This is a genomic window from Collinsella sp. LCP21S3_A3, assembly GCF_052118905.1.
Lineage (GTDB): Bacteria > Actinomycetota > Coriobacteriia > Coriobacteriales > Coriobacteriaceae > Collinsella.
The window spans coordinates 55,996-112,926 of sequence record NZ_JBQKGH010000006.1 but is presented as its reverse complement, the minus strand read 5'-3'; the positions used below and the strand labels follow the sequence as shown (position 1 = coordinate 112,926).

The following is a 56,931-nucleotide window of genomic DNA, read 5'->3' as shown; positions in this document are numbered from 1 at the left end:
TGATTTCGCTCGGCACGACGCTTGGCGTTTTTGTCCAGATGGCGTGCCAGATTCCCGCACTCGGTAAGCATGGTGTCCGGCCTCATATTCATATCGACTTTAAGGATCCTGCACTGCGACAGACGCTCGCGCTCGGCGTCCCGACGTTGCTCGCTACGGTATGCATGTTCGTGTCGACTTCCATTACCAACGCAGCCGCGCTGGTGGTGCAGCCCGAGACCGGTCCTTCTGTAATTGCCTATGCGCGCCTTTGGTACACACTGCCTTATGCCTTGATAGCCGCCTCGCTCTCGACGGCGCTTTATACCGAGCTTTCGCACGATGCCCAGGAAAAGGATTATGACAGCGTGCGCGTTGGTATCTCGCGCGGCGTGGCCCAGATGCTCTTCTTCCTGATTCCTTTCGCGCTATATCTCATTGTGTTTGCCCGTCCGCTCAACATGATTTATTGCGCCGGCAAGTTCGACGAGTCGGGTGTGGCGCTTGTGTCCGAGTTTCTGGTTTATCTGGCGCTCTCCCTGCCGCTCTACGGCGTGGTCGTGTTGATGCAGAAGAGCTTCTCGGCGTTGCTCGACATGAAGCCCTATAGCCGCTATTGCCTATACTCTGCTATCGGTCAGGCTGGTTCGGTTCTGCTGTTTGGTGTGGTGCTGGGCTATGGCATGCCTGCGATTGCGATGTCGTATGTTGTCGACTATGTGATTCTGGTCGGCTGTTCGCTGTGGTGGCTGCGTCGTCGTCTGCAGGGTCTTCAGGTTAAATCTATTCTGCACGGCTGCTTCTATGGCCTTTTGCTCGGCGGCCTGGGTGCCGCAGCGGGTGCCGGCGTTTTGTGGGCGCTCGAGAGTTTTGTCGGAGCGCTTGGCGGATCGATTCTTATTACCTTGGGCTATGTTTGCATCGCGGGCATGGTTTCACTTGCCGTGACTTTTGGCCTTGCCGTCCTTCTAAAGATGCCTGAGGTCTCCGCGCTTCTTCGCCGCAGGTAGGCAGTCGTGGCAGGTCATGACAACATTCCAACGCTTGCCGAACAGGTTTCGCGTGTGCCCATGCAGCCTGGCTGCTACCTTTGGAAAGATGCCAAGGGCGATGTCATTTACGTTGGCAAGGCTAAAAATCTGCGCTCGCGCATGCGTCAATATGTGACGTTGCAGGACGAGCGCCAAAAGATTCCACTGATGATGCAGCTGGTTGCGAGCTTTGACTATATCGTTGTCGAGAACGAGCACGAGGCGCTGGTGCTCGAGCGCAACCTGATCGGTCAATACCATCCGTACTTTAATGTCGACCTTAAGGACGATAAGAGCTATCCCTTTATCGCTATCACCAAGAGCGATCTGTTCCCAGCTATTAAATATACTCGTGAGCGTCATAAGCCGGGAACGCGTTATTTTGGTCCCTATACCGACAGCCGCGCGGCGCGCGAGACCATTGATACGCTGCGCAAGGTAATCCCGATCTGCTCGGCTTCTTGTGCGGAATGGCGTCGATGCCGCCGTATCGTCGAGTCCCACAAGGGCGAAGAAGATATCGTCAATATGATTTGCGCTCAAAACGGGCGTCCCTGCTTTGACTTCCATGTTGGCCGCGGTCCGGGGGCATGCGTCGGTGCGATCTCTCCAGCCGACTATGCTAAAAACGTTAAACGCGTCGAGCGATTTTTGTCGGGCCATCGTAAAGATGTCGTTGATGAGCTTACATCCGAGATGACGGACGCCGCCGAAGCGCTCGATTTTGAGCGGGCGGCGCGCGTCAAGCGTCGCTTGGAAGTTATTAGGGGCCTGGACGACCGACAGCAGGTCGTTTTTCCGTCGAGTGTCGATCTCGATGTGATTGGTTTCTATCGAGAAGAGACCATTTCGGCCGCCTGCGTGTTTGTTGTGCGCGAGGGGCGAACGGTTCGAACCTGTGAGTTCATTCTCGATAAGGGCCTGGATGTCGATGAAGAGGAGCTTCAGTCGGGCTTTCTCAAGCGCTATTACGACGAGACGGCTGATATTCCAGCCGAGGTGAACCTTTCCGTCGAGCTTGAGGATGCGGAGGCGCTAGGGGAGTGGCTTTCGGACAAGCGCGAGCGTTCCTGTCATCTCCATAGGCCTCAGCGCGGCGAAAAACACCGGTTGCTCGATATGGCATCTAAAAATGCGCGTCATGCCCTCATGCGTTATATGATGCGCACGGGATACGCCGACGATCGCACCAATCGAGCGCTCCTGGAGCTTGAGAGCGCCTTGGCGCTACCTGCGCCGCCAATGCGAATCGAGTGCTTCGATATCTCTACGCTTCATGGCACCTTTACGGTTGCCTCGATGGTGGTGTTTACCAACGGCCACGCCGACAAGAGCCAATACCGCCGCTTTAAAATCCAGGCCGAATTGGACGAGGCGAACGACTTCGTTTCGATGTCCGAGGTTTTGGGGCGTCGCTATGCTCCCGAGCGGATGGGCGACGAACGTTTTGGCTCGCGCCCCGATTTGCTCGTTGTCGACGGCGGCAAGCCGCAATTGACGGCTGCAATTAAGCAACTTGAGGCCCTTGGGCTCGATATACCAGTTTGTGGTTTGGCAAAGGCCGATGAGGAGGTTTTCGTGCCTTGGGACGAGACTCCTGTCGTACTTCCAACCGGGTCTGCGTCGCTCTATCTCATCAAGCAGGTGCGCGACGAATCGCACCGTTTTGCCATCACGTTCCATCGCGAATTGCGCGATAAAGCCATGACGGTCTCGGTACTCGATGACGTTCCAGGCGTGGGACCCACTAGAAAACGTGCAATTATGCGCCATTTTGGCTCGATGAAGCGGTTGCGCGCGGCGAGTGAGCAAGAGATCGCGGAAGTTCGCGGCATACCTGCCGATGTTGCCAAGGCGGTCCACGAGGCGCTCGTTGCATGGAATGCCGAGCGCGCCGAGGCCGCGGCTGGCCATTCCGATAGCTAAACACGAGCATAAACAACTGATATACATGATTGCGCGATTTTCAACCATTTATTTCGCCATGATTGCCTGCTGGTTTCGGGTTTTATTAACGCTAAAACGTTTGACTAACCCAAGCGAAAACCCTGCTATCCTGCGGGTTGACGAAGACTGATATCTCACCTCGCCGATACATACTGTCTGCTGTATCGTTTGTCAACGAATTCGGTGAACGGTAGTAAATACCGTTCAAGCGTATGTATGTATCGGTCGCCGAGCGCGGCACCTCAGTTGGGTTTGTCGGTAGGTAAGGTATATATCGTCCGCAAGTTGCGCGGGGGCAAGTTTAGGTGCCCCCGGGTAAGATTCTCTATTGATAGGAGAAGACATGGCCATCATCAATAAGGGTATGTCCAGGCGTTCGTTCCTTGGCCTCACCGGCAGCGTCGCTGCTGTCGCCGGCTTTGGTCTCACTGGCTGCGGTGGCAGCTCTAGCGACGAGGGTTCCGCTCCCGCCGATTCCGCCAACCGTGGCGGCGGCGTGATCACCGCCGGTTCCGCTTACGCTCCGTCCAGCTTCGACCCCGCCAGCACCGGCTCCGCCGTGGGCCTGGGCGCTAACTGGCACGTCGTCGAGGGCCTCTACGGCATCGATTACCACGACTACAGCACTTTCAACGAGCTCGCCACCGATGATCCCAAGTCCGTGGACGACACCACCTTCGAGGTCACCATCCGCAAGGGCGCCAAATTCTCCGATGGCACCGAGGTTACCGCTGACGACGTCGTCGCCTCCTACACCGCTTGCGCCGCTTCTGCCACCTACGCTCCGTTCTTCCAGCCTTTCGAGTCCATCGAGGCCAAGGATGCCAGCACCGTGACGGTCAAGACCAAGGTCCCCAACTTCTCCCTGCTCAAGGATCGTCTGGCCATCATTCGCGTTACTCCTGCCGCTCAGAGCGAGGAGGATCGCGCCAAGCAGCCGATCGGCTCCGGCCCCTGGATGTACGATTCTATCTCCGATACCGAGATCACCCTGGTTCCCAACCCCGAGTACAACGGTGAGTATGCTGCCGAGGATAAGAAGATCCAGTACAGCATCCTGACCGACCCCACCGCTCGCGTCACCGCTCAGCAGGAAGGCTCCACGCTCGTCATGGAGCTCGTTACCGCTGACGCCGTCGACCAGCTCGAGGGCGCTGGCTGCAAGATCGACAACGTCCAGGGCTTCGGCACCCGCTTCATCATGTTCAACGTCGCCAAGGAGCCTTGGAACGACGTCAAGGTCCGTCAGGCTGTCATGTATGCGCTCGACACCGAGAAGATGATCAGCAACACCTTCGCCGGCCTTGCTACCGCTGCCAGCTGCTACCTGCCCAAGAGCTTCACCAACTATCATGAGGCCTCCACGGTGTACAAGACCGACGCCAAGAAGGCCAAGAAGCTTATCGAGGAGTCCGGTATCACCCCGGGCGCCATTACCCTGCGCACCACCGATAACGAGCAGATCAAGGGTATGGCTGCCCAGGTCAAGAACGACCTCGACGCTCTCGGCTTCGATGTGACCATCCAGACCGATACCTCGCCGGCCACCTATGCTGCCATCGACGGCGGCGAGGCCTACGATATCCTCCTTGCCCCTGGCGATCCTTCCTGCTTCGGCGCAGACCCCGACCTGCTGCTCAACTGGTGGTACGGCGACAACGTCTGGATGCAGACCCGTTGCCCGTGGAAGGAGTCCGCTGAGTGGCAGAAGCTCCACGGCCTTATGGACGAGGCTCTTGCCGCCGAGGGCGACGAGCAGCAGAAGAAGTGGAACGAGTGCTTCGACATCATCGCCGACAACGCCGTTCTGTACCCCGTTGTCCACGTTAAGACCGTCTCCGCTTCCTGGAACGATCCGTCCACTGCGCCCAACGGCGAGGCCCTCGATGGCTTCAAGGGCATCGGCACGACGAGCATGTCCTTTAAGGGTGTCGCGACCGTCAAGGCGTAAGACTCGCTTGAGTCTATATGCAGGATGTCGGCCGTTGGGACCGTATCCTCATAGTTGAAACAAAGACCCGGGCGGCAACGATGTCGCTCGGGTCTTGTAATGAGTATCCGTACTCATATACCAGTTGGTCCTACCGACAAAAGAAAGGGGAGAGAACGTGAACAACTTTCTACGTTTGATTGGAAGGCGTCTCGTGGCGCTGCCGATCATGGCATTGGGCGTCACCGTCCTGGTGTTCTTCCTTATGTCGTTCTCCAAGACCGACCCCGCCTACACGGCGTTGGGTGACGGTGCCTCGCCCGAGGCGGTTGCCGAGTACCATGAGAAGTATGGTCTGGACGACCCCTGGCCCGTGCGCTACGTGCGCTATATGGGCAATTTGATCCATGGCGACATGGGCACCTATGGTGCTGCTCGCAACTCCGTTGCCAAGCGCATCTCCACGGCCCTACCCGTCACGATGCAGCTGACCTTCATCGGTCTTGCCATCGGTGCGGTCGTATCGTTTTTGCTCGGCGTCATCGCGGCACTGTATCGCGATAAATGGCCGGACCAAGTAATCCGCGTCTTTTCCATCGCCGGCTTGGCAACCCCGTCGTTCTGGCTTGCCGTTCTGTTGATCCTGCTGTTCTCCTCCTACCTTAAGGTACTCCCGGCATCGGGCGCCCTGCCGCACTTCACCACGAATCCGGCTGGCTATCTGGGACGCATGATCATGCCCGCCATCGCCTTGGCATTTCCGCTGACGGGTCAGATGACTCGTATCGTGCGTACCGCCATGGTCGAGGAGCTCGACAAGGACTATGTCCGTATGGCTCGCGGCGCCGGCGTTCCCGAGAAGGTCGTCGTCGGCATCAACGTTCTTCGCAACGCGCTGATCACCCCGGTCACCACCCTCGGTCTTAAGATTGGCTATCTCATGGGCGGCGCCGTCGTCATCGAGGTCATCTTCAACCTCCCCGGCATGGGTACTGCGATCCTGCAGGGCGTTCAGGGCAACGAGGCGAACCTGGTTCAGGGCGTCGTCATCGTCGTTGCTCTTGCCTTCATCATCATCAACATCGTGGTTGACATGCTCTACCTGCTCATCAACCCGCGCATCAGGACGGTGTAGATTATGGTAAAGATTCGAGAGAAGCAAACCGAGCAGCTCGAGAAGGCTGCCTCCAAGGGGCTCAAGCTCGGTGGCTGGAAGAAGATGACGCTGTCTTCTAAGATTGCCGCCATCGTGCTGGTGCTGGTCGCCCTGACTGCGATTCTTGCCCCCCTGCTTGCCCCCTATAGCCCGGTCGAGATCTTTACGGCTCGCCAGGCTCCCGGCAACGGGTTTATCTTCGGAACCGACGACAAGGGCCGTGACATCCTTTCGCGTATGCTCTACGGTGGCCGTTACTCGCTGATCATCGGCTTTGGTGCTACCGCTATGGCTCTGGTCTGTGGCTCCGTTGTCGGTGCTCTTGCTGCGGTTTCGCGCAAGGCCGTCTCCGAGACGATTATGCGCATCCTGGACATCATCATGTCTGTCCCGGGTATCGCCCTCGCAGCCGTCTTCGTTTCCATCCTGGGCAACTCCGTGCCGTCGATTATCTTTGCGATCGGCTTTATGTACACCCCGCAGATCGCCCGTATCGTGCGTGCCAACATCGTATCCGAGTACGGTGAGGACTATGTCCGCGCGGTCATCGTCTCCGGAGCCAAGGCTCCGTGGATTCTGATCAAGCACGTTCTTCGTAACTGCATTGCCCCGATCATGGTCTTCACCGTCACCCTGGTCGCCGATGCCATCATCTTCGAGGCTTCGCTGACCTTTATCGGCGCTGGCATCCAGGAGCCCACTGCTACGTGGGGCAACATCCTCGCCGACGCCCGCGGTGGCGTGCTCGCCGGTCGTTGGTGGCAGGCGCTGTTCCCGGGTCTGGCCATCATGATCACCTGCCTGGCGCTCAACATCCTCTCCGAGGGCATTACCGACGCTATGGCCGCTGCTCCTTCCGCCGCCCTGGATCCGACCGATTCCTCCAAGCGCCGCGAGGCCGACCTGCTGGTCTCCGACCCCGTTCGCGCCTACAAGGAGCAGGCCCAGTCCCTGTCCGCCCGTCTTGGCGCCCTGCGCGATGTCGAGCTCAAGCGTAACGACCGCCATGTGCCCGATGAGTCCGTTGAGCCGATTCTTTCGGTCCGCGATTTCTGCATCCAGTTTGAGCACCACGGCGATATCAACGTGGTCGACCATGTCAACTTTGACGTCCGTCCCGGCCAGACCATGGGCCTGGTAGGCGAGTCCGGCTGCGGTAAGTCCATCACCACGCTGGCCATCATGGGCCTGACCGATGAGGACGAGCATCTTTCCGGCGAGGTCCTCTGGGAGGGTCGTGACCTGCTCAAGATGAGCAAGAAGGAGTGGTTCGGCCTGCGCGGTACCGATATCGCCATGGTCTATCAGGACGCCCTGTCCTCGCTCAACCCTTCTATGCTCATCTCCGCCCAGATGAAGCAGCTCACCAAGCGCGGCGGCACCCGCAGCGCCGAGGAGCTCCTGGAGCTCGTCGGCCTCGATCCCAAGCGCACGCTCGAGAGCTATCCGCACGAGCTTTCCGGCGGACAGCGTCAGCGCGTTCTGATCGCTATGGCCCTTACCCGCGACCCCAAGCTGGTCATCTGCGACGAGCCCACGACCGCTCTGGACGTTACCGTCCAAAAGCAGGTCATTAAGCTGCTCAACGATCTTCAGGCCAAGCTCGGCTTTGCCATGATCTTCGTTTCGCATGACCTGGCGTTGGTCGCCGAGGTCGCCCATAACATCACGGTTATGTACGCCGGTCAGGTTATCGAGCAGGCGCCCACCAAGGAGCTGCTCACCAACCCGATTCACGAGTACACCCGCGGTCTTCTGGGCTCCGTTCTGTCCATCGAGAGCGGTTCGGGCCGCCTGCACCAGGTGCCCGGCGCCGTCCCCAGCCCGCGCGATTTCCCCAAGGGCGATCGCTTCGCGCCCCGCTCAAGCCATCCGCACATCGGCCTGGACACCCGTCCGGTCTTCAAGCGCGTGCCCGGCACCGAGCACTTCTATTCCGAGCTCCCCGATGAGGTGCTCAAGGCAAATGGTTTGACCCCTCATGCGGAGGTGATGTAGATGAGCGAGACTGCGGTCAACGGCGTCGAGCCGATTATCTTCCTTGACGATGTCCACGTCACCTTTAGGACCCGTACCGGTTCGATCCTGCACCCCAATCTGGTTCATGCCGTCCAAGGCGTGACCATTAAGCTCATGCCCGGTCAGACGATCGGCATCGTCGGCGAGTCCGGTTGCGGCAAGTCCACCACTGCTAATGTCATGTGCGGCCTGCAGGCCCCCACGAGTGGCAAGGTCTACTTTAAGGGCAAGGACGTCACCAAGCGTACTGCCGAGGATCGTCGTCACATGGGCCGCGTCATCTCGGTCGTGTTCCAGAATCCCGCGACGGCACTCAACCCTCGCATGGTCGTTCGTGAGCAGCTGCTCGATCCCATGCGCGTCCACAACCTGGGTACCGAGGCCGAGCAGGAGAAGCGCGTTAAGGAACTCCTGGAACTCACCGGTCTGCCCAGCTCTGCCGCCGAGGTTCTTCCCGGCCAGCTTTCGGGCGGTCAGCGCCAGCGCGTGGCAATTGCCCGTGCCCTGTCGTTGAACCCTGACGCCATCATCGCCGACGAGCCCACCTCGGCTCTGGACGTTTCGGTCCGCGCACAGATCCTCAACCTGTTGACCGATCTTAAGAAGGAGCTCGGCCTGGCTATGGTGTTCATTAGCCATGACATCCAGACGGTCCGCTACATCTCTGACGACATCATCGTCATGAACGGCGGCAAGATCGTCGAGCAGGGCGAGGCCAAGCAGGTCTTCCAGAACCCGCAGGACCCCTACACCAAGATGCTGCTCGGTGCTGCGCCGTCGCTGCTGCATCCCAAGCTTGGCGAGTAGGTTCGCTTTCCCTCCTGTGCGCCCGGCTCCCTTGCCGGGCGCACCCTCGTTGCGATTTCGAAAGGTTGGGTTCACGAGCCATGCCAAGCGCTCAGGAGCTACAACAGCAATTTGGTGGTTATCGGGGCGCCATGCCTCGTCCATCAGATTTCGATCTCTTTTGGAACGACCGCATGGCCGAGGCTGACGCCGTCGAGATCGACTATTCGGTCGAGGCGGCATCGATTGCCGATGCTGCGACCTGCCAGTTTTTTGACCTCTGGTATACCGGCATGTGTGGCGCCCGCCTGCATGCCAAGTATCTCAAGCCGGTTTCGGACGAGTCCGTGCCGCTGGTGCTACAGTTCCACGGCTATCCGGGCGCAAGCCGCAGTTGGTTCGAGCAGGCATCGTTTGCGGGTATGGGCATGGCACTTGTCGCCCTCGACTGCCCCGGTCAGGGTGGCCCCTCCGAGGATATTGGTGGATTTGAAGGCACAACGGTTGCCGGGCATATCGTTGCCGGTATCGACGGCGACCCGGCCAATCTCTACTACGTACGCTTGCATCAGGATATCCGCATTCTGTGCCGCATTGTTCGCGAGCTCGAGGGCATCGATCTTGCCCGTGTTTTTGTGAACGGTGCGTCGCAGGGCGGTGGCTTGGGCATTGCGACCTGCGCGCTTAACAGCGAGCTTATCAATCGTGCCGCCATCCTCTATCCTTTCCTGTCGGATTTCCGCCTGGTCTGGGATTTGGATGCCGACGACATTGCCTACGAGGGCCTGCGCTATTGGTCTCGCTGGTTTGACGAGGACTCGACTCGTATTGACGAGGCCTATGCCAAGCTGGCGTATTTCGATTCCAAGAACTTTGCCCCCATGGTCAAATGCCCCGTGCTGTTTGGCACGGGAACGGCTGATATCGTCTGTCCACCGGCGACGCAGTTTGCGGTCTACAATAACCTGACCTGTGAGAAGCGCCATGAGTTCTTTGAGGGTTTTGGCCACGAGGAGATTCAGGATTTTGACGATCTGATCATTCCGTTTTTCTGCAAGGAAGGGGAGGCTCATGTCTAAGTGCGAGAGCAATGTCAATGAGCTGATTGACCCCGAGCTTGCGGGGATCTCTGGGACGGTTTCGTCAAGGCTCTCCGATTTCCGTGATTGGCGCGGCGATGCCTTGGCGGATGTTTCCGAGTTGGAGGCAGCCGCTTCGGACCTTGAGGTTTGCGGACTGACTGTCACGGCGATCGATTTCGCCAATCCGTGCGCGCGCTACTCCGAGGTTTCCTTTGAACTTGCCGGGGAAGTCGTACACGGCCGTTTGATTGAGCCCTCAGGTTGCGCCCGGGCATCCGAGCTTGTGCCGCTATGCCTGATGTTTCACGACATCGACCGACCCGTACGTGGATGGCATCACATGACGAGGTTTGCCGCCATGGGATATGCCGTGCTTGCGCTGGACGACGATGTGATTGGGCTCAGCGAGCTGAGGCAGGGGGTTACCTCGCCCGTTTTTGTTGAACGCGTCCGCTGGGGCTGTGCAATGGCAAAGGTCGCGCGCAATCTTGACGGCATGGACCCCGACCGCATCTTTGCATGGGGCGAGGGCCTTGGCGGTGGAGTCGCGCTGGCGGTTTCTGCTCTGGACGAGCGGGGCCTTGCCTGCACGGCGGTTGCCAATCCGCTTCCCGGCGGCCTCGAAGCGCTGTCGTCTCGGGTGCGCGGATCGGTACTCATGGGTACATCGCTCATGGATGCCGTGAGCGATCCCAAGGGCCAGTTTGCCGTATTCAACGGTCTTGAGTGTGACCGGAGGCATATTATCTATGCCAAATATGCTCACGAACGCATCAATGCGTTCGAAAACGAAGTCGTCGACTTCTTTAACCAAGCGTTCTACCTGTGTTCTTTGGCCTAGACGGCCTGGACACTGCCAACAAGAGTGGGCGGCATAGGGCCACCCGCCAGACAACTAAGGAGATTCTTGTGGCAACTCAGAAATTCACCGGCGTAATTCCTCCCGTCGTTGTTCCCGATACCGAAGATCACCAGCTCGACGTTGCCTCCTTTGAGCGCAGCATCAACCGCATGATCGACGCCGGCGTCGATGGCCTGTTCTTCCTGGGCTCTTCGGGTGAGGTCGTTTTCTCCACCGACGAGCGTCGTCGACAGATCATCGCCGAGGCCGTTCGAATCGTCGACCACCGCGTTCCTGTTCTGGTCGGCATCATCGATACCGAGACCGAGCGCATGATTGAGCACGGTAAGGTTGCTCAGGAGCTGGGCGCCGATGCGCTCGTCGCCACCTGCCCGTTCTATGCCCTGCAGGGCATGACCGAGGTCGAGGAGCATTTCCGCATCCTGCACGAGGAGCTCGACCTGCCCATCTTTGCCTATGACATTCCCGTGTGCGTTCACACCAAGCTCCCCTGGAAGCTCCTTGCAAAGCTCGGCGCCGAGGGCGTCCTTGCTGGCGTCAAGGATTCCTCGGGTGACGACGTCTCGTTCCGCTACCTCGTTCAGGAGAACGAGAAGAACGGCCATCCGATGAGCATCCTCACCGGCCATGAAGTCGTCGTCGACGGTGCCTACCTTGGTGGCGCCGACGGCTCTGTCCCGGGGCTCGCCAACGTTGAGCCCGAGGGCTACGTGCGTCAGTGGAAGGCCGCTCAGGCTGGTGACTGGGCTACCGTCAAAGCCGAGCAGGATCGCCTCAATGAGATTTCGCACATCTGGGACGTCACCTCGGGCGTCCAGGGCTATGCCGGTGGCGTTGGCGCCTTCAAGACCGCTATGAACCTCATGGGCATTTTCGACAGCCCGACCATGCCGCGCCCGGTGAAGGCCATGACCGGCGAGAACGTCGAGGCGATTAGGAAGGTCCTCCAGGACAACGGTCTCCTGTAAAGCTTTCCCGGGCACCCGATCTTGGGGCTCAAGCGATCGAGCGTGACCCATTAGGTCAATGCCCGACCGCTTTCACCCCAACCCCGGGCACTCGGGAAGCCTTTAGCAAGCTGCGGCGATAACACCGCCTTTATTTCCTGTAGTTGTTTTTATCTCCTAAGGAGAGCGACATGGAGAACAAGTACATCTGCTCCGTTGATATCGGTGGCACCAAGATTGCGACCGCCATTATGGAATATCCGGCTGATGGCGGCGTGCCCCATCCCGTATTTGAGGCTGAGGTTCCCACCGAGGCCCAAGAGGGCGGTGAGGCCGTCTTCCAGCGTATCGAGGCGTCCATCAAGGCCGCTCTCGAGGCGAATCCCGATGTCGAGGTCCTTGGCGTCGGTATCGGTGCCGCTGGCGTCGTCGATCCCAAGACGGGCGCCATCGCGTATGCCAATGAGATCATGCCCGGCTGGTCCGGCGTTCAGTTGGGGCCGCGTCTGCGCGAGGACCTCGGTCTTCCCGTTGCCGTTGTAGGCGACGTGCAGGCTCATGCTCTGGGTGAGGCCCATTGGGGCGTCGGCAAGGGCAAGTTCTCCGTCTTGTGTCTGGGCATCGGCACGGGTATCGGAGGCGCATATGTCGAGAACGGCCGTGTGATGCAGGGCTTCCATGGTGCTGCCGGCCATATGGGCCACATCGAGTGCTCGGCTGCCGCCGGCATTCCCTGCGCCTGCGGGCGTTCCGGCCATCTGGAGTCGGTGGCTTCGGGTACGTCGATTGGGCGCATGTACGACGAGCGCTTCGGTCGTGTTGACCCCAGCCGTCCCTCGGTTGGCCGCGACGTGAACGACCTGTGCCGCGCGGGTGACGCAAAGGCGACCGAGGTCATCCACGATGCCGGCTTTGCATTGGGCGCTAGCTTGGGCTCGCTCGCCAACATTCTGGATCCAGAGGTCATCGTGCTTTCGGGTGGCGTAATTCACCAGGGACCCGATTGGCGTTCGCAGACGTGGAAGGATTCGGTACACGAGGGCTATGCCAGCCAGGCGCTCGATCCGCTTCAGGACACGCCGATCCTCATCGGTTCTCTGGAGGGCGACGCACCGCTTATCGGTGCCGCCGAGCATCTTCTTGCCTCGTTAAAGTAAACGTATCTGCTGTAGGAGCCTCCCGAGACGACACGCCTCGGGAGGCTGTTCTGAGAAAGGTTATAGCCTTATGACCGTCGATCCTTTAATTCAATCCCTGAAGGGTAAGCTCATCGTGAGCGTTCAGGCGTATATGGGCGAGCCGCTTCGTACGCCCGAGACCATGGCTCAAATGTCTCGCGCTTGCGAACTCGGTGGCGCCGCCGCCATTCGTTGCCAGGGCCTTGCCGACATTGCTGCCATTAAGGGTCGTTGTGAGGTTCCTGTCATCGGCCTGTGGAAGGATGGACACGAGGGCGTTTACATCACGCCGACGCTGCGTCACGCCCGCGCCTGCGTTGCTGCCGGTGCTGACATCGTGGCGATTGACGCCACCGATCGTCCGCGCCCCGATGGCAAGTCGCTCGAGGACACTTTTCGTCCGCTGCACGAGGAGGGCGTGCTTCTGATGGCGGACTGCGCCACGATCGAGGATATCCGCCGCGCGGTCGACATGGGCTTCGATTTGGTTTCCACTACGCTTTCGCATGGCGTCGCCGCCATCGATTGCACCATGGCAGACGGCCCCGACCTGCCGCTTTTGCGCCAGGCAACCGAGGAGTTCCCCGGTCTTCCCATTATTTGCGAGGGTCGTGTGCATACGCCCGAGGAGGCTCGCGCCGCGATTGACGCCGGCGCCTGGGCCGTTGTCGTTGGCACTGCCATTACGCACCCCACAAGTATTACGAGTTGGTTCAAGGCTGCGCTTGAGGCGTAAGACGGGCCTCGTATCCGCTTGGGGCGGTATACTCAATTAAGGCAATTGATCGCGCGGGATCCGCTGGCCGGGTCCTGCGCTTATTTTAGGAGGCAGCACATGCAAAAGGGAGATGCCATGGATGCGGCGGAGCGCACGGAGCGCATTCCCGATATCGTCATCATCACCGGAATGTCCGGATCGGGCCGAACGCAAGCCATGCATGTGTTTGAGGACATGGGCTATTTTTGTATCGACAACCTGCCTCCGCGCCTGATTGCGCAGCTCGCAGAGCTTGTTGGCATCAATACGGGTGTGGGTAGACATCTTGCTGTTACCTGTGACCTTCGCAGCCAAGGCCTGTTTGATGAGCTGCTTGACGCCGTTGCCGCCTTGGAAGAGCGCGAGATGAGCTGTGACATTGTGTTTCTCGATGCATCTGATGAGGTGCTGATTCGCCGCTACAGCGAAAACCGCCGCCGCCATCCCATTGCGAAGCCGGGGGAGACCACGGCCGACGCCATCCAGCGTGAGCGTTTACAACTCCAGGGCGTGCGCGACCGAGCCGATATGATCATCGATACGAGCCGCCTTCGTACCTCTGCTTTACGCAATAAGCTGCGTGCGGCTTTTTCAGAGCTGTCCGACCAGCAGCTCATGGACGTCCACGTCTTCTCATTTGGCTTTAAGCATGGTATGCCCGTCGAGGCAGACATCATGATCGATGTTCGCTTCCTGCCTAATCCATTCTACGACCCCGAGATGCGCACGTTGACCGGCCTCGATAAGAAGGTCTCCGACTTTGTCCTGGACCATCCCAAGACGCAGGAGTTCTGGAAGGTTTGGACGCAGTTGCTCGATACGGTCATGCCGGGTTATATCGCGGAGGGCAAGCCGCAGCTTTCCATTGCCATCGGCTGTACGGGCGGCCAGCACCGCAGCGTTGCCATTGCAGAGGCTACGGCCCGATACCTGGAAGGTGCTCAGTATCACGTGAGCATTTCTCACCGCGACTTGTCGCGTGCCAATACGAAAGCATAGGTTTGAATGTCGTTTACCGCCGAGGTGCGTGACGAGCTTGCGCGCTGCGAACCCGAATGTGAATATTGCGATCTGTCGACACTTGCCGCTCTTACACGTGTGAGTGGCACGCTTTCGCTAGCGGGCTCTGGTCGGTACCGTTTGACGGTTGCGACCGAGACGGGTGCCGTTGCACGCACGATGATTACGCTGACGCACCGCATCCTCAAGCTCAAAACGGAGTTTACCGTTCGCAAGTCGGTCTTGCATAAGGTGCGAAACTATCTCATCACCTTGCCCGACCAGCCCGACCTCGATAAGGCTTTGGTTCTGCTGGGCATTCTCGACCGCAGGGGAGGGCTCGTCGCCGGTGTGCCGCGCCATATCGTCGCCCGGCCCTGCTGCAGGCTCGCCTACATTCGCGGCGCTTTGATTGCCGGCGGCTTTGTGGCAGACCCGCGTGGCGATTTTCACCTGGAGATTGCGGTGCAGGGCGAACAATACGCCAAGGGGCTTTGCGACCTGTTGGGGCAGGTCGGGGTTCATGCACGCGTCAACGCCCGGCGAGGATCATATGCCGTGTACATCAAGAGCGCCGAGGAGATTGAGCATTTGCTCAAATTGATTGGTGCCAAGCGCAGCGTTGCCGAAATCGAGGAAGCCCGTGCGGTCAAGTTGGTGAAAAACGACGTAAATCGTCGCGTGAATGCTGAGCTGGCCAACCAGACGAGAAGCGCCGGCGCTGCCCAACATCAGCTCGCGCTTATCGAGGAGCTTGAGCGACGCGGCATGCGCGATGTGCTCCCGGATGCCTTGGCGGCCTTTTGTGACTTACGTGAGCGCTATCCCGATCTCTCACTGCGAGATTTGGGGGAGATGGCCGACCCTCCTTTGTCAAAGTCGGCCCTATATCACCGTGTTTTGCGTCTTGAAAAGCTCATTGAAGCGAACAGGTAGTTTAAAGCGGCAGTTTATATAGTACTTGAACTGCTGTTTTATGCTTTAAAACGTTTTAAAGCAAATTTGATTTTCAATTTCGAGCATTCTCGTGAAATTCAAGTCAAAAAAAAGGTATATTAGGCGAGTGGTTAGTTTGTGGGCCTCAACGGCGGGCGCTGTAGCTTGCGGGGGCCTTACGAAAGGAGACACAATGGCAGTAAAGGTTGCTATTAACGGCTTCGGTCGCATCGGTCGTCTGGCCTTCCGTCAGATGTTCGGTCATGAGGGCTCCGAGATCGTCGCTATCAACGACCTCACCTCTCCCGATATGCTCGCTTACCTGCTGAAGTACGACTCCACGCAGGGCAACTATGCTCGCGATCACGAGGTCGTCGCTGGCGAGGATTCCATCACCGTTGACGGCAAGGAGATCAAGATCTACAAGGAGGCCGACGCCAACAACCTGCCTTGGGGCGACCTCGACGTCGACGTCGTTCTCGAGTGCACTGGCTTCTACACCAGCAAGGCTAAGGCTCAGGCCCACATCAACGCTGGTGCCAAGAAGGTCGTCATCTCCGCTCCGGCCGGCAGCGATCTGCCCACCATCGTGTACAACGTCAACCATGAGACGCTGACCGCTGAGGACAACATCATCTCCGCTGCTTCCTGCACCACCAACTGCCTCGCCCCGATGGCCAAGGGTCTGAACGACTTCGCTCCCATCGTGTCCGGCATCATGACCACCATTCACGCCTGGACTGGCGACCAGATGCCGCTCGACGGCCCGCAGCGCAAGGGCAACAAGCGTCGTAGCCGCGCCTGCGCCGTCAACATCGTCCCCAACACCACCGGTGCTGCCAAGGCTATCGGCCTGGTTCTCCCCGAGCTCAACGGTAAGCTCATCGGTGCCGCCCAGCGCGTCCCGACGCCGACCGGCTCCCTCACCAACCTCTACGCTGTCGTTGACAAGAAGGTTACCGCCGACGAGGTCAACGCCGCTATGAAGGCCTACGCTGCCACCATCTCCGAGACCTTCGCTTACAACGAGGACGACATCGTCTCCACCGATATCATCGGCGAGACCCATGGCTCCATCTTCGACGCCACTCAGACCATGTGCTCTGACCTCGGCAACGGCCAGACCCTCGTTCAGGTTACCTCTTGGTACGACAACGAGAACTCCTACACCTCTCAGATGGTCCGCACCATCAAGTACTTCGAGAAGTTCGTTGCTTAATTTGGCTTTTAGCGAATAGCTCGTTGAGCGTCTAAAAAAGGGCGCGGCCTTATAGGGCTTACACCCTAAGGTCGCGCCCTTTTTATAAGAAATCGTCTGCCGTAATGGGAGGCAGACACGTACGAAAGGTAGAAGCAAACATGGCCTTTACCAAGAAGACCGTCCGCGACATCGATGTCGACGGCAAGCGCGTTCTCGTCCGCGTTGACTTCAACGTGCCTATCAAGGATGGCGTCGTTGGCGACACCACCCGTATCAAGGCTGCCCTGCCCACCATCAACTATCTCGTTGAGCACAATGCTCGCGTTATCCTCATGAGCCACCTCGGCCGTCCCGAGGGCACCGGCTTCCAGCCCGAGCTTTCCCTCGAGCCCGTCGCCAAGAAGCTCGCCGAGCTCTCTGGTCTCGATGTTGCTTTTGTCGCCGACACTTATGGCGAGAAGGCCGCCGAGGCCGTCGCCGCCGTCGAGCCGGGCAAGGTCCTCGTTCTCGAGAACGTCCGTTTTGACAAGCGTGAGAAGAAGAACGATCCCGAGATCGCCAAGACCCTCGCTTCCTATGGCGACGTCTTCGTTCTCGACGCCTTCGGTACCGCTCACCGCGCCCAGGGTTCCGTCGTGGGTCCCGCCGCTTACCTGCCCGCAGTCGCTGGCTTCCTTCTGGAGAAGGAGGTCGACACGCTGACCGGTATCTTCGCCGAGCCCGAGCGTCCCTTCGTCGCCATCGTCGGCGGTTCCAAGGTTTCCTCCAAGATCGGCGTTCTCGATCACCTTATCGACTCCGCCGACACCCTGATTATCGGTGGCGGCATGGCCTATACCTTCTTCCTGGCTCAGGGCATGACCGTCGGTCAGTCCCTCAAGGAAGAGGACTGGGTCGAGCGCGCTGGCGAGATGCTCAAGAAGGCCGAGGAGAAGGGCGTCAAGATCCTGCTCCCCATCGACAACCGTGTTGCCGACCACTTTGGCGAGGACGCTGTCCCCGAGGTTGTCGCTTCCGACGCTATCCCCGACGACCGTGAGGGCATGGACATCGGCCCCAAGACCGAGGAGCTCTACGCCGAGGCCGTCAAGGGCGCCAAGACCGTATTCTGGAATGGCCCCATGGGCGTCTTTGAGTTCGACAACTTCGCTCACGGCACCCAGGCTATCGCCGAGGCCGTCGCCGAGGCTGATTGCACCTCGATCATCGGTGGTGGCGATTCCGTCGCAGCCGTCAACAAGTTTAACCTGGCCGACAAGATGAGCTGGATCTCCACCGGCGGTGGCGCTTCCATGGAGCTCGTCGAGGGTAAGGCCCTGCCCGGAGTGGAGGCGCTTCTCGATGCCTAATCGCACCCTTCTTATCGCTGGTAACTGGAAGATGAACAACGACGTCGCCGAGGCTGCCAAGCTCGCCGACGAGCTGGCCCAGGCTCTGCCCGAGGTGCCGGCTGGCGTCGAGGTGCTCGTCTGCCCTCCGACCATCGACATTACTACGGTTCATGACCGCATTCAGGCTGCCCCCATCGCCCTCGGTGCACAGAACGTGTACTGGGAGGCCAAGGGTGCCTTCACCGGTGAGTCCTCTTGCGACATGCTCAAGTCCGCTGGCTGCACCTACTGCATCATCGGTCACTCCGAGCGTCGTGACTACTTCCACGAGACCGATGAGGACCAGAACAAGAAGGCTAAGGCTCTCGTTGCCGCCGGTCTTGTTCCCGTCTTCTGCTGCGGTGAGTCCCTTGAGGTTCGCGAGGCCGGCACCTATGTCGAGCATGTCGTGAACCAGGTCAAGGCTGGTCTCGAGGGTCTTGAGATCACCTGCCCCAAGCAGGTCGTCGTCGCCTACGAGCCCATCTGGGCCATCGGCACCGGCAAGACCGCTACCGCCGAGGACGCTCAGGAGGTCTGCGGCGCTATCCGTGAGACCCTCAAGGAGATGTTCGGCGAGGAGCTCGCCAACGGCATCCGCGTTCTTTATGGTGGCTCCGCCAAGCCCGCCAACATCGCTGAGCTTGTTGCCAAGCCCGACGTTGACGGCGCCCTCGTGGGCGGCGCTTCGCTCAAGGCTGCCGACTTCGCCTCTATGGTCGTCAAGGCAGGCGAGTAGGGCATATGGCACAGCGTCATCTTCCTGCACTCCTAATCATCATGGATGGCTGCGGCTTGGCTCCGGCCGACGGCGAGAACGCCGTCGCTGCCGCCAAGACGCCCTTCCTCGATAGCCTGTACGAGAAGTATCCTCACACCACGCTCGGTGCTTCGGGCGAGGACGTGGGCCTTCCCGACGGCCAGATGGGCAACTCCGAGGTGGGTCACCTCAACATCGGTGCCGGCCGCATCGTGTTTCAGGAGCTTTCGCGCATCAATAACGCCATCAAGGACGGCTCCATCGCCAAGAACGAGGTTTTCGTCAAGGCTATGGATGACGTCAAGGCCGAGGGCAAGACCCTGCATCTCATGGGCCTTATGAGCCCCGGCGGCGTTCATTCTCACATGAACCATGTCGAGGCCCTGGTCAAGATGGCTGCCCAGTATGGCATTAAGACCGTTCGCGTTCACGCCTTTATGGATGGTCGCGACGTCGATCCGCAGTCCGGTGCCGGCTACATGAGCGAGTTCTGCGCCTTCCTGGCCAAGATCTCCGAGGAGACTGGTTGCGACGCTCGCGTTGCTACCGTCTCGGGCCGTTATTGGGCCATGGACCGCGACAACCGTTGGGAGCGCATCGAGCGCGCCTACGACGTCATGGTCAATGCGTCCGATGCCGATACCGACCCCGTTGCCGGTATCAAGGCCTACTACGAGAAGGATCCGCGCGGCGATGAGTTCGTTGAGCCGTTCGCTGCCCACAACGAGGGCATCCACGAGGGCGACGCGGCCATCTTCTTCAACTTCCGTCCCGACCGCGCTCGTCAGATGACCCGCGTGTTCACGGACAAGGAGTTCGACGGCTTTGAGCGCGAGCAGATCAAGCTCTCGCACTTTGTGACGATGACCGAATACGATCCGACGTTTGACGTCGAGGTCGCCTTCCCCAAGACGTTCCCCGAGAACGTTCTGGCCGACGTAATCGCAGCCAATGGCCTGAAGCAGCTGCACACCGCCGAGACCGAGAAGTACGCCCACGTGACGTTCTTCCTTAACGGCGGCATCGAGGAGCCCAAGGAGGGCGAGGAGCGCGTGCTCGTCGCTTCCCCCAAGGTTGCTACCTACGATTTGCAGCCCGAGATGAGCGCTCCCGAGGTTACCGAGAAGCTCGTCGCTGCCATCAACGAGGACCGCGCTGATTTCTACATCGTGAACTTCGCGAACTGCGACATGGTTGGTCACACCGGTGTCTTCGACGCGGCCGTTAAGGCCGTCGAGGCTGTTGACGATGCCCTGTCCAAGGTTGTCCCGGCGATTCTCGCTAAGGGCGGCTTTGCGCTGATTACCGCCGACCACGGCAACGCCGATCACATGTTTGACGTTGCTTCCGACGGTTCCAAGCATCCGTTTACGGCTCACACCACCAACCGCGTGCCGTTCATCATCGTTGATGAGAAGGCGCAGCTCGCCGGTATCGAGGACGGTCGACTTTCCGATATCGCCCCGACTATGCTCACCATGGCTGGTCTGGAGCCTTCCGCCGAGATGACGGGCCGCGTGCTCGCGACCGAGGCCTAAGAGAAAACGCCAAGCGTTTCTTTGCAAGGGGGTTGACCATATTCGGGCAACCCCCCTTTTTTTGGTATTTCTGCCATTTCTACCTCGTCCCCAAATGGCAGGTGGGGAGTGTCGGGGGTTGTGGTACAGTACTGGAGTTTGAATTGTTCTATTAAGGAGCTTCTCTATGGGTCCGTTTCAGATTCTGCTGTTTGTAGTTTGGGCTGTCTCTGCCGTGGCGCTGACGATTCTCGTCCTGATGCATTCCGGTAAGGGCACCGGCGTTTCGGATATGATTGCCAGCTCGCTGTATAACTCCAGCTCTGCCACGGGCGTTATGGAGCAGAACCTTGACCGCCTGACCGTCATCATGGCTGTCGTGTTTGCCGTGTGCGTCGTGCTCTGCATGTTCTTCTTCCCGCAGGGCATCGTGGGCTACTAAGCACGAGTCGCATAAAAAAATTAAAAAGGGTCCCGCATGTACGGGGCCCTTTTTGTTTACAGACTTGTAACAGAGCCAGAATATCACCACATACTGCGCCCAACTAAAGAAATTCTCGACCGTTAACCGGAATTAGCCCCAAACCGTGCATAAAATGCGCTACTGTATTGAAAACGTTGGCCTGTTGTGCATAACCAGCCATAGCAACGGGCGGCGTTTCGATAGTTCGGATCGGATTGTCTCGACATATGTCCGACTGAACATTTCTTTGTCCTATCTCATAAGGAGGATGGCATGGCTGATTCTATGTTCCACCAGCCCGTTATGGGTCGTCGAGCCTTTGTCGGCGGTACCCTTGCTGCGAGCTCCATGGCTTTTCTTGCCGCATGCGGCAAGAAGGGCGGCGACGCTTCCGGTTCTGAGTCCGGTTCGACGCTGAACTTCTACATCAATAACCCGGTCTGCATCGACCCCTACAATGTCCAGGAGGACCAGGGCACTCAGGTCGAGTACCAGCTCTTTGACGCTCTGACCTCTTATGACGCCGAGAAGGGCGAGATCGTTCCGCTGGCTTGCGAGTCCTTCGAGGCCAACGACGACGCCACCGAGTTTACCTTCAAGATCAAGAAGGCCAAGTTCCACAACGGTGATGACGTTACCTCCAAGTCCTTCAAGCTCGGTTGGGAGCGTCTGGTCAGCACCAAGTCCGCTGTCGCTCAAGAGTATGGTCCTTCCGAGGTCTCCTATCACCTTTCCATGGTCGAGGGCTATGACGATCTGCTTGCCGGTAACACTACTGAGCTCAGCGGTGTTACCTGCCCTGACGATGAGACCCTCGTCGTCAAGCTGACTTCCGCTTACGCCGACTTCCCCTTCGTCGCCTCTCATCCGGCTCTGTCCCCGGTTCCCGAGTGCGCCGAGTCCGATGTCAAGAGCTTCTACCTTGCCCCGATCGGTAACGGCCCGTTCATGATGGACGGCAAGTGGGAGGATGGTCAGGAGATCAACCTCAAGAAGTTCGACGATTACTATGGCGACAAGGCCAAAATCGATGGCATCCACTTCCAGGTCATCAAGGACGTGGAGACCGCTTACAAGGAGTTCCAGGCCGGTAACCTTGACATCTGCGACGTTCCCGTTGCTCAGATCGACGCCGCCAAGAAGGATCGCGGCGAGTCCAAGGACGGCTACACCATGGGCGACGGCGAGCGCATGCTGCTCGGTGCCGAGCCTTCCACCTACTACCTGACCTGCAACACCACGGCCGAGCCGTTCAACAACGCCGATCTGCGCAGGGGTATCTCCCTGGCCATCAACCGTGAGGCCATCTGCAAGACCATCTTCAAGGGTACCCGCACCCCCGCTGACGGCATTGTTCCTCCGGGCATCGATGGCTACAAGGAGGGCGCATGGGAGTTCTGCGCCTATGACGTCGACAAGGCTAACGAGTACCTCGACAAGGTTGCTCCTGCCGACGCCAACGGTGACCGTGGCATTAACGTGACTCTGTCCTACAACCAGGACGGTGGCCACAAGGAGATCATGGAGTCCATCATCGGCGACCTCGCCAAGGTGGGCGTCAACGCCGTCTCCGATACCCCCGAGTGGTCTGCCCTGCTCGAACAGTATCAGAACCTCAACTATCAGTTCGGTCGTCTGGGCTGGATTGCCGACTACCCGATCATGGACAACTTCCTGTATCCGCTGTTCCACTCCGACTCCCTCGGTGGCGACAACCGTTCTGGTTACAACAACCCCGAGTTCGACGCCAAGGTCGACGAGGCCCGTACCACGATTGACGACGAAGAGCGCGTCGCTAAGATGCAGGAGGCCGACGCAATCGTCGCTGCTGACTGCCCGGTCATCCCGCTGATGTTCTACACGCACACCCTCGCTGGTTCCGACCGCATCAAGCACCTCTATGTTGATCCGCAGAAGCATGCTGATCTGGGTACCGCTGAGCTCGCATAAGATTTGCAGCTTTGGTGAGGGTCAAGTTTTTACGTAGACCTCATGGGAAACATACAGTTCCCCCTAACCTGGGGTAAACTGGCTGATGGTAATTTTGGGATGCCGGTCTGGCGATCGGCATCCCATTTAGGTTAATCCCTAGATAGGGGAGTGGTATGGGTAAGTACATCGTTAAACGTGTGCTTCAGTTCATCCCGGTATTTTTGGGCGTTACGCTGATTCTGTTCGCCCTCCAGAATATCGTGCCGGGAGACCCGATCAAGCTGATCGGTGGAGACAAGGCTCTGTCCCCCGAGGTGGAGCTTCAGCTTCGCGTGCGCTATCACCTGGTCCAGTCGGACGAGGACGGCAACGCGATCCTTGACGAGAACGGCGACCCCGTTCAAACGTCGCTCGTGGACCGTTACTTGTATTACATGAACGGCCTGCTTCATGGCGATCTGGGTAATTCCTATCAGCGCAAGCTGCCGGTTACGGATATCTTTGCCCAAAAGTATCCGTATACGGTCAAACTTGCCGCGTGCGCCATCGTACTCGAGGCAATCATGGGTATCGGTGCGGGTATCATTTCGGCGGTAAAGCGTTACTCCTTCTGGGATATTTTGGTAACGCTGACCACGTCGATCCTCGTTGCCGTTCCTGCTTTCTGGCTCGGTATGCTGCTGCAGCTGTTCTTTGGCGTCATCCTCAAGGATGCCACCGGCGGCGCATTCTCCATGCCGATTTCGGGTGCCGGCGGTGCTAGCTCTCAGTATCAGGATTGGATGCACTATGTGCTTCCGACCATCACGCTTGCTTCGGTTTCGACCGCCTATGCTGCCCGCATCATGCGCTCGCAGTTGCTCGATGTCATGAACCAGGATTACATCCGTACGGCAAAGGCCAAGGGCCTCTCCAATCGCGCGATCATCATCAAGCATGCGCTTAAGAATGCACTCATCCCCGTCGTTACCTATATTGGTGTCGACTTCGGTGCCATGCTTTCGGGCGCCATCCTGACCGAGACGGTCTTTAACTGGCCCGGTATCGGCTATGAGGTCTATCGCGCCATTAGCATGCGCGACTGGCCCATCGTTATGGGCGGCGTTACGCTCATCGTCGTCGTCGTCATGGTGATCAACCTGCTCGTCGACATTAGCTATGCATTCCTCGACCCGCGCATCCGCCTTGGCGGTCCGTCGGATAAGGCCTAAGGGAGGTACGTCTCATGCAGGAAACTGATTCTCAGTCTCAGGAGCAGGCTACCGCCACCATGGCCGCATCTGCTCCCGCCAAGTCCCGCACGCTGTGGGGCGACGCTTTTAAGCGTCTTCGTAAGAACAAGCTCGCCGTTATCGGTGTCTGCTGGATTGTCATCGTCGTTGTGGTTGCCCTGACCGCCGACCTGTGGGCTAAGCCCTGGCTCGGGTCGCCGACGGCTTCCGACTCGACTACCATGGCCGAGACGTCGCTGCTGGCTCCGTGTGCAGAGCACCCGTTTGGCACCGACTCCCTTGGCCGTGACATTCTCGTCCGCGTTATCTACGGTGCACGCGTTTCGCTGTCCGTCGGCATTATGGCCACTGCGATCTCCACGGTGATTGGTCTGGTCATGGGCGCTCTGGCCGGTTTCTACGGCGGTATCTGGGATACGATCATCATGCGCTGTGCGGACATCTTCCTTGCGTTCCCGTACGTGCTGTTCGTTGTCGCCATGATCGCCGTTATCGGCCGTGGTCTTCAGAACGTCTTTATCGCCATCGGTATTCTTGGCTGGCCTTCGATTGCGCGCGTCTTCCGATCCGCGATCTTGACGGTCAAGGAAAACGACTATGTTGACGCCGCGCGCGCGATGGGTGCATCTGATGCTCGTATCGTCGTGCGTCACATCTTCCCGAACTCCGTTGCCTCCATCGTGGTCTACGCGACTATGAACATTGGTGGCGCCATTCTGACCGAGTCCGCTCTGTCCTTCCTCGGCATGGGCGTTATTCCGCCTACGCCTTCGTGGGGCTCCATGATTCAGGACGGCCAGCAGTATCTTCTGACTGCTCCCTGGATGATGATCATGCCCGGTCTGGCAATTCTCTCGACGGTGCTCGCCTTCACCCTGCTGGGTGACGGTCTGCGCGACGCCCTCGACGTCAAGATGAAGGACGCATAAGGATGAAGAAGAACAAGAACTATGTGGACCTGAAGGACCAGCCGGTTCCCGAGGGCCAGCATCTGCTCGAGGTTGATGACCTTAAGATGTATTTCCACACCGAGGATGGCGTCGTTCGCGCTGTCGATGGTGTGTCCTACACGCTCGATCGTGGCGAGACCCTGGGTGTCGTCGGTGAGTCCGGCTCCGGTAAGTCCGTGACCGCCATGACCATCATGGGTCTTATCTCGATGCCTCCGGGAAAGATTGAGGGCGGTGACGTTCGCTATCGCGGACGTTCTATCCTCGAGATGACCGAGGAAGAGATGCAGCACATTCGTGGCAACGATATCGCGATGATCTTCCAGGATCCTATGACTTCCTTGAACCCGGTCTATAAGATCGGCAAGCAGGTGGGTGAGGGCCTTCGTCTGCACCGCGGCTACTCCAAGCAGGAGGCGCTCAAGCGCGCCACCGAGCTTTTGGACCTCGTTGGCATTCCCGAGCCCGAGAAACGCGTCAATGAGTATCCGCACCAGTTTTCTGGTGGTATGCGTCAGCGCGTCATGATTGCCATGGCCCTTGCCTGCGATCCCGATATTCTGATTGCCGACGAGCCCACGACTGCCCTGGACGTTACCATTCAGGCTCAGATTATTGAGCTTATGCAGGAAATGCAGGAGAAGAACGGCAACGCCATCATCATGATTACCCATGACCTGGGTGTTGTCGCCGATATGGCCGACAAGATCATGGTTATGTACGCCGGCCGTCCCGTCGAGTTCGGTACTGCTGAGGAAATCTTCTACGAGAGCCGTCACCCCTATACCTGGGGCCTGATTCGCTCCATACCGGAGCAGGCCATCGATGAGAAGAAGCCGCTTACGCCGATTCACGGCAACCCGCCTTCGCTTATGAACCTGCCCGAGGGTTGTGTGTTCTCGCCTCGATGCCCCTATGCGACCGATAAGTGCCGCAAGCAGCGCCCCGAGCGTTTTGTTACCGAGTCCGGCCACTATTCTGCGTGCCATTATTCCGGTGACCCCGAGTTCCTCAAGAACGCTCCTGAGACGTCCCGCACGCGTAAGGATTCCAAGAAGGGAGGCGAGGCGTAAATGGCAGACAATAACGAGCGCACTCCGCTACTGAAGGTCGAGCACCTCTCTAAGGAGTTCCCCGCAGAGTCCGGCATGTTCGCCAAGCGTTTTTCCAAGCGCGTCGTCTCTGCTGTAAACGACATCTCTTTTGAGATTTATCCTGGTGAGACCTTTGGTCTGGTTGGTGAGTCTGGTTGCGGTAAGTCCACTACGGGTCGCACCATCATGCGCCTGACCAAGCCGACCGCCGGTAAGGTGTTCTTCCAGGGTAAAGATGTTGCCGAAATGAGCAAGCATGAGATCAAGGATATGCGTCGCGAGATGCAGTTTATCTTCCAGGATCCTTATGCCTCGCTGAATCCTCGCATGACCATCGGCGAGATCGTCTCCGAACCCATGACCATTCACGGCGTGGGAACCAAGGAGGAGCGCATTGAGCGCGTCCGCGAGCTTCTCGACGTTGTCGGACTGAACCCCGAGCACATCAACCGCTATCCTCATGAGTTCTCGGGTGGCCAGCGTCAGCGTGTCGGCATTGCCCGCGCTTTTGCGCTGAAGCCCAAGCTGATTATCTGTGACGAACCGGTATCCGCTCTGGATGTGTCCATTCAGGCCCAGGTTCTGAACCTGCTTAAGGAGCTGCAGGACAAGTTTGGTACGGCGTATCTGTTTATCGCCCACGACCTGTCCGTCGTTCAGCACATCTCCGATCGCGTTGCCGTTATGTATCTGGGTAAGGTGGTCGAGGTTTCTGACTGGAAGACGCTCTATAGCGAGCCTCACCACCCGTATACGCAGTCGCTGCTGTCTGCCGTGCCGGTTCCCGATCCGGATATCCAAAAGTCCCGTAAGCGCATCATCCTCGCCGGCGATCCGCCGTCACCGCTGGATCCGCCGACTGGCTGCCGTTTCCACACGCGCTGCCCGATCGCGCAGGGCATCTGCTCCGAGAAGCTTCCCGAGTTTAGGGAAGTTGCTCCGGGCCACTGCTGCGCCTGCCACTTCGCCGAGCCGTTCCCGATTAAGGAATCGCACATCGACCTGTAGTCGGTTGTTATCGTTCGGGCCTGCCCTGGTGTTGCTTTTCAGAACGTCCTCGGACATGTCGGAAGCCCCGCTGCGCGCTACGCGCTGCGGGGCTTCCTCCGTCCTGCGGAATGTTCTGAAAAGCAACACCAGGGCAGGCCCTGCGGCAACTCGGCAGGTGGAATGCGGTTCCCTGATCGCTCACTTAATCTAATGGGAAAGATAGCGAGGCCGGAGCTTTAGCTCCGGCCTCCTCATATAAGGGCTCGGCAAAGCCGAGCCACCAAATTAATATCAGCCCCCAGAACATGTTTGAGAACTGTGCATGAAGCATGTGCCCCTAGGGCAGGAATGAGGTTGCCTTCCAACGCATTCCGCAGGGGGCGGCATTATTTTGTAGCGCGAAGCGCAGATCAAAATAATGCCGCATGCCCGAGGACGCGTTGGAAGGCAACCTCATTCCTGCCCGAACAGGTCAGTCTACCTGCGCATTTTCAAATTCGTAAACTTTTTTGAAAAAAGTGCTTGCACAGTTCTCGAATCATAGGTTATTATCTTCCTCGTTGAAAGCGCGGGTCCAACAAAACGAACTGCGAATCAACAATATAGCATGTCGGAGTGGCGGAATTGGCAGACGCGCTAGCTTGAGGTGCTAGTGACCGCTTTTTGGTCATGCGGGTTCAAGTCCCGCCTCCGACACCATCGCATTTGAGAAGCCTCTTCGGAGGCTTTTTTGTTACCGATAGACGGTGAGGTTCACGATGGAAACGCTTGAGCGCAATGAGTGGGTTGACGTTGCCCAATTGGTCGATATTACGAGCGATGCTGTCATTATCTGCGAGCTCGACGGAACCATTTTGCATGTAAACAATCGCTTGCTCGACTTGATCTGCGAGGAACGTTCCGATGTGATCAACGGGGACGTTAAAGATCTCTTGTACTCGTCAGCATTTGAACGCGCGACAGAACATCGTCTTCCTTTTGAGACCAATGGTACCGAGAGCGAGTTGATGCTTAAGCTAAGTGACGGCTCCTTTATTCCCGTCCTAGTTTGTGCCGGCTCGGTTACGCCGCCTCGTATCTTTGGCCGCCGTGCGCCGCGTGTTCTCGTGGCGCTCCATAGTATCGAAGAGCAGTATTCGCATGACCGTCAGCTCAAGCGTGCGCTTTCGGAGCTCAGAGTGGCGAATAAGCGCCTCTCGGGCACGTTGTCGGTCATTATGAGCACGGTGGGCTCCGATGAGCTGCCTAGTTTGTTGGATACCGTTTTGAACCAGCTTGTAGGAACCCTCGATGCCTCGGGTGCTGCCATCTATTTTTCTGAGAGCGGCGGTTTTAAGCTTCGCGGTGTTTCCAAGGAGCTGTATGACAGCTACCTGCCCGAGTTTATGCCGTATGGTGCGGGTATCCCGACGTATGTGCTCCGTGAGTCTCGTGCCTGCCGCCTGTCGATTCAGCAGGACCTCGAGGGCGATAGGGTTGCCTCGGGTATGTTTATGGACCTGGACAATCGTTCTAAGCACCTGCTACGCGTTCAAGATATGCCTCCATACCGCAGCGAGATATGTCTTCCCGTGTTTTATGGCACTCAGGTGCTCGGTGTGTTGGAGGTCGGTTGGAAACGTCCGCAGGCGCCGCTTGTCTATGATGTCAACGTGCTCGAGGTCATTTGCGATTATCTCTCAATCCAACTAGTCGGCATGGCATCGAGTCTGCGTTCACGTCGCACGGCAGAGCTTGGCCGTTCTCTCAACGTGCTGCGCGATGAGTTGTTTGCCTATCTCGATGATCCTATTGCCGCCTCGCGTGCGGTGTCGACCGAAATCTGCGCTGTGCTCAGTTGCCATTTCTGCCCCGTGGAGTATGATGCGGGCCTCGAAACCTATGTCATCGATTTTGAAGGTGGCAGTCGTGTGGCATTGCCGGGCGATCCGGAGTCACTCTTCTTTTCTGTCACGACGCCGGCGGCGCGCTTGGGGACAATTTCCGATGGATTTGAGACATCGGTGCTGGGCGGGACGAGCGCCGACGACCTCAAGCACGTGCGCCTTACGCGCGTGGACGAATCCACGACTATGGGCGCATGGTTGAGAGCCCACGGCCTGCCGTGTCAGGGACTTTATGTCGACTCCGGTATCGAGGCGGGGCGCTGCCGCTCGGAGGCGGATGGTACGCGAAGCAACGATGCAATCGTGCCCGCTGATATCGCCAAGGGACCGACGAGGCGCGTTTTGCTGCTCCGTGATGGCAGCCAGGAGCCAATCGACGACCTTGAATACGACTACATGGTGCATTTGGCACACGACTTTGAGCTGATCTATGAGGGCGAGTCTCAAAAGCGTGAAGAGCGTCATATCGCTCAGACGCTTCAGATTGGCATGAGAAATTCGCTAGGCGACGTTCCGGGCATCGCAACCGATTCGGTATACCTGTCGGCAACGAATTCGGCGTTGGTCGGTGGTGACTTCTATACGCTTATCCGTCTTCCCGACGATTGCGCCGTTATGATATTGGGCGATGTCTCCGGCAAAGGAATTGAGGCGGCGTCGATGTCGGCGCTCGTCAAGACGGCGTTGACGGCTTATGCCTGGGAGGGTGCGGGACCCGCTCGCATGGCCCGCTCGCTCAATAGCATGCTCATGGGCTTTTCGAGGGTCGAGACGTTTGTGACGGCGTTTATCGCCAAGATTGATCTTAAAGCGGGCCGCGCTACCTATTGCTCTGCGGGACATCCTCCCACTATGGTCATTAGGCCGTCGTCGACGCCGCATGGCGGAGGAGAGACCTGCGGGGGAGAAGTGGAGCTCCTTGGGTGCCAATCGGGCGTGATCGGTGCCTTTGAGAGCATGGTGTACGAGACGGGCGTGTTTACGTTCGATCCTGGTGACATGCTGTTTATGTATACCGACGGAACGATCGAAGCACGCGACCGCTCGGGTGCTTTCTTTGGCGAGCAACGCCTGCGCGACCTTCTACTCTCTGTTTCGGGTGAGGGCGTATCGGGCATCTGCGGTAAGGTCTTGGGCGAGCTTGACCGCTTTACCGACTCGGCGCTGGACGATGACATTGCATTGGTGTCCCTTGAGTTTTTACGGGGTCGATCGTAGGTCGCGACGTTGGGCATACAGAATCCTAACGGTTGCAGAAAAGTGTGCATCGAGCGAGCTCTTTTGGGGAACCATGGTCGCATGAATGAGTGGAATGACATAGCGGTTTTGACGCCACCGGGCGATATCGATATCGCCTCGGTGCCCGAGCTGCGCCAACGGTTGGATAATTTAATCGACCGGGGCGTGCGCCGTGTTGTCATCAATTGCCAGACCGTGGCTTTTATCGACTCGACGGGTTTGGCGTTTTTGCTTACGCGTGCCAGAGAGCTTATGAGACGAGAAGGGCTGCTTTCGCTTGTTAACGCCTCCGATGAGGTCGTTCGCTTTTTGGAGATTGCCCGACTTGTCGACATCCTTCATGTTGCGGGTCCGGTGCGGGAGTCGATTCCCGCCATTCCGGTGGGGGAGTTGCCGCGATGGAGCAAGAGCGTCAAGGTGCAGCGAGGCATCGAGAATCTCCCGTATTATCGGCACCGTGTGGCCGAGATTCTCGAATCGCTTCCCCTGAGGCGTGATGAGCGCTATGACGTCGCATTAGCGTTGGGGGAGGCATTGGGTAACGCATATGACCATGCGGGCGGTGTTGGCTGCATCCTGACGATTCAGGCCTATGGGGACCGTGTTGTGCTTGAGGTGCTTGATCGAGGCGCTGGCTATTCTATCGATGGCGCGAGCGAACCGATGGCATCCGAGGAACGCGGACGCGGTATCAAGCTTATGCGCATGCTCGTCGATAATGTGGAGGTTGCCCGTCGCACGGATGGTGTCGGCACACGCGTTCGGATGGTGAAGCTGTTTAGTTCGGCATTGGAATCGTGCGCTTAGCGCCTTGGATCGACATGATTTCCCTGCGTGAACTTGCTTTGGGCAACTTTTTTGAAAAAAGTACTTGCGTCTTTTGGATAACTCGCGTAAATTAATAACCCGCAAGCGGACATGGCTCAGTTGGTAGAGCACAACCTTGCCAAGGTTGGGGTCGCGGGTTCGAGCCCCGTTGTCCGCTCCATTGCATTTCCGGACCGTTCTTAACGGTCCTTTTTCGGCGAAGTGGCCAAGTGGTAAGGCAGAGGCCTGCAAAGCCTTTACCCCCGGTTCGAATCCGGGCTTCGCCTCCAGGCAACATCCGGGCGCTCCGGCGCCCGTTTTGTTTTACATATGCGGACATGGCTCAGTTGGTAGAGCACAACCTTGCCAAGGTTGGGGTCGCGGGTTCGAGCCCCGTTGTCCGCTCCAAGCACAACAGCCCGACTACCACGGTAGCCGGGCTTTTTCGTACCCATTGCAGAGGCTCGAACCCGAGAGGGAGCGAGCGTTAAGCAAACGCGGAGCGTTTGTAGCGAGCTGGCGAGGTCGCCGGCAGGCGGCCGAAGCCGGTGCGGATCCGCGAAGCGGATACGCGGATGCCCCGTTGTCCGCTCCAACTATCTTACGCGGTTCTAACGAACCGCGTTTTTTGTTGACGCTGCGCGAGCCCCGGGCACCCCATCTTGCCCCTCAATCGTCGGTCGCGTACATAAAGTACGCTTCCCTCCTCTTTTGCGGCAACCTGGGGCACCCGGAGCCCGCTCGCTGTCGTGGCCGGGGGAGTGGGTTTTCCGTTCTTTTCACTAATCGGTCGATTCGTCCCGGGAGGCTCGAACCCGAGAGGGAGCGAGCGTCTTGGGGCGTGGCTGTGGCGTTGTTTGCCGCGAATAACAGCTTTGGGCGTATCATCGCGGGCATTACCCAGCAGATGGACTATCTTGAGCGGCTGGGCATCGAGGCCATCTGGTTGAGCCCGTTTTACCCATCGCCTCTTGTCGATGGTGGCTATGATGTGGCGGACTACTGCGATGTCGACCCACGTCTCGGCTCGCTTGACGACTTCGATGACATGGTCGCTGCGGCTCACGCGCGCGGCATCAAGGTCATCGTCGACATCGTGCCCAATCATTCATCCAACCAGCACCCCTGGTTCAAAGCCGCTCTTGCCGCCGGCCCTGGATCGCCCGAGCGCGCCCGTTATATCTTCCGCGATGGTCGCGGCAAACATGGCGAGCTGCCTCCCACCAATTGGAATGCCAACTTTGGAGGCCCCACCTGGACGCGTGTTGCGGACGGTCAGTGGTATCTGCATATGTTTACGCCCGAGCAGCCGGACTTTGACTGGTCATGCCCCGAGGTTCATGCGTTCTTTTGCGACGTCCTGACGTTTTGGAGCGATCGAGGCGTCGATGGCTTTCGCATTGATGTGGCGCACGGTCTCGCCAAGGACCTCGACCGCGATGACCTTGACCGGTGGCATCTCGCCGAGGGCGATGACATGGTTGACGACGGCACCCATCCGTTGTGGGACCGCAACGAGGCCCACGAGATCTATCGCGAGCGCCGCGCGCGGGCGGCCCTTTTGCTTGAGCTGGCGCTTCCGGGTTCGGCATACGTGTATCATGGTGAGGAGCTCGGCCTTTTTGAGGTGGCTGATGTCTTCGTGAGGTTCGCGAGGGCGTCGTAAAACTTTTCAAAAAAAGTTCTTGCATAGGATGCGGGTATCACGTAAGATTAATCCCCGTAAGCGGACATGGCTCAGTTGGTAGAGCACAACCTTGCCAAGGTTGGGGTCGCGGGTTCGAGCCCCGTTGTCCGCTCCATTTGGGCGTTTAGCTCAGGGGGAGAGCGCTTCCCTGACACGGAAGAGGTCACAAGTTCAAATCTTGTAACGCCCACCAAATGTTCGCAGTCCAGAGGCTTTGCTTCTGGACTGTTTTGTTATAAACACACATAATATGCCGTCAAATTATCGACCTCGGTCGCTTTTTCACGTTGCATTTGCTGCCCAGCATAATTTGTCGTTATTGGCCTCTTGGTCTCGTGGGAGATGATTATTTTGATCATAACCGTGCACGTCGCCCGCGTTTCCATGGTTGACCCCCATGCAATCTTTTATGGTGATCGGTTTTGGCGAGATTGCCTTCCAGGGAGGATTCGGAACGATTGAAGGCCGTACGTTCTTCGCGCGCTGGGCGGGCCTTGTCACAAAGGGATGGGCCTTTGTGGTTATCGCCGGCGTGCTGCTCGATCCCTTTACGGCGGCTCTCGGCCGCATGATAGCTCGCGAAGAGAGCTAATAGCTCCTCGCCTATCGAATGCCGGCGGACGGGGTGCCGGGGCTGTAGTCTTCCGAGCGTTTGCAGTCCTGTCACTCCGTCCGCCGGCATTCGACCGCAACATGTTGGTCAAGCATAATCTTTTGGATTCTTTTCGCGTGAGCGGCTTGGTTTTGGTAGGATTTGTCGGCGGCTTGACTAGGGGGTTTTATAACTGCCTTGCAGGTAGCCGCGTTGGTAACGTTTTACCGACTTGCCAAGAAACCCTCATAATTAATGTGTCTGTAAAATGACCAATTGCTTTGACCTGCTGAAACACTATATGTTGTGTTTGACCTAAAAAAAGAATACAGGATATAGAGGCGTCTTTGTCGTATGATAGATGGCGGACAGAGAACGAAGACCTTGTTCGTCCCATTTGGACACGCCTTTGAGCCGCTTGATCGGCCGCGAGGATTGTCCGCATGAGGACCTATGGTTTATCGAGAACACAGATTGCGCGACGGCGCCGCAAGACAGGGACAAGCCCTGCCAGGCATCGTTTGGCTCTGAAGCGCAATGGGATTACGACGCGAAAGAGGCAAGAGGATGAAGATCATCAAGCGCAGCGGCACCGAGGTTGCCTTTGACATCGATAAGATCGTCAATGCGATTCGCGCCGCCAACTTGGAGGTCGAGGAGGGCTCTCGTCTTACCGACCGCCAGGTGATCTACGCGGCGCAAAACGTCGCCGAGGCATGTGAGAAGGCCGGCCATACCGTATCGGTCGAGGAGATCCAGGATCTGGTCGAGGACGAGATCATGCGTCTCGACTGCTATGAGGTCGCTCGCCGCTACATCATCTATCGTTATGTTCAGAGCCTGAAGCGCCAAAAGAACACGACCGACGACAAGATCCTGTCGCTGATCGAGTGCAATAACGAAGAGGTTAAGCAGGAGAACTCCAATAAGAATCCGACCGTCAATTCCGTTCAGCGCGACTATATGGCCGGCGAGATTTCCAAGGACCTGACCCAACGCGTGCTGCTGCCCCAGGAGATCGTGGATGCCCATAATGAGGGCCTGATCCATTTCCACGATTCGGATTACTTTGCCCAGCACATGCACAACTGCGATCTGGTGAACCTGGAGGACATGCTCCAGAACGGCACCGTTATCTCGGGCACGCTGATCGAGAAGCCGCACAGCTTCTCGACCGCCTGCAACATCGCGACGCAGATTATCGCCCAGGTTGCTTCCTCCCAGTACGGCGGTCAGTCTATTTCGCTGACCCATCTCGCCCCGTTCGTTGAGGTGAGCCGTCAAAAGATTCGCGGCGAGGTCGCTCGCGAGCTTGAGGAGCTCGGTGTTTCGGCATCTGCCGAGAAGGTTCGCGAGGTCGTTGAGGAACGCCTGCGCGATGAGATTCGTCGCGGCGTCCAGACGATTCAGTATCAGGTCGTGACCCTTATGACCACGAATGGCCAGGCGCCGTTCGTGACGGTCTTTATGTATCTCAATGAGGCCCGTACGCCCCAGGAGAAGCACGACCTTGCCATGATTGTGGAGGAGACGCTTCGTCAACGCTATGAGGGCGTTAAGAACGAAGCCGGCGTGTGGATCACCCCGGCGTTTCCCAAGCTCATCTACGTGCTCGAGGACGATAACATCCGCGAGGATTCGCCGTACTTCTATCTGACCAAGCTCGCCGCCAAGTGCACCGCCAAGCGCATGGTGCCCGACTACATCTCCGAGAAGAAGATGCGCGAGCTCAAGCTGTCTAAGGGCGAGACCGCCGGCAACGGCGATTGCTATACCTGCATGGGTTGCCGCAGTTTCCTGACGCCCGACCGTTCGGGCAACGGCTTTAACAATGTCGCCAACGCTCTGAACTATGACCCGACCAAGCCTAAGTACTATGGTCGCTTTAACCAGGGTGTTGTGACCATCAACCTGCCCGATGTTGCGCTGAGCTCGCATCAGGACATGGACAAGTTCTGGAAGATCTTCGATGAGCGCCTTGAGCTGTGCCACCGCGCCCTGCTGTGCCGTCATGAGCGCCTGATGGGCACGCTTTCGGATGCTGCGCCGATTCTTTGGCAGTACGGTGCCTTGGCGCGCCTTAAGAAGGGCGAGACGATCGACAAGCTGCTCGTGGGCGGTTATTCCACCATTAGCCTGGGTTACGCCGGTCTGTATGAGTGCGTCAAGTACATGACGGGCCACAGCCACACCGAGAAGGAGGGCACGCCGTTTGCCATGGCCGTCATGCAGCACATGAACGACAAGTGCGCCGAGTGGAAGGCCGAAAGCGATATCGACTTCTCGCTGTACGGCACCCCGCTTGAGTCGACGACCTACAAGTTCGCCAAGTGCCTGCAGCGCCGTTTCGGCATTATCCCGGGCGTGACGGACAAGGGCTACATTACTAACAGCTATCACGTCCACGTGTCCGAGGAGATCGATGCCTTCGACAAGCTTAAGTTTGAGGGCATGTTCCAGCAGCTTTCGCCGGGCGGTGCTATCTCCTACGTTGAGGTTCCCAACATGCAGGACAACCTCAAGGCGGTCATTCGCGTAATGCAGTACATCTACGACAACATCATGTACGCTGAGCTCAACACCAAGAGCGATTACTGCCAGGTGTGCGGCTATGACGGCGAGATTCGCATTGTCGAGGACGATGGCAAACTGGTGTGGGAGTGCCCCAATTGCGGCAATCGTGACCAGGAGAAGATGAATGTCGCCCGTCGCACGTGCGGCTACATCGGTACCCAGTTCTGGAACCAGGGTCGAACCGAGGAGATCCGCGACCGCGTGCTGCATCTCTAATAACCATCCCAGGCTGCCCCGTAGCGAGGCCCCGGACCTTTACTCGCTATTTCGGACAGTCCTGGCTCACGACGGAGGCGCCACTGGCGCCTCCTGTTCGTGCGGAACTCATATCGAGCAAAGGTCCGGGGCCTCGCGACGGGGCAGCCAAGTTGATGTAGCTGAGATGCAGTATGCGGTCTGCTCACTCCTCGAAGTTCTTAGCGGAAATAATTCGAGCTGCAGCTACGATTTACTTGCAATGGCGGTTGAGCCGCAACCCAGTTTTTATTGGGCCTCGAACCCCATACTCGATGTTCGCTTTGTTCACCGAGTGTCGCTCGCGAGGGATCTGGAGCATATCGTCCCGCCCGCAGTTTCGCAGGCCGAAGGCCGAGAATGTTTGAGGACGGGATGATATGCTCCAGACCCCCAGGAAGGTTACCTATGAACTACGCGAACATTAAGTATTTCGACATTGCTGATGGAGAAGGCGTTCGTACATCTCTGTTTGTGAGTGGGTGCCGTCGTGGGTGCAAGAATTGTTTTAACTCCGTCGCGTGGGACTTTGCCGCGGGTGAACCGTTCGATCGTGCCGTCGAGGACAAAATCATCGAGAGTCTTGATCATCCCTTTATTGATGGCCTGACGATTCTGGGCGGGGAGCCTATGGAACCCGAGAACCAGGCGGGGCTCGTTGATTTTATCGAACGCGTGCGTGCGACCTACCCTGTGGAGTCTGGGAAGACCATTTGGTGCTTTACCGGTGACGTGCTCGAGGAACTAATGCCGGGTGGCCGTCACCATACCGACGTGACGGACCGTATCCTTGCTTGCCTCGACATGCTGGTAGACGGTCCGTTCGTTCAAGATCTGTACGATATCTCGTTGCGCTTTAGGGGCTCGAGTAATCAGCGCGTGATCGACATGAACGCCACGCGCGCTCGTGCTGCGCGCGAGGGCGTTGCGCTTTGCGACGCTGTGGAGCTTTGGCGGGACGATCCGGTCTATTCGACCCATACTATGTAGCTGGAAGAGGTTGCGTGCCAGCGTGGTACCATAGCGCGAACGCGAAATCGAAAAAAGTGAGGCCCAGATGGTCGATCAGGAAAAAGTCGAGACTGCTATTAAGCTGCTGCTTGAAGGTATAGGCGAGGACCCAACTCGTGAGGGCCTGCTGGAGACCCCGGCACGCGTCGCCCGTATGTATGGCGAGATTGCCGGCGGTATGGGCCGGAGTGCCGAGGAGCACCTGTCCAAAACCTTTGCCGTCGCTTCGAACGATTTGGTTATCGAGCGCGATATTACGTTTTACTCGCTGTGCGAGCACCATCTGCTGCCGTTTTATGGCAAGGCTGCGATCGGCTATATCCCTAACGGTCGCGTGGCGGGTCTGTCTAAGCTTGCTCGCACGGTTGAGGTCTATGCCCGTCGTCTGCAGCTGCAGGAGCAGCTGTGCGCGCAGGTTGCCGATGCCCTCATGGAATATCTTGCTCCCCAAGGGGCGATCGTGCTGATGGAAGCCGAGCATATGTGCATGACCATGCGCGGCGTGCAAAAGCCCGGTACCAAGACCATAACGCTTGCTCGTCGCGGTGTCTTTGAGACCGATCCCGCGCTCGAGGAGCGATTCTTTAGGATGCTGGACCGCTAACCATGAGAGTCGTCAACGACTTTACATCGAAGACCGATGAGGGGACGCCGCGTCGCGGTTTTATGGCTTCGGGCCTGACTCCCTTTGGCGCCATGCCTCGCATTGACTACATTTGTGCCAACGGGCTGTTCCGGCGGCACCTGGGCAACATTGCACAGTTGGAATCGGGGCGCATCTTTTGCCGCCACGGTATTGACCATCTGCTGGATGTCGCGCGCATTATGTGGATTAAGAATCTTGAGGAACAGCTCGAATTTGACCGCGAGGTCATCTACGCCACGGCACTTCTTCACGATATCGGCAAAGATGAACAGTATGAATCGGGTATATCCCATGATGTTGCAAGCGAGCGCGTCGCTGATGCGATTCTTGGCGGCATGCCCGATGACGTGGCATTTGATCCGGCCGATGCCGCGGCCATTAAGACGGCCATTTTAGGCCATAGAAAGCTGCGCGTGAACAGCCAACCGCTTGAGCGTCTGCTCTATGCAGCTGACAAAGCGTCGCGCGCCTGCTTTGCATGCCCCGCGCGCAATGCCTGCAACTGGAGCGATGATAAAAAGAACCTGTCGATTCGCGTGTAGTTGGTTTGCGCGGTCGGGGTTCTAAACGAAGGAGACGATCGCGATGACCAACAAGAAACTGCCCGAGAATGCAACCAAGACTGAAGGCGCCGAGCTCGCCCGCCGTGGAAGGGGCGAAATATCCACCGCAACGGCGGTGCCCCACGTGAGCTATGACGATCTGCGCCATGCCGATCGCATCACCGTTGAAGGTCTTGAGGTCTTTGCCAACCACGGCGTGTATCCCGAGGAGAACGCCCTGGGCCAGAAGTTCATCGTGTCCTTGGTGCTCTATGCCGACCTGCGTGCAGCAGGGGAGCACGATAACCTGGATGCCTCGATTGACTACGGCTCGGTGTGCCACGATGTCGATGGCTATCTGCGCGAGCATACGTTTAAGCTCATCGAGGCCGCAGCCGAGGGCGTGGCCCAGATGCTGCTACGTCGTTACCCCCTGCTGCTTGGCGTTCGTGTTAAGCTCGATAAGCCTTGGGCGCCCGTCGGTCTTCCCCTGGCAAGCTGCGGTGTCGAGATCGAGCGCGTGCGCTAACCGGTTCTAATACGTCTCTATGGGTGGCTGCTTGAGCCGCTGCGACAGAGCTCTATTGTTGGGGCAGTACGTGTCGAGCAGGGCGTGAAACTGCTGATTGTGGCTTGGCTCGAGCAAGTGGACGAGCTCGTGGGCGACAACCATGTCAAGGCACTCGACGGGGTAGGCGGCAAGCTCGCGTGCGATGCGAATGGCACCGGTTTTGGGCGTACACGAGCCCCAGCGCGTTTTCATGCTGCGCACGGAAACGCGGGAAGCGGCGATACCCATTGCGATTTCGTATGTGCGCACCATATCGTGCAGCGCCGTGGTGACCTCGGATGTATAGAGCTGGTCGATGCGGGCTTGGAGCTCATCGGGCGTTAGGCCGTCGAGGATTGCGTGCCGCTTGGCCTGTGGGTGTTCGTATGGCTCGTCGGTACCCATAAAACTTGCGAAGGTGGCCTGTTTGGGTCGCGGTGCGGGTGATGCAAAGTTGTGATCGAGCGCATCTTGTACCGTGATGGGCTTGCCCCAAAGCGCAATGATGGACGAGGGGCTGAGCGGCTCTCGCTCCGTCGCCTGACGTTGCTCGCGCTGGGCAAGTCGGCTGATAATCCAGGCGCTGTTGCGCTTCACAAATGCTTCGATACGCTCGCGGGTGGCACCGAGCGGTGCGCTTGCGTGGACCTCACCGCTCGATGTGACGCGTAGGTTGAAGTTCTTGACACGCTTTTTGGTAACGACGACGGGGATGGGCATCCCATCCGGTCGGGATACGGAAATCGTAAACTGCTGCGTCAAAAGCGGTCCTTCAGATTGGGGACGGGCCGGCATGTCGACCGTTCGGCATGCCGGCCCGATCAAGGGATGTGAAATTAATAACGCTCAAAGAAGGCAAGCGCGTTGTCGCTGCAGAGCTTTTGCATCACGGTCTTGCCAAAATGCTTGGAGAGCATGTTCTGGAACTCGGGCATCTTGCTGGCATCGGAGAGGAAAGCGGGCACCGTGGCGCCGTCCCAGTCGCCGCCGAGCGCGATGACGTCCTCGCCGCCCAGGTCGAGCCAGTGCTCGATATGTGCCGCTAGCTGATCGAAGGTGACGTCTGCGGCGGTCTTGTCGGTTGCGTCGTTGGAAAGGAACTCGCTGCAGTAGTTGAGGCCGACGATGCCACCCATGTCGCGAATGGTGCGGAACTGGTCGTCGGTAAGGTTGCGTTTGGCGCCGCAAACCGCACGGGAGTTGGAGTGGCTGGCGACGAAGGGACGCGTGGCGCGGGCGGCGACCTCGTCAAAGCACTCATCGTTGAGATGGGAGACGTCAAGCACCATGCCGGCGTGCTCCATCTGCGTAAGTGCTTCGATGCCGGCGGCGGTGAGGCCGGCGTGGGTATCGTGTCCGCTCGCGAGCGGCCCCTGCGCATTCCAGCTGAGTGACGACATGAGTACGCCCAAGCTCTTGAGCACCTCGATCAGTGCGGGGTCCTCGGCAAAGAACGTGGCGTTTTCGATGGTGTGGATGCAAGCGACCTTGCCGTCCTTGAGCGCGGGGCGAATGTCCGCGGCGCTGCGTACGTTGACCATGCGGTCGTGGTTGAGCATGGCCTGGCCGCTCATATGCGCCATGATCTGCGCCTGGAAGCGCGCGGCGTGGGCGGTGGGAATCTCGTCGGGGATAAACGTGGCGAAGCACTGTGCCCACGGTGTGTTGCCGATCTTTGCGAGCGAGATGGCGCAGGCGTTGCCCTCGATGAGGTCGAAATCTTGCGGATGCGTCTCGTCGCCGGGGAAATAACCGTCGGTGCCGGCGGTAAAGCGCAGGTCGAGATCGAGCGTGGCCCAGCCGATGCGGTCGGCGGTGTCACAGTGTAGGTCAAATACGGGATATGCCATGGTTCCTCCGGTTGCAGCGTTTCTTTGCAAACTGTCTTCGAATTGTATGACTAGGGTATAGTTAGCGCCATACGTTCATGGCGGCCCGCGTTGTGTGCCGCCCTTATCACGGAGGTTTCCATGTCCAACCAGGGCAAGAAGGTCAAGACCCATTATCGCGGCACGCTCGACGACGGCACGCAGTTCGATAGCTCCTACGATCGCGGCGAGCCGCTGGAGTTCACCTGCGGTGCCGGTCAGATGATCAAGGGCTTCGATGCCGCTGTTGTCGACATGCAGGTGGGCGAGAAGAAGACCGTGCACATTCCTGCTGCCGATGCCTACGGCGAGCACAATCCCGAGATGGTTATCACCTTCCCGGCCGAGCAGGTTCCCAACATCGAGCAGATCGAGAAGGGCATGAAGCTCTTCCTGTCCACGCCGAGCGGCATGCCTGTCCCTGCCGTTGTCATCGATGTGACGCCCGAGGCCGTGACGCTCGATGCTAACCACGAGCTGGCCGGCAAGGATCTCAACTTTGATATCGAGCTCGTCGAGGTCGAGGGTTAGAGTATGCCTGAACGCTTGGTTTCGACGACATGCTTGGGAAATCTCAACGATCCGTCCTATGAACTCCTGCTTCGTCGGGAGCTGGGTGGCATCTTTGAAGTTGACGAGCTGCTGCTCGATTGGGACCAGGCTGATGTATGCGCGTTTGCGGGCGTGACGGAGCTGGGGCGCACGGTCGATGTTCGGCTAGATGCTGCCGACGGCAGTCGTCTTGCCGACGGCGACGTGCTCGCCATCGACCGTTCGGGCATGGTGCCCGTGGCGGTTGTCGTACGCCTGCGCAGCGCCGAGGTCTATTTGGTCGAAGTCGACCGCATGGATCCGATTGCGCTCGCGCATGCGTGCTGGGAGATCGGCAATATGCACGCGCCGCTTTTCCGAGGCGATTCGGACGAGCATACCGTGCGCATGTATACGCCGGTGCAGCCTGTTTTGGGCCGCATGCTCCGGGGCGTCGAGGGCGTTATGCTCTCGGTGGTTAGCCGTGAACTCGATACGGACCGGCGTTTTGCGTCGAGTGCGGCGTATGCCGTTGTGAGCATGGCTCCCGACTTTACGATCGTAAAAAAGGCGCGCGGTTAACGTGCGTATGAGCAAGACGGAATTTGAGAGGCAGCTATTCAAAGTCCGTCTTGCTGTTGATGAGGTGCTGTGGGGGAAAGCATATGGGTCTTGAGGGAATCAAGCTGATTGCATGCGATTTGGACGGCACGTTGCTGCATCCGGGGGAGTGCGAGCCGCGTTCCGAGGCCTTTGAGCTTATCGATGAGCTGCATCGTCGTGGCATCGTGTTTATGCCGGCGAGCGGCCGTCAATATGCGAGCTTGCGCTATCTGTTTGCCCCGGTGGCCGATGAGCTCGCCTATGTATGCGAAAACGGAGCCCTCGTGATGAGCGAGGGGCGTGCCGTTGTCAAGCGTTCCATGGAGCGTAACCTTGCTATGGATATCGCGAATGCCGTGGTTGCGTATCCCCATGCCGACGTGACCCTTTCCTGCGAGGGGCACCTCTACACCATAAGCGGCAACGATGCATTCGTCGACCATTTGCGCTACGAGGTCCATTGCGATGTGGCGGTGGTCGAACGTCCCGAGGACATCGACGAGGACGTCATTAAGATCGCGTTTCAAACGCCCGAGACAGAGCAGCCGGCGGCGCTGGAGTATTTCGTCCGTCGCTTTGGCGACCGGGTCGATGTGATGACGTCGGGAACCGAATGGACCGACTTTATCGGCTTTGATTCGGGCAAGGGGTCCGCGCTTGCCGATTATGGTCGTGCGCTGGGGATCTCACCTAACGAAATGATGGCGTTTGGCGATAATGAAAACGACCGCGACATGCTCAACGTGGTGGGCCATCCCTATCTGATGGAGAGCTGCAATCCCAGTATGCGCGGTATCAACGACCGCGTCCGTTACGTGCGCACGGTCGAAGAAGAGCTGCGTCGCCTACTTGCTGAGTAGACATTTGGGACATGCCTGGAAATCTTTCTTTTGCCGCAATCGGTGAAAAGTTGATTTTAAGGCATGCCCCAAAATCTACCTACAGTTGGGGCAGAGGCCCTCGAAGATGGTGTAGTGCGAGCTGACGCTCCATCCGATTTGTTCGGATGCCCTGGCGTCGAGCTGGGTATTGAAGGGGAGCGGCACATCGATGACGCGGCCACACGAGGTGCAGATGATATGCGCATGCGGCTCGATGGCACGATCGAAGCGGCTGCCGCCCGGCGTTTTAATCGAGAGAATCTCCCCGGCATCGGCCAAGAGATTGAGGTTGCGGTAGACCGTACCGCGGCTGATTTTGTCATCCTGCGCGCGCACAGCGTTGTAGATCTCTTCGGCGGTGGGATGGTTGTAGCTTTGGCGCACGGCATCAAGAACTAGCTTTCGCTGCCTGGTATTCCTTCTTTGCACCGCCATGCGCCTCGCCTCTTTTCTATTAACGGTCGTAGGTAAATGATACCGTATTTAGCACACAATACTAATAATGAGGAGTGAAACCGTCTTCATTGGCAAGTGGGGCTCGGACCTGGGCGTCTACGAGGCGAAAACGCGTTCCCATGCGCTCGTAGGAGGCATGAAGCGCCTCGAGATGAGATAGGATGTTTGCTGGAGCTCCCTGTATCTCCATCTCGACTGAGCCGTCTTCCATGTTACGCACCCAGCCGGTGAGTGCGCGTGCCTGCGCGAGGTTGGTGTTGGTAAAGCGAAAACCAACGCCTTGGACCTGTCCCTCCCAGCGCAGGAAATAGCGCAGGGGAGTGTCTTGAGTGGCCTCGTCGCTTGCGAGCACAGTAAGCCTGCGGCGCAGCTCGAGCTCGACGCCAGAGGGCTTTTGGGGCTCGCGGCTGCCGCCGGCGACGCCCGAGAAAAGCTTGTCGAAAATACCCATCGCTAGGCCTGCTTGACAGAATCGGCGGGGAAGGTAATGCCGGTCTGTTGGCGCACGGCATCCATGATGCGCAGCGAGACAAGCGTGACATCGCGATAGTGGCCAAGCTCGTGACGTCCCGCCGGGGTCTCCCAAATCTCTTCCTTGACGTTATCGATGCCGCCGATGGCGGTGATAAAGTCTGCGAGTTCGTATTCCATGGTGTTGCTCGATTTGGGCAGGTCGAGCACGCGGCCGTTGTCGCTCTGTTCGCGCGGCGCCTCGGTCGCCGAGCCGCGTACGACATCGCCGCGATAGTCGATGCGGACGTTGCGGGGCGTGGACAGATGGTCAATCTGGATAGTGCCACGCTCGCCTTCGATCTGCGAGGTCAGTAGGTCATTCGTAATTTTGGAGTGCGCGAGCTCGACGGAGATACGGCCACCGCCGTAGCTGGCGAGGATGGAACCGCAGCCATCGATGGGGCCATGGGTGAGCTCTTGCGTGGTGGGGTCGAGCAGAGTAGCCATGCTCGTAAGGCCTGAGGGCATGCCGAAGATCTCGACCATGGGCTCGACGGTGTAGACGCCAATATCCATGAGGGAGCCCGAGGCCATGTGGCAGTCGAAGATGTTGGTGGCGCGTCCCGCGAGAACCTCGTTGTAGCGTGAAGAATACTTGCCAAAGCGCAGTGAGGCGCGGCGGATGGGCGCAATCTCGCCCAGGGCGTCCTCGATGGCGTGGAAAGCGGGGTCATGGAGCGGGCGCATGGCCTCGAGGGCTACGACGCCCGCCGCCTCGGCGGCGCGGAAGACTTCCAGCGCCTGCGCCTCGGTGGCGCAGAAGGGCTTCTCGACGATGACGTGCTTGCCGCTGGCGATGCAGGCAAGGGCCTGCTCGTAGTGAAGTGCGTTCGGGCTGCCGATATAGACGGCGTCGACGTCGGCGGCTGCTGCAAGCTCATCAAGTGAAGTAAAGTTTCGTTCGCCGCCGTGCTCGGCAGTAAAGGCGGCGCCGCGCTCGGCGTTGCGCGAGAGCGTGCCTACGAATACAGCCTGGTCGTTGGCATTGACGACCTGGATAAAGTCGTCGGTGATCATGGATGTGCCGATGGTCGCGATGCGCAGCATACGTCCCCCTTGCGTTGTTTTGGTCTACAGGATGAGTGTAGCGCGTGGGGATATAAAGCTGCGCGAAAACGCTATTACAGGTCGCTCTCGTTAAAGCCGGTGTCGATATCGAGGTTGACTCCATCGGCCGCGGTGGTGGCGAGCTCGTCGCAGCGCTCGTTGAGCTCGTGGCCGGCATGCCCCTTAACCCAGATGAACTCCACCTTATGCTTGCTCTTTGCGGCAAGCAGGCGCTCCCACAGGTCGCGGTTCTTAACGGGCTGCTTGTTGGCAGTTTTCCACCCGCGCTTTTTCCAGCCGTCGATCCAGTGCTTGTTAAAGGCGTTGACGACGTACTGCGAGTCGGAGTGGACCTCGACCTCGCAGGGACGGTTGAGTGCCTCGAGCGCCACGATGACCGCCATGAGCTCCATGCGGTTGTTGGTGGTCTTGGCGTAGCCACGCGAAAGCTCGGAGGTGAAGGTCTTGCCGGCGGGGTTGGTGTATTTGAGCACGGCGCCGTAGCCACCGCGTCCCGGATTGGATCGAGCCGAGCCGTCGGTATAGATGATGACCTTCACAGACTTCCTTTCGTCGAGTTCCTCTCTTGCGGCTGTCTATTGTAGCGCCCGGTCCATCCTGTTTTATGCGAGGCGTGCCGCTCCACAAGGATGGTGGAGACGTTGTCGCCAAGAAAGATGGGCGACCTGAATTGTCAAGAGCTAGAGGGCTTTTAAATCTGCCATTTCTATCCCGTCCCCAAATGGTTGGTTTTCGTGGATGATGCGATCGAGTTCGTCGAGGTATTGCCGCAGCAGGGGAGAGGGCTTGCGCTCATCGTGCATGATGTAGCCCACGCGCATCGTTGGAGCGTCTGCCAACGGGATCGATGCCATGCCCCATTGCATTTCATTGGAGAGGACACCGGTCGACAAAGTGTAACCGTTCGACGTGATGAGCAGATTGGTGAGTGTGCCACGGTCGGAAACGCGGATGTTGCGGTCGCAGGGGATATAGCTAAACGGCTCCTCGGCGTAATAGAAGGAGTTTGAGGTCCCCTGCTCAAAGCTGTAGCGCGTATAGGGCGTAAGGTCGGCAAGCGATAGCTGGGGGCGGCGTGCGAGCGGATGGCGCTCGCTAACGAAGACGTGGACCGTTGCATCGAAGAGGGGATGGAAGCTTGCGCGGGCGTCGGCGAAGGCCTTCTGCAGGACGCGGGCGTTAAAGTCATCCAGATACAGAATGCCGATATCGCTGCGAAATGCGCGGACGTCGTCGATGATCTGTGACGTGGTGGTCTCGCGCATGATGAACTCAAACTTACTGTCGCGGCAGCGCTCGACGACGTTGACAAAGGCTTCGACCGAAAAAGCGTAGTGCTGGGCCGAGACGGCAAGGCGTGCCTGGGGTGTGCCGCCGTCCTCGTAGCGGGCCTCGAGCATATCGGCCTGCTCTACGACCTGGCGCGCATAGCCTAAAAGCTCGGTGCCGTCGTTGGTGAGTGTGACGCCGCGGCTGGAGCGCGTAAAGATTTCCAGACGGAGCTCCTGCTCTAGGCTTTTGACGGCGTTGGAGATATTGGATTGCGCGGTATAGAGGCGCTGAGCTGCGGCGTTAATTGAGCCGGATTCTGCCACGGCGATAAGAAAACGAAGCTGCTGGAGGGTCATCGGCACCCGTCCTTTCGATAGCTATCTAAAAAACCGATAACAGGTTAGCGCTTTTAAGTGATTGACCGCGCGAAACAATGCTCGTACTATTCAAAACACACAAAGGCGGTAGGTAATTAAGCCGACCACGAGAACGGGATGTCAAAAGGAGGACCGCATATGAACTGCTTACTAAGACGAATGCCGGGCTCCTGCTTGCGCCCGTCGGCGTGATCAGGAGACGGCGACTTACTTCTCTTACTCTTATTACTTTTGTTCGATCAAGGAGATCATCATGAGCCAGTTTATCAACAACCCCGAGCACACCTTTGGTTTCGACACCCTGCAGCTGCACGTTGGCCAGGAGAGCGCCGACCCCGCATCCGATTCCCGCGCCGTGCCTATCTACCAGACCACGAGCTATGTGTTCCGCAACTCCCAGCACGCCGCTGACCGCTTTGGCCTTGCCGACGCCGGTAATATCTACGGTCGTCTGACCAACTCCACCCAGGGCGTCTTTGAGGACCGCATTGCCGCGCTCGAGGGCGGCGTTGCAGGTCTTGCCGTCGCCTCTGGCGCCGCCGCCATCACCTATACCCTGCAGGCCCTCGCTCAGGCCGGCGACCATGTGGTGGCCCAAAAGACCATCTACGGTGGTTCCTACAACCTGCTGGAGCACACGCTCTCCCAGTTTGGTGTCGAGACCACCTTCGTCGATGCCCACAACCTGGACGAGGTCGAGGGCGCCATCAGGGACAACACCACGGTCATTTACGTCGAGACGCTCGGTAACCCCAACTCCGATATCCCCAACATCGACGCTATCTCCGAGGTCGCTAAGAAGCATGGTCTTCCGGTTGTTGTCGATAACACCTTCGGCACCCCGTATCTGTTCCGTCCGCTGGAGCACGGCGCCAACATCGTCGTTCACTCTGCAACTAAGTTTATTGGCGGCCACGGCACCTCGTTGGGCGGCGTGATTATCGATGGCGGCAACTTTGACTGGAAGGCGAGCGGCAAGTATGCGCAGATCGCCGAGCCCAATCCCTCCTACCATGGCGTCTCGTTTGCCGAGGCCGCCGGCCCCGCTGCCTTCGCGACCTATGTCCGTGCTATCTTGCTGCGTGACGAGGGCGCCTGCATTAGCCCGTTTAACGCCTGGGTCCTGCTCCAGGGTACCGAGACCCTGTCGCTGCGCGTTGACCGCCATGTCGAGAACACCAAGAAGGTCGTTGAGTTCCTGATCGGTGACGGCCATGTTGCCAAGGTGAACCACCCGAGCCTGCCCGAGCACCCCGACCATGAGCTGTACCAGAAGTATTTCCCCCGTGGCGGCGCCTCGATCTTCACCTTCGAGATCAAGGGCGGCCAGGAGGCTGCTTGGAAGTTCATCGACCACCTGCAGGTGTTCTCGCTGCTCGCCAACGTAGCCGACGTCAAGTCGCTCGTCGTGCACCCGGCTACCACCACGCACTCCCAGCTCTCTGCCGAGGAGCTTGCCGAGCAGAACATTACGCCCTCTACAATCCGTCTTTCCATTGGTACCGAGAACGCCGAGGACATCATTTGGGATCTGAAGCAGGCCTTTGCCGCGCTGGACGAGTAGGGCGACTTGTGCAAGGGCCCCTTGCGACTCGATAGGTATAACTGCATAAAATGCCTGCTCAAGGCGCCTGCGCGAACAATGGTTGCGCAGGCGCCTTTTTTGCATAGGAAGGGCGCTATTACAGGGTTTTTGGCATGCTTTATGCATGCGAGTTGTGGAAAACTCCTGTTGAGAGGATGTGAGTTTTACGCAAATGACGTGCACCTTTTGAGAAAAACCGCAGGTCGCGATTTACTCGGGGTACTATGCAGCGCGATCGAATCACACGCAGCTTAAACGCAGCAAAAACTCACTACGGAGGTTTCCAGCTACATGAGGATCGATTCACGAAAACCGAAGGCCGCCGCCCTTTCTGCCACGCTTGCCGTGGCGCTTTTAGTGGGTGCCGGCGTAACCGATGCCCACGCGGCAACACTGTCCGACGCGGTCGGATCCACGCCGTCCGAGGCGACCCTGATGCAGCCCGTCGACTATCGTGGCGACGGCTTTGGCTCCATGCAGGAGTGGAACGCCTCGATGGGGGCCAAGCGCGATTCCCTAGAGGTCCGCGCGCAGATCATCATGAACATGTACGGTGACTATGCCACCGATGACGAGCGCGCTGTACTGCAGGGTTGTATCGACGGTGCGGGCAGTCTTTTGACGATGGAGGAGGTCGACGCGAAGTCGGCCGAGCTCGACGAGCTTCGCTCCACGCTCGAGGATGCTAAGCGCGAGGCGCTCGAGGCTGCGGCCGTCGAGGCAGAAGCTGCCGAGGCCGTTCAGGCTTCGTATTACAACGCCGGCTCCGGCTCGTCTTACGCGTCTGCTGCGTATTACGCGAACGGCTCGGGCCTGACGCGCTCGGGCGGCGTCAATAACTACAACGGTCGTCGCGAGACCTATTACAGCAGCAACGTGCTGTATCACCACCGCACGGGTGAGTGGACGCTGGATTCCGAGGGCTTTTGGCGTGATTCCGACGGCTACTACGTGGTGGCTGCGAGCGATAAGTCCCAGGGCTCGACCTTTACGGGCTCTAAGGGCGAGTGCAAGGTCTACGATTCGGGTTGCGCAGCCGGAACTACCGATTACTACACCGGTTGGTAATCTGACGGCATCGATTGCACATGATGGACGGGCGTCTTTACCGAGCTTTCGGGCAATGTAAAGTCGCCCGTTTTTATATGCATTTGGGTTAACAGAGCCCTTACCGTGGCACTACGTTGGGCATATGGGCGCGGGGCACACTAAGTCATGAGAAACAAGGTCTTTCTCGTGGAGGAAGTGATCCCATGAACGCTCGAGATGTCGCTATTGCCGTCGTTGCCCTTTTGATCGGATGTCTTGGTCCGACGGCGGCGTTAGTTGCCGGCTTGCAGTCCACTACGGGTGCTGCTCCTGTGGTTGTGAGCGCCTTGATTGCGGCGGCGCTGTTGGGAAGCGCCGGCGTGGTGCTTTGCCGCGATGACGAGGACGAGGTCCCGGAGTCGCAAAACGAGCCTCAGTTTTAGCCTCGGCCTAAATGCGACAGGCCTTCGCGAGCGATGGGATCCTCGCGAAGGCCTGTCTGCTTACATTGCGCGCGTCGCCGTGCGGGCGAGGCTACCAGCTGCTTTCTATTTCGCGAATCCTCTGGTAGAGCCAATCGTTTTGCGGCACTTGGATATCGTGTTTGGCGGCCAGGCGGCAGATGGTGCCCGCGAACTCCTCGACTTCGGTTTTACGTTGTGCGATGCGGTCCTGCGCCATCGAGGGCATGCCGGCGGGATCGATTCCCTCGATGAGGTGCACCATCTGCGTCAGGTCTGCCTCGGTCAGCTCAACGCCCTCGGCGTTGGCGACCGCAAGTGTCTCGCGCATGGCGGAAACAAAGCAGCGACGCTGCTCGGAGTCCTGTTCCGTGGCGCTCCCGTACGTGCCGCCGTAGGCCATGCAGGTCTGGTTGATGCCATCGTTGAGCATGAGTTTGGCCCACATGCGGTGCGCAATGTCGCTCTCGACGGTATGGGCGATGCCGCAGCGCGTGTAGAGCTCATCGATGGCGGTGACGGTTGCGGGCTCGGTGCCTGCTGCCGCGCCAAAGCGAATCTCGCCCGCATTGGTAAAGGTGAGCGCGCCGTTAAGGAATACGGCGTCCATGCCCTGGCAGATGCCCAGGACGGTGTGCTTCCAGCCAAAGCGCTCGGCTATTTTTGCTCGCTCGTAATGCCGTTGCACAGCGAGGCGATGAGCGTGTTGGGTCCCACGACGCGCTCCATAGTCTTGAGTGCTTGGTCGAGCCCCGTCGTCTTGACCGTGAGAATGACCAGATCGGCGGGCGTTGCCTCGCTGGCGCGGACGGACTTGAGCGTGCAGGGCTTTCCGTTGACGGTGAGCGCATCGCCCACGTGGCGCTCGAAACGCGCGTCATCCATGACGTATTCGACGGCATCGTTGCCGAGGGCCTTGGCAATCATACTGCCGTAGAGCAGGCCGACGCCGCCCTTGCCGATAAAGGCGACCTTGTTGATCTGCATGTGAATCATCTCCCCATATAAAAGGCGCCCGCATATGGGGCGCCTGATGGATTGTATGCCGCTGGGGCATGTGGCGTACACCGGAGGCTGAATTTAGAAGAACAAATGCATGGGAACTTATGCCGCGGGGCAGATGGCAAAAACGCGCGCGGGATATCCAACGCCATCGCGCACCTTGGGGAAGGTGCAGAAGATGACGGCGCCTGTGGCAGGAAGCTCGTCCAGATGGTCCATGACCTCGATCTGGTAACGGTCGACCGAGAGGATGTACTGCTCGCCGGGGTAGGGGTAGGCGTCCTCGCGTGTGGTCACGGATGCGGGGTCGGTGTCTGCCGGCTCGTGGCCGATAGCGCCGATGTTGCGCTCTTCTACAAGCCATTTGATGGCGTCGAGGTCCCAGCCGGGGTAGTGGGGCTGGCCGTCCTCGTCCTTGTTTTCGAGGTCGGCGAGCTTGGACCAGTCGGAGCGGAAGGCGACGAAAGCGTCCTCGGGAATGCGACCGTGCTCGCCCTCCCAAGCTTTGAGGTCATCGATAGTCAGGATAAAGTCGGGGTTTGCGGCGCACTCCTCGTGCTTATCGATCACGCAGAGCGGATGCATAAACTCGACGGGCTCGATCTCGCCGAGGGAGCGGCCGTCAACATGAAAGTGGCGCGGCGCATCGACGTGGGTGCCGTACTGCGAGGCGACCGAATACTGGAAGCAACGCATGGGCGCGAGCATATCTTCGGGCGTGCCGGGCAGGTAGTCGAAGAGCTTGGTGGACTCAAATGGCTTAAAGCCAAACCAGTGCGGGGTGTCGCACGAGAGCGTGTGGGTGAGGTCGATCCAGCGGTAATCGGTGCTTTTGAGCTGGGTGGCGAGGTTCCAAAGGTCGAGCGTGGGCATGGCTGGCTCCTTTCATCGGACTTTTTGCTGATGTTAAAGCGCTGCCATGACGACTCGATTTCTGTTGGGTTACGATACGTTCTCGATTGCGGTTCCGATGTGTTTCGGTGGCGTGACGGGTTTGTTTCGCCGCGTCAGAGCTTCGATGGGGGAGGAGGGGCCGTGCAGTATCGCGTTGACCCCAAAAGCGGTAACCGTATCTCGGCGTTGGGGCTGGGGTGCATGAGGTTTCCCGGTGCGCCGGGACGCCCCGATGCGAAGACAGCCGATACTATCATTTCCCGTGCGGTGGAGCAGGGGATTAATTATCTGGATACGGCTTATCTTTATCCCGGCAACGAGGCTTGCGTAGGCGCTTCGCTTGAGCGCTTGGGCCTGCGCGACCAGGTTTTGCTCGCGACCAAGCTGCCGCACGCCTCGTGCAAGTGCGCGGAGGATTTCGACCGTTTCTTTGATGAGCAGCTGCGCCGCCTGCGGACTGACCATATCGACTACTACCTCATGCACAACATCACCTCGCCCGCCCAGTGGGAACGCGTGGTGGCACTGGGTATCGAGGATTGGATTGTGCGCCAAAAGGCTGCGGGGCGTATTCTCCGGATCGGTTTTTCGTACCACGGCAGTGCGGCGGACTTCCTCACGATGCTCGATGCTTATGAGTGGGACTTTTGCCAGATCCAGTACAACTACGCCGGAGAGCACTATCAGGCGGGGACGGCGGGGCTCATGGCGGCTGCTGAACGTGGGCTTGCGGTATTTGTAATGGAGCCGCTTTTGGGCGGACGTCTGGCAGGTAAGTTGCCGCCGCGGGCCCGCGCTGTGCTCGATAGCGCCCGTGACCCGCATTTGTGCACTCCTGCCGCTTGGGGGCTTTCGTGGGTGTGGAATCATCCTCAGGTGACGATGCTGCTTTCGGGTATGACCGATACCGCGCAGGTGGATGAGAACGCGGCGTTGGCCGATCGGGCCCTGCCGGATTCGATGACAGCTACTCAGCTCGATGCCATCGCGCACGTGCTGGAGGAGTTTGAAAAATCGAATCGCGTGCCCTGCACGGGATGCGGTTACTGCATGCCGTGTCCTAAAGGCATCAATATTCCTGGATGTTTTGCCGCCTACAACGCAAGCTATGCGCACAGCTGGTTTACGGGTCTATCGCAGTATTTTACGGCGAGCGCGGTGCGCACAAGCGAGCCCAAGTTGGTGAGCAATTGCGTCAAATGCGGCAAATGCGCGCGGCACTGCCCGCAGCATATCGATATTCCCGAGCGTCTCGACGACGTACGCCGCCGTTTTCAGCCTGGACCCGTGACGGCGGTGCTTAAGGCCTTCGGCAAAACGCGCTCCTCATGACCCTTTTATAACTTGCGGTGGAATAGTTCCTGTTTGCGGCAGAATAAGGCATCAACAGGAACTATTTCACCGTAACTGATGAGGGGGAGCTGGGGATGCTGACGATTGGGTGTCACCTATCCACGACGAAGGGCTATCGGGCGATGGGGGAGACGGCGCTATCCATTGGCGCCAATACCTTTGCATTCTTTACGCGCAACCCGCGCGGCGGCAAGGCGAAAGACCTTGACATGGATGACGTGGCGGCCCTGCGCGAGCTTATGGAACAAAACGATTTTGGTCCCCTCGTGGCCCATGCTCCGTATACCTATAACCCCTGCTCGGCCAAAGAGCGGGCGCGCGAGTTTGCCCTGGAGGCCATGGCTGAGGATCTGCAGCGTCTGGAAGCGCTGCCCGGTAACTACTACAATTTCCATCCCGGTGCGCATGTGGGACAGGGTTCCGACGCCGGCATTCAGATGATCGTCGACACCCTGTGCCAGGTGATGTTTGAGGGCCAGCAGACGACGGTGCTGCTCGAGACCATGGCTGGCAAGGGCACCGAGGTGGGCCGCCGCTTTGAGGAACTGGCGATCATCATCGAGGGCGTTGCTGACAGGCGCCCCGAGCTGTCGGCCAAGCTGGGCGTTTGCCTGGACACCTGCCATGTAAATGACGCCGGCTATGATATCGTCCAAGATCTTGACGGTGTGCTCGACGAGTTCGATCGTGTGGTAGGTATCGAGCGCCTGCGCGCTGTGCATATCAATGATTCCAAGAATCCCCGCGGTGCCCATAAGGACCGGCATGAGTGCATCGGCAAGGGTTACCTCGGCAGCGAGGAACTTGGCGGCGGAATGCAGGTTATGCAGAATATTGTATCGAATAGCCGCCTGCGATCATTGCCATTCATTTTGGAAACGCCGAACGAACTTGCAGGTTATGCGGCTGAAATTAAACTGTTAAGGTCATTGCAGCAGTAATGACTGTCATAAAGTGGAGTGTTCCATTCACGTTATGGGTTTGTTTCAATCAGTTTTCTAATTGCAGATTCTCTCACGCGGGTGCATAATAGCCCTCAGTTTTTGCAGGCCCCTGAATCACATGGGGCCATTGGAAGGAGACTGATTATGAAGCTGAAGAAGCTTGGCGCATTTGCCGCCACGGGCGCCATGGCGCTTGCCCTCGCACTGACGGGCTGCGGCTCGTCCAACGCCACCTCTGGTTCTGATGCCGGTTCCAGCAGCTCTGACGACGCTAAGGTCGAGAAGGTCGACGGCTCCAAGGAGTACGCGCTCGTCAAGGACGGTACGCTGACCGTCGGCACCTCTGCCGAGTACGCTCCGTTTGAGTACAAGGATGACAACGGCGATTATCAGGGCTTTGACCTTGAGCTCATCAAGGCTATCGGCGACAAGCTGGGCCTGGATGTCGAGTACGTCAACAACGACTTCGACACGCTCGTCCCCGGTGTCGCTTCGGGTACCAAGTATGACGTCTCCATTGCGGCTATCACCGACACGCCCGAGCGTGAGAAGGAAGTCGCTTTCTCCGATTCCTACTACATGGACGATCAGGCTATCGTGACCAAGGTCGATAACACCGACATCACGGCCGACAATTACAGCGAGAAGCTCAACAACGCCGACGCTACCATTATCGTCCAGTCTGGCTCGACCGCCGAGGCCTTTGCCCAGGAGAACTTCCCCAAGGCCAAGATCGTCCCCTACAAGGACGCTACCGAGTGCTTCAGCGCCCTGCAGTCCGATAAGGGCGATGCCGTAGTCACCAACCGCTCCGTTGCCAGCCAGCTGACCGCCGAGCAGTTCAACACCTGCCATACGGTTAAGCAGATCAGCACCGGCGAGGAGTACGCCATTGCCATCAACCAGGGCAATACCAAGCTCAAGGACGACATCAACCAGGCCATCAAGGACCTGACCGACGACGGTACCGTTGACGCCCTCATGGCTAAGTACAACATCAAGTAAACAGATACTTGATTGCGTGTGGGCCCTTTCCGTTTAGCGGAGAGGGCCTTTGCGCTTCTCTCGACGGAGAGTGTTTCCGTCTCTATTTGCCGGCAACTTCTACGATAGGAGCCACCTTGTCTCGACTGAACAAAGGGGCCGCTGGGCAGCGTTCTTCACTACCCGCCTTGCTCCAAAAGCTAGCCTGCGTCATGGCCGTGGCGCTCGCGCTGGTGTGCGTGGGGGCATCTGCGCCCTCGACTGCCCAAGCGCTTGAGACCGCAAAGATTACCGCCCGACCCAACACCGGTTCGGGCAGCGATGTGGTCGGCGGCACCGAGACACGTATTACCTGGGAAGTTCAGGCCGACGCCGACGAGGAGCTGAGCGGTCTTTCGCTGACGTTTGTCGACGGCACGACGTTTGGTACCGATGACACGCGATTGACGATGCTCTCGGGCGAGGACCTCATGGATCGCACACCCATGAAGCCCACGTGCACGGCTGATGGCCAGACGCTCAAGATCGACTTTGGCGAGACGGCGCCTGCCGGCGGCTTTTTCCGTGTCGAGGTGTACGGCGTGACCTTCCCCGTCGAAGGCGGCGACGAGGCCTTTAGCGGCACCTATACGCTCGCCGACGGTTCGACCAAGAAGATTTCCAAGATTCCTTCCGTCGAGATTAAGGGCGTGACGGCCTTCGATAACTTCCAGGCCGATCTTAAGGAACAGCAGTGGGTCGAGGCTTGGAATTCCAATATGTTCCTGCGTCTGTTCTTGAACCCGGTCATTTTGGTCCAGAGCCTGCCGGTCGTATTTAAGGGCTTCCTTATGTCGCTCTCGATCGTGCTTGTGGCGTTTCCGCTGGCAATCCCCTTTGGCTTTGCCTTGTCGCTCATGCGCATCTCCAAGTCGCGCATCCTGCGCTGTCTTGCCGGCATCTACGTGAATATCATCCGTGGTACGCCGGCGTTCCTGCAGATCTATATCGCGTTCTTTGGCCTGCCACTTGCCGGCGTCAAGGTGGACGACTACGTCTTGGGCGTTATCGTCATGGCCATGAACTCGTCTGCGTACCTGTGCGAGATCTTCCGTGCCGGTATTCAGTCGATCCCCAAGGGCCAAAACGAGGCTGCCCGCTCGCTGGGCATGAATGCCTTCCAGACGTTGCTCTACGTTATGATTCCGCAGACGTTCCGCAATGTCCTGCCTACGCTGACCAGCGAGTTTATCCTGCTTTACAAGGATACGTCGCTGCTCGCCGCCGTGGGCGTGGTCGAGATCGTCATGAATGCCCGCACCATCGTGGCGACGACGGGCTCCATCACGCCGTATGTGGTTGCCGCCCTGTTCTATCTGGTCATTACCCTGCCGCTTGCGCGCTTGGTGAGCGGTCTTGAGGCGAGGCTTCTGGGGACGGCCGAAACCAAAAAGAAGCGTCCCACCAAGAGCGCCGGACAGGTTGTCGCGACACCCGCCGATCATATTGCAGGTCTGTAAGGAGGTTCTATTATGAGCGAAACCAATAACTCGAACGAGGTCGTCGTCAGCATCAAGAATCTCCAGAAGGCCTTTGGCGATAACGTGGTCCTGCGCGACATCGATCTGGATGTGCACAAGGGTGAGGTCGTCGTGGTCCTGGGCCCCTCGGGCTCGGGCAAGTCGACGATGCTTCGCTGCATTAACCGTCTTGAGGAGCCCACGAGCGGCTCGATTGTCGTTGAGGGCGTGGATGTGTGCGCCAAGGGCGTCGACCTCAATAAGGTGCGTACGCACTTGGGCATGGTGTTTCAGCAGTTCAATCTGTTCCCGCACCTGTCGGTCAAAAAGAACGTCATGCTTGCGCAACAAAAGGTGCTCAAGCGCAGCAAGGAAGAGGCCGAGAAGATTGCCGTCGAGGAGCTGACCAAGGTCGGCCTGGCCGAGCGCATCGATTTTATGCCGAGCCAGCTTTCGGGCGGTCAACAGCAGCGCGTGGCCATCGCCCGCGCCCTGTCGATGAACCCGCACGTGATGCTCTTTGATGAGGCCACGTCGGCGCTCGACCCCGAGCTTGTCCGCGACGTCCTTGGCGTCATGCGCGATCTTGCGCGTGACGGCATGACGATGATCGTGGTGACGCACGAGATGGGCTTTGCCCGCGACGTCGCCGACCGCGTCGTCTTTATGGACGGCGGCGTTATCGTGGAGGAGGGCACGCCGAGCGAGGTCTTCGACCATCCCAA

At 58.5% G+C, this 56,931-nt stretch carries 53 protein-coding genes and 6 tRNA genes (2 of these 59 cut by a window edge); 49 read left to right on the top strand and 10 right to left on the bottom strand.

Annotated elements, in window-relative coordinates:
• From murJ to folB, 38 genes are all read left to right on the top strand, one after another.
• Positions 1–989: the 3' end of a murein biosynthesis integral membrane protein MurJ gene (gene murJ / locus ACTQ0H_RS04960; RefSeq protein ID WP_441064043.1), read on the top strand. The gene continues 1,309 nt to the left of window position 1, outside the view; only the last 989 of its 2,298 coding nucleotides appear in the window; the start codon falls outside the window, past its left edge; the stop codon is at positions 987–989.
• Between the two features lie 60 nt (positions 990–1,049).
• Positions 1,050–2,936: an excinuclease ABC subunit UvrC gene (uvrC, locus tag ACTQ0H_RS04955; protein WP_427728785.1), complete on the top strand. Its 1,887-nt coding sequence runs from the start codon at positions 1,050–1,052 to the stop codon at positions 2,934–2,936.
• Between the two features lie 364 nt (positions 2,937–3,300).
• Positions 3,301–4,908, top strand: coding sequence for an ABC transporter substrate-binding protein (locus ACTQ0H_RS04950; protein WP_427718660.1), 1,608 nt, complete (start codon positions 3,301–3,303; stop codon positions 4,906–4,908).
• 157 nt (positions 4,909–5,065) lie between these two features.
• Positions 5,066–6,022 (top strand): ABC transporter permease, encoded by a 957-nt coding sequence (locus ACTQ0H_RS04945; protein ID WP_370450641.1) that lies wholly within the window; start codon positions 5,066–5,068, stop codon positions 6,020–6,022.
• 3 nt (positions 6,023–6,025) lie between these two features.
• The gene (locus tag ACTQ0H_RS04940) at positions 6,026–8,041 is read left to right on the top strand and encodes a dipeptide/oligopeptide/nickel ABC transporter permease/ATP-binding protein (protein WP_154517511.1); all 2,016 of its coding nucleotides are present in this window, start codon (positions 6,026–6,028) and stop codon (positions 8,039–8,041) included.
• Entirely contained in the window at positions 8,042–8,869 is an 828-nt protein-coding gene (locus tag ACTQ0H_RS04935; RefSeq protein WP_154517508.1) for an ABC transporter ATP-binding protein, read from the top strand. It begins immediately after the preceding gene.
• 80 nt (positions 8,870–8,949) lie between these two features.
• Positions 8,950–9,927, top strand: a complete 978-nt coding sequence (locus ACTQ0H_RS04930; protein WP_427728772.1) for an acetylxylan esterase — start codon at positions 8,950–8,952, stop codon at positions 9,925–9,927.
• A complete protein-coding gene (locus ACTQ0H_RS04925; protein ID WP_441538128.1) occupies positions 9,920–10,771 on the top strand; it encodes an acetylxylan esterase in 852 nt (283 codons plus the stop codon). The genes ACTQ0H_RS04930 and ACTQ0H_RS04925 overlap by 8 nt, the downstream gene beginning before the upstream one ends.
• A 68-nt stretch (positions 10,772–10,839) precedes the next feature.
• Complete coding sequence (locus ACTQ0H_RS04920; protein ID WP_427718650.1) at positions 10,840–11,760, top strand: dihydrodipicolinate synthase family protein; 921 nt, start codon at positions 10,840–10,842, stop codon at positions 11,758–11,760.
• A gap of 170 nt (positions 11,761–11,930) precedes the next feature.
• On the top strand, positions 11,931–12,896 hold the full coding sequence (locus ACTQ0H_RS04915) for an ROK family protein (protein WP_427728775.1): 966 nt from the start codon (positions 11,931–11,933) through the stop codon (positions 12,894–12,896).
• A gap of 70 nt (positions 12,897–12,966) precedes the next feature.
• Complete coding sequence (locus ACTQ0H_RS04910; protein WP_154517496.1) at positions 12,967–13,653, top strand: N-acetylmannosamine-6-phosphate 2-epimerase; 687 nt, start codon at positions 12,967–12,969, stop codon at positions 13,651–13,653.
• A 99-nt stretch (positions 13,654–13,752) separates the two neighbouring features.
• A complete protein-coding gene (gene rapZ, locus ACTQ0H_RS04905) occupies positions 13,753–14,673 on the top strand; it encodes an RNase adapter RapZ (protein ID WP_427718645.1) in 921 nt (306 codons plus the stop codon).
• A 6-nt stretch (positions 14,674–14,679) separates the two neighbouring features.
• Positions 14,680–15,609, top strand: a complete 930-nt coding sequence (gene whiA, locus ACTQ0H_RS04900) for a DNA-binding protein WhiA (RefSeq protein ID WP_441048567.1) — start codon at positions 14,680–14,682, stop codon at positions 15,607–15,609.
• 193 nt (positions 15,610–15,802) lie between these two features.
• Positions 15,803–16,828 carry a type I glyceraldehyde-3-phosphate dehydrogenase gene (gene gap, locus ACTQ0H_RS04895; protein ID WP_154517458.1) on the top strand — a complete coding sequence of 342 codons (1,026 nt, stop codon included), beginning with the start codon at positions 15,803–15,805 and terminating at the stop codon, positions 16,826–16,828.
• Between the two features lie 140 nt (positions 16,829–16,968).
• Entirely contained in the window at positions 16,969–18,159 is a 1,191-nt protein-coding gene (locus ACTQ0H_RS04890) for a phosphoglycerate kinase (protein WP_304212190.1), read from the top strand.
• Complete coding sequence (tpiA, locus tag ACTQ0H_RS04885; RefSeq protein WP_154517452.1) at positions 18,152–18,919, top strand: triose-phosphate isomerase; 768 nt, start codon at positions 18,152–18,154, stop codon at positions 18,917–18,919. Before ACTQ0H_RS04890 ends, tpiA begins: the two co-directional genes overlap by 8 nt.
• Before the next feature lie 5 nt (positions 18,920–18,924).
• Positions 18,925–20,478, top strand: coding sequence for a 2,3-bisphosphoglycerate-independent phosphoglycerate mutase (gpmI, locus tag ACTQ0H_RS04880; protein ID WP_427718639.1), 1,554 nt, complete (start codon positions 18,925–18,927; stop codon positions 20,476–20,478).
• Between the two features lie 166 nt (positions 20,479–20,644).
• On the top strand, positions 20,645–20,899 hold the full coding sequence (gene secG, locus ACTQ0H_RS04875; RefSeq protein WP_006236144.1) for a preprotein translocase subunit SecG: 255 nt from the start codon (positions 20,645–20,647) through the stop codon (positions 20,897–20,899).
• Between the two features lie 294 nt (positions 20,900–21,193).
• Positions 21,194–22,870 (top strand): peptide ABC transporter substrate-binding protein, encoded by a 1,677-nt coding sequence (locus ACTQ0H_RS04870; RefSeq protein WP_441547875.1) that lies wholly within the window; start codon positions 21,194–21,196, stop codon positions 22,868–22,870.
• 155 nt (positions 22,871–23,025) lie between these two features.
• The gene (locus ACTQ0H_RS04865) at positions 23,026–24,063 is read left to right on the top strand and encodes an ABC transporter permease (protein WP_441547874.1); all 1,038 of its coding nucleotides are present in this window, start codon (positions 23,026–23,028) and stop codon (positions 24,061–24,063) included.
• A gap of 59 nt (positions 24,064–24,122) precedes the next feature.
• Positions 24,123–25,013 carry an ABC transporter permease gene (locus ACTQ0H_RS04860; protein ID WP_441547876.1) on the top strand — a complete coding sequence of 297 codons (891 nt, stop codon included), beginning with the start codon at positions 24,123–24,125 and terminating at the stop codon, positions 25,011–25,013.
• 2 nt (positions 25,014–25,015) lie between these two features.
• Positions 25,016–26,107, top strand: coding sequence for an ABC transporter ATP-binding protein (locus ACTQ0H_RS04855; RefSeq protein ID WP_154517437.1), 1,092 nt, complete (start codon positions 25,016–25,018; stop codon positions 26,105–26,107).
• Positions 26,108–27,136 carry an ABC transporter ATP-binding protein gene (locus ACTQ0H_RS04850; RefSeq protein ID WP_154517434.1) on the top strand — a complete coding sequence of 343 codons (1,029 nt, stop codon included), beginning with the start codon at positions 26,108–26,110 and terminating at the stop codon, positions 27,134–27,136.
• A 591-nt stretch (positions 27,137–27,727) separates the two neighbouring features.
• Positions 27,728–27,817, top strand: a tRNA-Leu gene (locus ACTQ0H_RS04845).
• A gap of 59 nt (positions 27,818–27,876) precedes the next feature.
• The gene (locus ACTQ0H_RS04840; protein WP_441547873.1) at positions 27,877–30,222 is read left to right on the top strand and encodes a GAF domain-containing SpoIIE family protein phosphatase; all 2,346 of its coding nucleotides are present in this window, start codon (positions 27,877–27,879) and stop codon (positions 30,220–30,222) included.
• 81 nt (positions 30,223–30,303) lie between these two features.
• On the top strand, positions 30,304–31,050 hold the full coding sequence (locus tag ACTQ0H_RS04835) for an anti-sigma factor antagonist (protein ID WP_441547872.1): 747 nt from the start codon (positions 30,304–30,306) through the stop codon (positions 31,048–31,050).
• A gap of 105 nt (positions 31,051–31,155) precedes the next feature.
• Positions 31,156–31,231, top strand: a tRNA-Gly gene (locus ACTQ0H_RS04830).
• 35 nt (positions 31,232–31,266) lie between these two features.
• Positions 31,267–31,340: transfer RNA gene (locus ACTQ0H_RS04825), tRNA-Cys, on the top strand.
• A gap of 42 nt (positions 31,341–31,382) precedes the next feature.
• Positions 31,383–31,458: transfer RNA gene (locus ACTQ0H_RS04820), tRNA-Gly, on the top strand.
• Between the two features lie 433 nt (positions 31,459–31,891).
• The gene (locus ACTQ0H_RS04815) at positions 31,892–32,716 is read left to right on the top strand and encodes an alpha-amylase family glycosyl hydrolase (protein WP_441547871.1); all 825 of its coding nucleotides are present in this window, start codon (positions 31,892–31,894) and stop codon (positions 32,714–32,716) included.
• A gap of 60 nt (positions 32,717–32,776) precedes the next feature.
• Positions 32,777–32,852: transfer RNA gene (locus ACTQ0H_RS04810), tRNA-Gly, on the top strand.
• A 3-nt stretch (positions 32,853–32,855) separates the two neighbouring features.
• Positions 32,856–32,930, top strand: a tRNA-Val gene (locus tag ACTQ0H_RS04805).
• 204 nt (positions 32,931–33,134) lie between these two features.
• Positions 33,135–33,329 (top strand): hypothetical protein, encoded by a 195-nt coding sequence (locus ACTQ0H_RS04800; RefSeq protein ID WP_441547870.1) that lies wholly within the window; start codon positions 33,135–33,137, stop codon positions 33,327–33,329.
• Positions 33,330–33,896: 567 nt separating this feature from the next.
• The gene (gene nrdD, locus ACTQ0H_RS04795) at positions 33,897–36,119 is read left to right on the top strand and encodes an anaerobic ribonucleoside-triphosphate reductase (protein ID WP_427718616.1); all 2,223 of its coding nucleotides are present in this window, start codon (positions 33,897–33,899) and stop codon (positions 36,117–36,119) included.
• Positions 36,120–36,545: 426 nt separating this feature from the next.
• Positions 36,546–37,127 carry an anaerobic ribonucleoside-triphosphate reductase activating protein gene (nrdG, locus tag ACTQ0H_RS04790; protein WP_427727760.1) on the top strand — a complete coding sequence of 194 codons (582 nt, stop codon included), beginning with the start codon at positions 36,546–36,548 and terminating at the stop codon, positions 37,125–37,127.
• Between the two features lie 67 nt (positions 37,128–37,194).
• Positions 37,195–37,752: a GTP cyclohydrolase I FolE gene (gene folE / locus ACTQ0H_RS04785; RefSeq protein ID WP_441015849.1), complete on the top strand. Its 558-nt coding sequence runs from the start codon at positions 37,195–37,197 to the stop codon at positions 37,750–37,752.
• Between the two features lie 2 nt (positions 37,753–37,754).
• Positions 37,755–38,336 (top strand): HD domain-containing protein, encoded by a 582-nt coding sequence (locus ACTQ0H_RS04780; RefSeq protein ID WP_195838586.1) that lies wholly within the window; start codon positions 37,755–37,757, stop codon positions 38,334–38,336.
• 43 nt (positions 38,337–38,379) lie between these two features.
• Positions 38,380–38,865: a dihydroneopterin aldolase gene (folB, locus tag ACTQ0H_RS04775; protein WP_427718610.1), complete on the top strand. Its 486-nt coding sequence runs from the start codon at positions 38,380–38,382 to the stop codon at positions 38,863–38,865.
• A 6-nt stretch (positions 38,866–38,871) separates the two neighbouring features.
• Here folB and ACTQ0H_RS04770 read toward each other — a convergent pair whose 3' ends face one another.
• Complete coding sequence (locus ACTQ0H_RS04770; protein WP_441538117.1) at positions 38,872–39,648, bottom strand: M48 family metallopeptidase; 777 nt, start codon at positions 39,646–39,648, stop codon at positions 38,872–38,874.
• 74 nt (positions 39,649–39,722) lie between these two features.
• Positions 39,723–40,736 (bottom strand): dipeptidase, encoded by a 1,014-nt coding sequence (locus ACTQ0H_RS04765; RefSeq protein ID WP_427747977.1) that lies wholly within the window; start codon positions 40,734–40,736, stop codon positions 39,723–39,725.
• 120 nt (positions 40,737–40,856) lie between these two features.
• On the opposite strand from ACTQ0H_RS04765, the gene ACTQ0H_RS04760 reads away from it, so the two are divergent.
• From ACTQ0H_RS04760 to ACTQ0H_RS04750, 3 genes are all read left to right on the top strand, one after another.
• Complete coding sequence (locus ACTQ0H_RS04760; RefSeq protein WP_055286916.1) at positions 40,857–41,285, top strand: FKBP-type peptidyl-prolyl cis-trans isomerase; 429 nt, start codon at positions 40,857–40,859, stop codon at positions 41,283–41,285.
• Positions 41,286–41,288: 3 nt separating this feature from the next.
• The gene (locus tag ACTQ0H_RS04755; protein ID WP_441048578.1) at positions 41,289–41,867 is read left to right on the top strand and encodes an urease accessory protein UreE; all 579 of its coding nucleotides are present in this window, start codon (positions 41,289–41,291) and stop codon (positions 41,865–41,867) included.
• Between the two features lie 83 nt (positions 41,868–41,950).
• The gene (locus ACTQ0H_RS04750; protein WP_441056944.1) at positions 41,951–42,748 is read left to right on the top strand and encodes an HAD-IIB family hydrolase; all 798 of its coding nucleotides are present in this window, start codon (positions 41,951–41,953) and stop codon (positions 42,746–42,748) included.
• A gap of 75 nt (positions 42,749–42,823) precedes the next feature.
• Here the strand turns inward: ACTQ0H_RS04750 and ACTQ0H_RS04745 are convergent, their stop codons facing one another.
• The 5 genes from ACTQ0H_RS04745 to ACTQ0H_RS04725 form a co-directional block, all read right to left on the bottom strand.
• Complete coding sequence (locus ACTQ0H_RS04745) at positions 42,824–43,204, bottom strand: Fur family transcriptional regulator (RefSeq protein ID WP_154517406.1); 381 nt, start codon at positions 43,202–43,204, stop codon at positions 42,824–42,826.
• Between the two features lie 61 nt (positions 43,205–43,265).
• A complete protein-coding gene (locus tag ACTQ0H_RS04740; RefSeq protein WP_427795950.1) occupies positions 43,266–43,676 on the bottom strand; it encodes an acylphosphatase in 411 nt (136 codons plus the stop codon).
• A gap of 2 nt (positions 43,677–43,678) precedes the next feature.
• A complete protein-coding gene (locus ACTQ0H_RS04735; RefSeq protein ID WP_441538114.1) occupies positions 43,679–44,785 on the bottom strand; it encodes a Gfo/Idh/MocA family protein in 1,107 nt (368 codons plus the stop codon).
• 74 nt (positions 44,786–44,859) lie between these two features.
• A complete protein-coding gene (rnhA, locus tag ACTQ0H_RS04730) occupies positions 44,860–45,345 on the bottom strand; it encodes a ribonuclease HI (RefSeq protein WP_427727777.1) in 486 nt (161 codons plus the stop codon).
• Between the two features lie 141 nt (positions 45,346–45,486).
• Positions 45,487–46,434: a LysR family transcriptional regulator gene (locus tag ACTQ0H_RS04725; RefSeq protein ID WP_427747969.1), complete on the bottom strand. Its 948-nt coding sequence runs from the start codon at positions 46,432–46,434 to the stop codon at positions 45,487–45,489.
• Between the two features lie 274 nt (positions 46,435–46,708).
• Here ACTQ0H_RS04725 and ACTQ0H_RS04720 point away from each other — a divergent pair, with 274 nt between their 5' ends.
• From ACTQ0H_RS04720 to ACTQ0H_RS04710, 3 genes are all read left to right on the top strand, one after another.
• Positions 46,709–48,019, top strand: a complete 1,311-nt coding sequence (locus tag ACTQ0H_RS04720; protein ID WP_441538111.1) for an O-acetylhomoserine aminocarboxypropyltransferase/cysteine synthase family protein — start codon at positions 46,709–46,711, stop codon at positions 48,017–48,019.
• Between the two features lie 312 nt (positions 48,020–48,331).
• The gene (locus tag ACTQ0H_RS04715) at positions 48,332–49,108 is read left to right on the top strand and encodes a hypothetical protein (RefSeq protein ID WP_154517392.1); all 777 of its coding nucleotides are present in this window, start codon (positions 48,332–48,334) and stop codon (positions 49,106–49,108) included.
• A gap of 185 nt (positions 49,109–49,293) precedes the next feature.
• Positions 49,294–49,512 (top strand): hypothetical protein, encoded by a 219-nt coding sequence (locus tag ACTQ0H_RS04710; protein WP_154517389.1) that lies wholly within the window; start codon positions 49,294–49,296, stop codon positions 49,510–49,512.
• Between the two features lie 91 nt (positions 49,513–49,603).
• Here ACTQ0H_RS04710 and ACTQ0H_RS04705 read toward each other — a convergent pair whose 3' ends face one another.
• The 3 genes from ACTQ0H_RS04705 to ACTQ0H_RS04695 all read right to left on the bottom strand — a co-directional run bounded on the left by ACTQ0H_RS04705 (position 49,604) and on the right by ACTQ0H_RS04695 (position 51,405).
• On the bottom strand, positions 49,604–50,218 hold the full coding sequence (locus tag ACTQ0H_RS04705) for a ketopantoate reductase family protein (RefSeq protein WP_441538109.1): 615 nt from the start codon (positions 50,216–50,218) through the stop codon (positions 49,604–49,606).
• Entirely contained in the window at positions 50,188–50,517 is a 330-nt protein-coding gene (locus ACTQ0H_RS04700) for a ketopantoate reductase family protein (RefSeq protein WP_441538108.1), read from the bottom strand. Before ACTQ0H_RS04700 ends, ACTQ0H_RS04705 begins: the two co-directional genes overlap by 31 nt.
• Positions 50,518–50,634: 117 nt before the next feature.
• Entirely contained in the window at positions 50,635–51,405 is a 771-nt protein-coding gene (locus ACTQ0H_RS04695; RefSeq protein ID WP_441048582.1) for a cyclase family protein, read from the bottom strand.
• 162 nt (positions 51,406–51,567) lie between these two features.
• On the opposite strand from ACTQ0H_RS04695, the gene ACTQ0H_RS04690 reads away from it, so the two are divergent.
• The 5 genes from ACTQ0H_RS04690 to ACTQ0H_RS04670 form a co-directional block, all read left to right on the top strand.
• Complete coding sequence (locus ACTQ0H_RS04690; protein WP_441538106.1) at positions 51,568–52,758, top strand: aldo/keto reductase; 1,191 nt, start codon at positions 51,568–51,570, stop codon at positions 52,756–52,758.
• Positions 52,759–52,853: 95 nt separating this feature from the next.
• The gene (locus ACTQ0H_RS04685; RefSeq protein WP_441538104.1) at positions 52,854–53,720 is read left to right on the top strand and encodes a deoxyribonuclease IV; all 867 of its coding nucleotides are present in this window, start codon (positions 52,854–52,856) and stop codon (positions 53,718–53,720) included.
• A 147-nt stretch (positions 53,721–53,867) separates the two neighbouring features.
• The gene (locus tag ACTQ0H_RS04680; protein ID WP_118345556.1) at positions 53,868–54,728 is read left to right on the top strand and encodes an ABC transporter substrate-binding protein; all 861 of its coding nucleotides are present in this window, start codon (positions 53,868–53,870) and stop codon (positions 54,726–54,728) included.
• 191 nt (positions 54,729–54,919) lie between these two features.
• Positions 54,920–56,206: an ABC transporter permease subunit gene (locus ACTQ0H_RS04675; RefSeq protein WP_441547869.1), complete on the top strand. Its 1,287-nt coding sequence runs from the start codon at positions 54,920–54,922 to the stop codon at positions 56,204–56,206.
• A 12-nt stretch (positions 56,207–56,218) separates the two neighbouring features.
• A protein-coding gene (locus ACTQ0H_RS04670; RefSeq protein ID WP_022094423.1) for an amino acid ABC transporter ATP-binding protein crosses the window boundary here: on the top strand, positions 56,219–56,931 show its 5' portion. Its footprint extends 40 nt past the window's final position; the window shows 713 of its 753 coding nt (coding positions 1–713); its start codon is at positions 56,219–56,221; its stop codon lies off the right edge, out of view.

Coding starts and splice junctions, on each gene's coding strand:
- uvrC (WP_427728785.1), top strand. CDS start 1,050: ATGCAGCCTGGCTGCTACCTTTGGAAAGATGCCAAGGGCGATGTCATT.
- ACTQ0H_RS04950 (WP_427718660.1), top strand. CDS start 3,301: ATGGCCATCATCAATAAGGGTATGTCCAGGCGTTCGTTCCTTGGCCTC.
- ACTQ0H_RS04940 (WP_154517511.1), top strand. CDS start 6,026: ATGGTAAAGATTCGAGAGAAGCAAACCGAGCAGCTCGAGAAGGCTGCC.
- ACTQ0H_RS04935 (WP_154517508.1), top strand. CDS start 8,042: ATGAGCGAGACTGCGGTCAACGGCGTCGAGCCGATTATCTTCCTTGAC.
- ACTQ0H_RS04930 (WP_427728772.1), top strand. CDS start 8,950: ATGCCAAGCGCTCAGGAGCTACAACAGCAATTTGGTGGTTATCGGGGC.
- ACTQ0H_RS04925 (WP_441538128.1), top strand. CDS start 9,920: ATGTCTAAGTGCGAGAGCAATGTCAATGAGCTGATTGACCCCGAGCTT.
- ACTQ0H_RS04915 (WP_427728775.1), top strand. CDS start 11,931: ATGGAGAACAAGTACATCTGCTCCGTTGATATCGGTGGCACCAAGATT.
- ACTQ0H_RS04910 (WP_154517496.1), top strand. CDS start 12,967: ATGACCGTCGATCCTTTAATTCAATCCCTGAAGGGTAAGCTCATCGTG.
- rapZ (WP_427718645.1), top strand. CDS start 13,753: ATGCAAAAGGGAGATGCCATGGATGCGGCGGAGCGCACGGAGCGCATT.
- whiA (WP_441048567.1), top strand. CDS start 14,680: ATGTCGTTTACCGCCGAGGTGCGTGACGAGCTTGCGCGCTGCGAACCC.
- gap (WP_154517458.1), top strand. CDS start 15,803: ATGGCAGTAAAGGTTGCTATTAACGGCTTCGGTCGCATCGGTCGTCTG.
- ACTQ0H_RS04890 (WP_304212190.1), top strand. CDS start 16,969: ATGGCCTTTACCAAGAAGACCGTCCGCGACATCGATGTCGACGGCAAG.
- tpiA (WP_154517452.1), top strand. CDS start 18,152: ATGCCTAATCGCACCCTTCTTATCGCTGGTAACTGGAAGATGAACAAC.
- gpmI (WP_427718639.1), top strand. CDS start 18,925: ATGGCACAGCGTCATCTTCCTGCACTCCTAATCATCATGGATGGCTGC.
- secG (WP_006236144.1), top strand. CDS start 20,645: ATGGGTCCGTTTCAGATTCTGCTGTTTGTAGTTTGGGCTGTCTCTGCC.
- ACTQ0H_RS04870 (WP_441547875.1), top strand. CDS start 21,194: ATGGCTGATTCTATGTTCCACCAGCCCGTTATGGGTCGTCGAGCCTTT.
- ACTQ0H_RS04865 (WP_441547874.1), top strand. CDS start 23,026: ATGGGTAAGTACATCGTTAAACGTGTGCTTCAGTTCATCCCGGTATTT.
- ACTQ0H_RS04860 (WP_441547876.1), top strand. CDS start 24,123: ATGGCCGCATCTGCTCCCGCCAAGTCCCGCACGCTGTGGGGCGACGCT.
- ACTQ0H_RS04855 (WP_154517437.1), top strand. CDS start 25,016: ATGAAGAAGAACAAGAACTATGTGGACCTGAAGGACCAGCCGGTTCCC.
- ACTQ0H_RS04850 (WP_154517434.1), top strand. CDS start 26,108: ATGGCAGACAATAACGAGCGCACTCCGCTACTGAAGGTCGAGCACCTC.
- ACTQ0H_RS04840 (WP_441547873.1), top strand. CDS start 27,877: ATGGAAACGCTTGAGCGCAATGAGTGGGTTGACGTTGCCCAATTGGTC.
- ACTQ0H_RS04835 (WP_441547872.1), top strand. CDS start 30,304: ATGAATGAGTGGAATGACATAGCGGTTTTGACGCCACCGGGCGATATC.
- ACTQ0H_RS04800 (WP_441547870.1), top strand. CDS start 33,135: ATGCAATCTTTTATGGTGATCGGTTTTGGCGAGATTGCCTTCCAGGGA.
- nrdD (WP_427718616.1), top strand. CDS start 33,897: ATGAAGATCATCAAGCGCAGCGGCACCGAGGTTGCCTTTGACATCGAT.
- nrdG (WP_427727760.1), top strand. CDS start 36,546: ATGAACTACGCGAACATTAAGTATTTCGACATTGCTGATGGAGAAGGC.
- folE (WP_441015849.1), top strand. CDS start 37,195: ATGGTCGATCAGGAAAAAGTCGAGACTGCTATTAAGCTGCTGCTTGAA.
- ACTQ0H_RS04780 (WP_195838586.1), top strand. CDS start 37,755: ATGAGAGTCGTCAACGACTTTACATCGAAGACCGATGAGGGGACGCCG.
- folB (WP_427718610.1), top strand. CDS start 38,380: ATGACCAACAAGAAACTGCCCGAGAATGCAACCAAGACTGAAGGCGCC.
- ACTQ0H_RS04765 (WP_427747977.1), bottom strand. CDS start 40,736: ATGGCATATCCCGTATTTGACCTACACTGTGACACCGCCGACCGCATC.
- ACTQ0H_RS04760 (WP_055286916.1), top strand. CDS start 40,857: ATGTCCAACCAGGGCAAGAAGGTCAAGACCCATTATCGCGGCACGCTC.
- ACTQ0H_RS04755 (WP_441048578.1), top strand. CDS start 41,289: ATGCCTGAACGCTTGGTTTCGACGACATGCTTGGGAAATCTCAACGAT.
- ACTQ0H_RS04750 (WP_441056944.1), top strand. CDS start 41,951: ATGGGTCTTGAGGGAATCAAGCTGATTGCATGCGATTTGGACGGCACG.
- ACTQ0H_RS04745 (WP_154517406.1), bottom strand. CDS start 43,204: ATGGCGGTGCAAAGAAGGAATACCAGGCAGCGAAAGCTAGTTCTTGAT.
- ACTQ0H_RS04740 (WP_427795950.1), bottom strand. CDS start 43,676: ATGGGTATTTTCGACAAGCTTTTCTCGGGCGTCGCCGGCGGCAGCCGC.
- ACTQ0H_RS04735 (WP_441538114.1), bottom strand. CDS start 44,785: ATGCTGCGCATCGCGACCATCGGCACATCCATGATCACCGACGACTTT.
- ACTQ0H_RS04725 (WP_427747969.1), bottom strand. CDS start 46,434: ATGACCCTCCAGCAGCTTCGTTTTCTTATCGCCGTGGCAGAATCCGGC.
- ACTQ0H_RS04720 (WP_441538111.1), top strand. CDS start 46,709: ATGAGCCAGTTTATCAACAACCCCGAGCACACCTTTGGTTTCGACACC.
- ACTQ0H_RS04715 (WP_154517392.1), top strand. CDS start 48,332: ATGAGGATCGATTCACGAAAACCGAAGGCCGCCGCCCTTTCTGCCACG.
- ACTQ0H_RS04710 (WP_154517389.1), top strand. CDS start 49,294: ATGAACGCTCGAGATGTCGCTATTGCCGTCGTTGCCCTTTTGATCGGA.
- ACTQ0H_RS04700 (WP_441538108.1), bottom strand. CDS start 50,517: ATGCAGATCAACAAGGTCGCCTTTATCGGCAAGGGCGGCGTCGGCCTG.
- ACTQ0H_RS04695 (WP_441048582.1), bottom strand. CDS start 51,405: ATGCCCACGCTCGACCTTTGGAACCTCGCCACCCAGCTCAAAAGCACC.
- ACTQ0H_RS04685 (WP_441538104.1), top strand. CDS start 52,854: ATGCTGACGATTGGGTGTCACCTATCCACGACGAAGGGCTATCGGGCG.
- ACTQ0H_RS04680 (WP_118345556.1), top strand. CDS start 53,868: ATGAAGCTGAAGAAGCTTGGCGCATTTGCCGCCACGGGCGCCATGGCG.
- ACTQ0H_RS04675 (WP_441547869.1), top strand. CDS start 54,920: ATGGCCGTGGCGCTCGCGCTGGTGTGCGTGGGGGCATCTGCGCCCTCG.